The 57,671-nt window shown below is 63.4% G+C and carries 37 protein-coding genes (2 of these 37 cut by a window edge); 13 read left to right on the forward strand and 24 right to left on the reverse strand.

Annotated features, from left to right (window positions below):
* Together JSS27_05655 and JSS27_05660 are read right to left on the reverse strand one after the other, a co-directional pair.
* A protein-coding gene (locus JSS27_05655) for a UvrD-helicase domain-containing protein (protein MBS0208422.1) crosses the window boundary here: on the reverse strand, positions 1-1,917 show its 5' portion. The gene continues 1,263 nt to the left of window position 1, outside the view; only the first 1,917 of its 3,180 coding nucleotides appear in the window; the start codon lies at positions 1,915-1,917; its stop codon lies off the left edge, out of view.
* Positions 1,917-4,694, reverse strand: a complete 2,778-nt coding sequence (locus JSS27_05660) for a PD-(D/E)XK nuclease family protein (GenBank protein MBS0208423.1) — start codon at positions 4,692-4,694, stop codon at positions 1,917-1,919. The genes JSS27_05655 and JSS27_05660 overlap by 1 nt, the downstream gene beginning before the upstream one ends.
* Positions 4,695-4,821: 127 nt before the next feature.
* Between JSS27_05660 and JSS27_05665 the strand changes: the two genes are divergently transcribed.
* Both JSS27_05665 and ychF read left to right on the forward strand, forming a co-directional pair.
* The gene (locus tag JSS27_05665; protein ID MBS0208424.1) at positions 4,822-6,123 is read left to right on the forward strand and encodes a phenylacetate--CoA ligase family protein; all 1,302 of its coding nucleotides are present in this window, start codon (positions 4,822-4,824) and stop codon (positions 6,121-6,123) included.
* Between the two features lie 149 nt (positions 6,124-6,272).
* Entirely contained in the window at positions 6,273-7,364 is a 1,092-nt protein-coding gene (ychF, locus tag JSS27_05670; protein MBS0208425.1) for a redox-regulated ATPase YchF, read from the forward strand.
* 7 nt (positions 7,365-7,371) lie between these two features.
* On the opposite strand, the gene JSS27_05675 is transcribed toward ychF, so the two are convergent.
* The 10 genes from JSS27_05675 to tadA (JSS27_05720) all read right to left on the reverse strand — a co-directional run bounded on the left by JSS27_05675 (position 7,372) and on the right by tadA (JSS27_05720) (position 29,301).
* Positions 7,372-9,285, reverse strand: a complete 1,914-nt coding sequence (locus tag JSS27_05675; GenBank protein MBS0208426.1) for a prepilin-type N-terminal cleavage/methylation domain-containing protein — start codon at positions 9,283-9,285, stop codon at positions 7,372-7,374.
* Between the two features lie 51 nt (positions 9,286-9,336).
* Positions 9,337-17,238, reverse strand: a complete 7,902-nt coding sequence (locus tag JSS27_05680) for a hypothetical protein (protein ID MBS0208427.1) — start codon at positions 17,236-17,238, stop codon at positions 9,337-9,339.
* A 115-nt stretch (positions 17,239-17,353) separates the two neighbouring features.
* Positions 17,354-18,727, reverse strand: coding sequence for a prepilin-type N-terminal cleavage/methylation domain-containing protein (locus JSS27_05685; protein MBS0208428.1), 1,374 nt, complete (start codon positions 18,725-18,727; stop codon positions 17,354-17,356).
* A gap of 2 nt (positions 18,728-18,729) precedes the next feature.
* Positions 18,730-20,313 (reverse strand): hypothetical protein, encoded by a 1,584-nt coding sequence (locus JSS27_05690; GenBank protein ID MBS0208429.1) that lies wholly within the window; start codon positions 20,311-20,313, stop codon positions 18,730-18,732.
* Positions 20,310-21,482 carry a prepilin-type N-terminal cleavage/methylation domain-containing protein gene (locus JSS27_05695; protein MBS0208430.1) on the reverse strand — a complete coding sequence of 391 codons (1,173 nt, stop codon included), beginning with the start codon at positions 21,480-21,482 and terminating at the stop codon, positions 20,310-20,312. Before JSS27_05695 ends, JSS27_05690 begins: the two co-directional genes overlap by 4 nt.
* Before the next feature lie 3 nt (positions 21,483-21,485).
* Positions 21,486-22,664, reverse strand: a complete 1,179-nt coding sequence (locus JSS27_05700; GenBank protein MBS0208431.1) for a type II secretion system protein — start codon at positions 22,662-22,664, stop codon at positions 21,486-21,488.
* Positions 22,665-22,769: 105 nt separating this feature from the next.
* Complete coding sequence (locus JSS27_05705; GenBank protein ID MBS0208432.1) at positions 22,770-24,098, reverse strand: type II secretion system F family protein; 1,329 nt, start codon at positions 24,096-24,098, stop codon at positions 22,770-22,772.
* 234 nt (positions 24,099-24,332) lie between these two features.
* Entirely contained in the window at positions 24,333-26,039 is a 1,707-nt protein-coding gene (tadA, locus tag JSS27_05710; GenBank protein MBS0208433.1) for a Flp pilus assembly complex ATPase component TadA, read from the reverse strand.
* A 133-nt stretch (positions 26,040-26,172) separates the two neighbouring features.
* Complete coding sequence (locus tag JSS27_05715) at positions 26,173-27,276, reverse strand: type IV pilus twitching motility protein PilT (protein MBS0208434.1); 1,104 nt, start codon at positions 27,274-27,276, stop codon at positions 26,173-26,175.
* A gap of 333 nt (positions 27,277-27,609) precedes the next feature.
* Positions 27,610-29,301 (reverse strand): Flp pilus assembly complex ATPase component TadA, encoded by a 1,692-nt coding sequence (gene tadA / locus JSS27_05720; protein MBS0208435.1) that lies wholly within the window; start codon positions 29,299-29,301, stop codon positions 27,610-27,612.
* 418 nt (positions 29,302-29,719) lie between these two features.
* On the opposite strand from tadA (JSS27_05720), the gene ggt reads away from it, so the two are divergent.
* Positions 29,720-31,408, forward strand: coding sequence for a gamma-glutamyltransferase (ggt, locus tag JSS27_05725; GenBank protein MBS0208436.1), 1,689 nt, complete (start codon positions 29,720-29,722; stop codon positions 31,406-31,408).
* A 4-nt stretch (positions 31,409-31,412) separates the two neighbouring features.
* On the opposite strand, the gene JSS27_05730 is transcribed toward ggt, so the two are convergent.
* The gene (locus tag JSS27_05730) at positions 31,413-32,177 is read right to left on the reverse strand and encodes a hypothetical protein (protein ID MBS0208437.1); all 765 of its coding nucleotides are present in this window, start codon (positions 32,175-32,177) and stop codon (positions 31,413-31,415) included.
* A gap of 589 nt (positions 32,178-32,766) precedes the next feature.
* Here JSS27_05730 and JSS27_05735 point away from each other — a divergent pair.
* A complete protein-coding gene (locus tag JSS27_05735) occupies positions 32,767-33,696 on the forward strand; it encodes a porin family protein (protein MBS0208438.1) in 930 nt (309 codons plus the stop codon).
* Between the two features lie 126 nt (positions 33,697-33,822).
* Here JSS27_05735 and JSS27_05740 read toward each other — a convergent pair whose 3' ends face one another.
* A complete protein-coding gene (locus JSS27_05740) occupies positions 33,823-34,881 on the reverse strand; it encodes a DUF3500 domain-containing protein (protein MBS0208439.1) in 1,059 nt (352 codons plus the stop codon).
* 374 nt (positions 34,882-35,255) lie between these two features.
* Here JSS27_05740 and JSS27_05745 point away from each other — a divergent pair, with 374 nt between their 5' ends.
* The gene (locus tag JSS27_05745; protein MBS0208440.1) at positions 35,256-35,609 is read left to right on the forward strand and encodes a hypothetical protein; all 354 of its coding nucleotides are present in this window, start codon (positions 35,256-35,258) and stop codon (positions 35,607-35,609) included.
* A 236-nt stretch (positions 35,610-35,845) separates the two neighbouring features.
* Here the strand turns inward: JSS27_05745 and JSS27_05750 are convergent, their stop codons facing one another.
* From JSS27_05750 to JSS27_05760, 3 genes are all read right to left on the reverse strand, one after another.
* Complete coding sequence (locus tag JSS27_05750; protein MBS0208441.1) at positions 35,846-37,579, reverse strand: hypothetical protein; 1,734 nt, start codon at positions 37,577-37,579, stop codon at positions 35,846-35,848.
* A gap of 335 nt (positions 37,580-37,914) precedes the next feature.
* Positions 37,915-39,312 (reverse strand): O-antigen ligase family protein, encoded by a 1,398-nt coding sequence (locus JSS27_05755; protein MBS0208442.1) that lies wholly within the window; start codon positions 39,310-39,312, stop codon positions 37,915-37,917.
* A gap of 329 nt (positions 39,313-39,641) precedes the next feature.
* A complete protein-coding gene (locus tag JSS27_05760; protein MBS0208443.1) occupies positions 39,642-40,169 on the reverse strand; it encodes a hypothetical protein in 528 nt (175 codons plus the stop codon).
* A gap of 312 nt (positions 40,170-40,481) precedes the next feature.
* On the opposite strand from JSS27_05760, the gene JSS27_05765 reads away from it, so the two are divergent.
* The gene (locus JSS27_05765; GenBank protein ID MBS0208444.1) at positions 40,482-41,390 is read left to right on the forward strand and encodes a hypothetical protein; all 909 of its coding nucleotides are present in this window, start codon (positions 40,482-40,484) and stop codon (positions 41,388-41,390) included.
* 339 nt (positions 41,391-41,729) lie between these two features.
* Positions 41,730-42,986 (forward strand): SpoIIE family protein phosphatase, encoded by a 1,257-nt coding sequence (locus JSS27_05770; protein MBS0208445.1) that lies wholly within the window; start codon positions 41,730-41,732, stop codon positions 42,984-42,986.
* A 12-nt stretch (positions 42,987-42,998) separates the two neighbouring features.
* On the opposite strand, the gene JSS27_05775 is transcribed toward JSS27_05770, so the two are convergent.
* Positions 42,999-44,108, reverse strand: a complete 1,110-nt coding sequence (locus tag JSS27_05775; protein MBS0208446.1) for a hypothetical protein — start codon at positions 44,106-44,108, stop codon at positions 42,999-43,001.
* 253 nt (positions 44,109-44,361) lie between these two features.
* Here JSS27_05775 and JSS27_05780 point away from each other — a divergent pair, with 253 nt between their 5' ends.
* The gene (locus JSS27_05780) at positions 44,362-45,102 is read left to right on the forward strand and encodes an energy transducer TonB (GenBank protein MBS0208447.1); all 741 of its coding nucleotides are present in this window, start codon (positions 44,362-44,364) and stop codon (positions 45,100-45,102) included.
* Positions 45,103-45,282: 180 nt separating this feature from the next.
* On the opposite strand, the gene JSS27_05785 is transcribed toward JSS27_05780, so the two are convergent.
* Positions 45,283-45,834, reverse strand: a complete 552-nt coding sequence (locus tag JSS27_05785) for a DUF3365 domain-containing protein (protein ID MBS0208448.1) — start codon at positions 45,832-45,834, stop codon at positions 45,283-45,285.
* Between the two features lie 182 nt (positions 45,835-46,016).
* Here JSS27_05785 and JSS27_05790 point away from each other — a divergent pair, with 182 nt between their 5' ends.
* The 4 genes from JSS27_05790 to JSS27_05805 all read left to right on the forward strand — a co-directional run bounded on the left by JSS27_05790 (position 46,017) and on the right by JSS27_05805 (position 49,272).
* Complete coding sequence (locus JSS27_05790) at positions 46,017-46,499, forward strand: Rrf2 family transcriptional regulator (GenBank protein ID MBS0208449.1); 483 nt, start codon at positions 46,017-46,019, stop codon at positions 46,497-46,499.
* A gap of 63 nt (positions 46,500-46,562) precedes the next feature.
* Positions 46,563-47,654 carry an ATP-grasp domain-containing protein gene (locus JSS27_05795; GenBank protein MBS0208450.1) on the forward strand — a complete coding sequence of 364 codons (1,092 nt, stop codon included), beginning with the start codon at positions 46,563-46,565 and terminating at the stop codon, positions 47,652-47,654.
* Positions 47,651-48,661 carry a H4MPT-linked C1 transfer pathway protein gene (locus JSS27_05800; protein MBS0208451.1) on the forward strand — a complete coding sequence of 337 codons (1,011 nt, stop codon included), beginning with the start codon at positions 47,651-47,653 and terminating at the stop codon, positions 48,659-48,661. The genes JSS27_05795 and JSS27_05800 overlap by 4 nt, the downstream gene beginning before the upstream one ends.
* Positions 48,658-49,272 (forward strand): hypothetical protein, encoded by a 615-nt coding sequence (locus tag JSS27_05805; protein MBS0208452.1) that lies wholly within the window; start codon positions 48,658-48,660, stop codon positions 49,270-49,272. Before JSS27_05800 ends, JSS27_05805 begins: the two co-directional genes overlap by 4 nt.
* Positions 49,273-49,349: 77 nt before the next feature.
* On the opposite strand, the gene JSS27_05810 is transcribed toward JSS27_05805, so the two are convergent.
* The 4 genes from JSS27_05810 to JSS27_05825 all read right to left on the reverse strand — a co-directional run bounded on the left by JSS27_05810 (position 49,350) and on the right by JSS27_05825 (position 54,830).
* Positions 49,350-50,711 carry a DUF1598 domain-containing protein gene (locus JSS27_05810; GenBank protein ID MBS0208453.1) on the reverse strand — a complete coding sequence of 454 codons (1,362 nt, stop codon included), beginning with the start codon at positions 50,709-50,711 and terminating at the stop codon, positions 49,350-49,352.
* Between the two features lie 195 nt (positions 50,712-50,906).
* Complete coding sequence (locus JSS27_05815; protein MBS0208454.1) at positions 50,907-52,277, reverse strand: DUF1598 domain-containing protein; 1,371 nt, start codon at positions 52,275-52,277, stop codon at positions 50,907-50,909.
* Between the two features lie 263 nt (positions 52,278-52,540).
* Positions 52,541-53,890 (reverse strand): DUF1598 domain-containing protein, encoded by a 1,350-nt coding sequence (locus tag JSS27_05820; protein MBS0208455.1) that lies wholly within the window; start codon positions 53,888-53,890, stop codon positions 52,541-52,543.
* Between the two features lie 112 nt (positions 53,891-54,002).
* On the reverse strand, positions 54,003-54,830 hold the full coding sequence (locus tag JSS27_05825) for a hypothetical protein (protein ID MBS0208456.1): 828 nt from the start codon (positions 54,828-54,830) through the stop codon (positions 54,003-54,005).
* A gap of 219 nt (positions 54,831-55,049) precedes the next feature.
* On the opposite strand from JSS27_05825, the gene JSS27_05830 reads away from it, so the two are divergent.
* Complete coding sequence (locus JSS27_05830; protein MBS0208457.1) at positions 55,050-57,074, forward strand: sigma 54-interacting transcriptional regulator; 2,025 nt, start codon at positions 55,050-55,052, stop codon at positions 57,072-57,074.
* Between the two features lie 124 nt (positions 57,075-57,198).
* On the opposite strand, the gene JSS27_05835 is transcribed toward JSS27_05830, so the two are convergent.
* Positions 57,199-57,671 carry the end of a glycosyltransferase family 2 protein gene (locus JSS27_05835; GenBank protein MBS0208458.1) on the reverse strand. 553 nt of this gene lie beyond the right edge of the window, so only the last 473 of its 1,026 coding nucleotides appear in the window; its start codon lies off the right edge, out of view; its stop codon occupies positions 57,199-57,201.

Raw genomic sequence — 57,671 nt, forward strand, 5'->3', positions numbered from 1 at the left:
CAACTGCAACAAGCGATTCAGCTCGCGCACATCGCAATCGCGGGCCAGTTGCCGAGCCCAAGCGTAAATCGTCGTGCCGTACCCATCGCGGGTCAGCTTGTCGCGCAGCCGGGACACCCAATCGAGAATCGGGGCCGCGCGATCCTGGGTCAGCCCCACGATCGGCCCCAGTGGCGACTCGGCCACGTGGAACCGTGAGACCTGATCGCCGGGATGATCGACCAGACGCAACAGCGCCAGTACCACGCGCACGCTGGCCGCGTCGGTCAGCGGGTTGCCCCCCTCTTCGCTGGCCGCGACCGGCGCGGGTAATTGCGCCAGCCGTCGAATCAGGTCGGCCACCGTGGCGTTCTTGCGCACCAAGACGCCAATCGTCGCGTGCGGATGCTTGCCAGCCAGTTGACCGATCGTCTCGGCCACGGCCGCCCAGTGAGTTTCTTCATCGGCAGGGTCGCTGTTGGAAACGGATAGCTCGCAGTAGCCGGCCAGGTCTTTTCGCACGGTGCCATGTTCGTGGAACTGCTCTTTCCAGTACTTACGCACTTTTTCCCAGCGCGCCGAATCCTTGTCGTCGATCACACCGGCGTTGTCGGCGATGGTGCCAAACACGCGATTGACGACGTCGATGATCGTTTGGCTTGAACGATAGCTGCGGTCGAGAATCTTCTGCTCGACGTCGGGAAGTTCGTGGACCACGGTATCGAAGATTTGCGACTGCCCACCGCGCCAACCATAGATCGCTTGCTTGACGTCTCCCACGCAGAAGAACGATCCATGCCGCGACTTGCCGGTGACCTCGGCGGCCAGCGGCTCGACCGCTTGCCATTGGTCCAAGCTGGTGTCCTGAAACTCGTCGAGCAACAGATGGTTCACATGGGCGTCCATCCGATACGTCTGCCGGTCAATCTGCTCGCCGGCCCAGGCGCTGGCCAACAACCGCGGCACGTCGTCGAAGCGATAGCCCCCCTGCTGTCGCTTCAACTCGGTGTATTGCTGGTGAAAGGCGTCGAGCAGTTGCCACGTTGCCTCGGTCTGATTGGCAACACGCTGCAAAAGTTCGGCGCGGGCGTGCGCCACGATCGGCCCGTAGGCTTCGCGGACGTGGGGCTCGATCTCGACCTTCTGGTATTTCGCCTCGCCGTTGGCCACCGCCTTGACCAGGCCGCGTCCAAGGATCAATTCCCAGTCGAGCGTCGCTAACCGATCCAGGTCTTGACGATGGGCCTTGGTCCAATGGCCGTTCTGGGGAATCTTCAATTGCGCAAGATTCGCGCCGGCGGCTTGCAGCTGCTCATCGCTCAAACGCTTGGGGCGCGGCAACGCAAACCAGGCGTCGCGCGTCGAGCCGCAGTAATAGCCGTACATCTTGTTGACCAGACCCGACAGTTGCTCGGCCACCGAGCGCTGCACCTCGCCGGGATTCAACAGCGATAGAAGCTGGACCACGTCGGCGGTTTTGCCCTGCAACAAGACGCGGCGGATCGCTTCCTGACGCAACCGCTTGTCGACCAGCTCGTCGGCAATCGACCAGGCCGGTGGCAGTTGCAGCTCGAAGCTGTAGTGATGCGCGAGCTGTACGAAGAAGCTGTCAAGCGTGCCGATCCGCAAGCGATGCAACTGCGACACCAGCGACTTGACGAGCGCGCGCGTGCGGCCGAGCGCCAGATCGGTTCGCCCGAGCTCGCCGGCCAGCTTTTGGTTGCCAGCTTCGTCGTGCGCCGCGTCGGCCAGGCGCCGAATCACGCGGCCGGCGATTTCGCCCGCCGCCTTGCGCGCGAAAGTCACGGCCAATATCTGATCGACCGGCACTTCGTCGCAGCACAACGACAAGTACCGATTGGACAGGGCGAACGTCTTGCCGGTACCGGCCGAGGCGCGGATCATCTGGTTTGGCAACTTGGGGTTGGCGCGCGGCATCAGGCACTCCTCGCCGGCGCTGGCTCGTCGTCGGCGCGAAAGCCGCGGAGCATGTTCGCATAGCGGTCCCACAGCGCGTTCACTTCAGAGCTGGGGGGCCAGAAAGTCTCGGCGCGAATCTTGCGCACCACTTCGTGGGCGGCGACCTCGGCTTCGGCCAAGTCCTCGTCCCCCCACTCGGCGCGCCACAGGTCGACCGTGTCGCGCGACTTGGTCAGCGCGATATAGCCCAGGTCGATGGGCCCGCGCATCTCGAGCGGCCCGGCCAGTTGCCGATAGAGGGGCAATTGCAAGTCGACCCAGGTTCCGTCACGCCGCCGATGCTGGGCCTCGGGTTTCTCAGCCGAGTCGCCGGTCTTGTAATCGAGCAGCGCCCAGCGATTGTCGTCGGCGTGATAGTCGATCCGGTCGACACGTCCGTGCAAGTACATCGGCTGACCGTCGACCATCAACTTAACTTCACGTTCGCCGAACGGGCGCTCGACGTGGCGAATCCGCCAGCCATCCTGGACACGTTTCGCTTGCCAGGTGGCAAAGCCGCGAAGACGTTCGCGAGCCTGCTCGGCTTGGACCATCACGGCCGGCAACGGTTCGGCGCCGTAAGTGAACCGCAAGCGTCGATCGAGTTGCCGGCTGAGCGCGGCATAAATTTCGTCTGCGCTGCTGCTACTGACCAACTCCGAATCGGCGAAATCTTTCAGCACGTTATGCAACAGGTCGCCGAACTGTCCGCCGTCGAGTTCCTCGGCTTCGTCGGTGAGCGGCCGAAGCTTCAAGCAATGGTCCAAATAGAACCGATAGGGGCAGGTTAAATAGGCACGAAACTGCGTGACCTGCATGGCGTCGATCGGCTTGACCAGCGGCTGGGGCCGCGGCGGCACGAACCGCGGCCGCGCGCCACCCGAGCGCAGCCCCTTGGGCAACACGATGCGCGGCGTGCGCGCCTGTTCGCCAAACCAGTTGCGCGCGCGGGCCACCGCCGTCCCCTCGTCCGTGGCGAACAGCAGCCGGCTCGGCAACAACGGGTCACCCTTCACCGTGCGGCGGCCGGCGATGATTCGCAACGTCGGATGCCGCGCCGCGATCAACGCCAAAGTATAGGCGTCGCGGGCGTAGACCTGGCGATCGTCTTCCAGTTGCAAGTGCTGACGCAGGGCATTGGGCAGGAATAAATCACCACTGATCCGCCCGGGAATGTACTCTTCGTTGAACCCAGTCAGAATCATCACCGCCGCGTCATCCCACGGCAGATCGAGCCAGCCGAGCATTTCAATCCCATCGGGCTCGGCTGATGGAATCGTCTTACCCCCCAACTCGCGCAGCAGCAGTTGCAAGGCCACGGCGCCAGTCACGCGCGGGGCGAGGTCGGGCTCGATCTGCGACTGCGCCCTTAGGCATTGCACAATCTGCCCGCAAGCGTCGGCCAAGGCCCGGTCGGCCGGGCGTTGGCTGTCGAGGGACAGTTCGCCGTACACGGTCAGCAGCAGATGCGCGATCGCCTGTCCCCACTCGGGCCAGGGCTGCGCTGGCTGGCGCAGCTCGGCTAGCCATTGTTCCACGTGGCGATGCACCTCGCGCACCGTCGCGGCCTCGCGAGTATCGGGGAACCAACTCCCGTCGATCCGCCAGGGAAGATGATTGACGACGTATTTGTCACAGGCCGAAAGCCAGTCACCCGTGACGCGGCCGCCGAGCCAATTGTGCAAGGCCGGCTGGCGCACCAGCGCGGCAAAGCGATCGAAACGCGGCGCGTCAAGGTACTCGGCCGCAGCCAGCAGCAACCGATAAGGCCCCGAGGCCGACAGGGGCGTGCCTGGGCCATAGCGTCCCTGCAAGCCGCACTCTTCCAGGCGTTGCTCGACCGTGGCCACCAGCGCCGGGTCGATCATCCCCAGGGTGATGTCATCGGCGGCGCGGCGGCCGTCGAGCGCGGCCAAGGTCCGAATCACCTCGTCGGCCTGCTCGCCGGGACCGTCAACGATGGCAATTTGATTGGTCTCGAGCGGAATCGTCGCTTCGGCCCAGGCCGCGGGGACAACGCAGCCGTGGGCGTCAAAGCGCTCGCGCCACGCGGGCCGCGCAAAGACCAGGGACGTGACACGATCGGAAACCTGGCCGAGCATGCGGCGCTGCGCCAGGTTCAAGTCAACGGTGCCGACCAGGATCACCGGCCGGTCGAGGCGACACTCGCTCTTGTCGATGGCCACGCGGCGGGCGGTCTGGCGATCCCAGACTTGCAAATTGTCGAGCACCTGCAAGTAGCGGGCTTGCAACTCGGCCAGCAATTGCCAGCGGGCCGACTCGTTGAACGCGCCGAGCTTGACGCCATCGCGGGCCACGTCCTGGAAATCAAGCAGATGAGCCGCCAAGTCGTTGTGCAATCCGGTCAACAACTCGGCCAGGCTGAGCCAGCCGAGCAAATCTTCGGAATCGGGAAGCGCAGGACAGAACTGGGCCAATGCTTCGCGGGGCATCTCGCGCAAGGCGCGAATCCAAGCGTGGTGCTGTGTCACCTCGTCGGCCAGTTGACGCCGCGGCTCGTACAACAACTCGGGCAACTGGGCGAGCGTGATGATCTTGGGGGGAACCAAGGGCTGGTCCGCGGCGGCCGATTGTTCGACGAGCAGTTCAAGCAGCCGGCGACCGGCGCGCCGTCCCGGCACCACGACAATGGGTGGCTGGTCGCCGGCGCCGGCGGGCCGCAACACCGACGCCAGCAAATACTCGGCGGCGGCGGCCAGCGGCGGACGTTCGAGATCGATGTGAACCAGCTTCATCCGCGAGCCTTTGCCTCTGGAAAAACACGTGACGTTCTCGCGGCTCCATTCTAGGGGTTGGCGCTGGCGGTTGGCGAGCGGCAGGCGGCTCCTCCCCCGCGCGGCGGCGAAACGCTATGATACGAAGATGAGCACCCTGGTTTCGCCCGCCGAGCGACGACAACTCGAAGCCCTGGATTCCGAGGCCCTCGAACGGCATCAGGTGGCGCGGTTCAACGCGCTGTTGGCGCGGATTCTGCCTCAGAATCGGTTCTATGCCGAGAAGCTGGCCGACGCGCCGCACACGATCGCCACGCTCGAGGACTTGCAGCAGTTCCCGTTCACGTTCAAGAACGAGTTGCTGGCCTCGCACGCCCACGGCGCGCTGGCCGCCAATCTGACCTTTCCCCGTTCGCACTACGTCCGGTTCCATCAGACCTCGGGCACGCGCGGCCGGCCGCTGGTCACGTTGGACACGGCCGAAGACTGGCACTGGTGGCTAGGCTGTTGGCAGTACGTGCTCGACGCCGCCGACGTGACGGCCGAGGACACGGTGCTGTTGGCGTTTTCGTTCGGCCCGTTCGTCGGCTTTTGGAGCGCGTTCGAGGCGGCCGAGCAGCGCGGCTGTCTGGTGATTCCCTGTGGCGGGATGAACACCCAGCAGCGGATCGAACTGATCCGCAGCAGCGGTGCGAGCGTGCTGCTGTGTACGCCGAGTTACGCGCTGCGCCTGGCCGAGGTGGCCGGCGAGCGAGGCATTCGCCCCAGCGACCTGAAAGTTCGCAAGCTGATCCTGGCCGGCGAGCCCGGGGGCTCGATCCCGGCGATGCGCAAGCGAATCGGCGAAGCCTGGAACGCCCGGGTGATCGATCACGGCGGCGCGAGCGAGGTGGGCCCGTGGGGCTACGCCGATCGCGGCGACTCGGGCTTGCACATCATGGAAAGCGAGTTCATCGCCGAGTTCTTGTCGGTCGAGACGGGGCGGCCGGCAAGCGAAGGAGAACTGTCCGAGTTGGTGTTGACCAATCTGGGGCGCGTCGGCTACCCGATCATTCGCTATCGGACGGGCGATCTGGTCCGCCCGGTCTGGCAGCACGACGAGGCGTGCCGGTTCGTGCTGTTGCGGGGCGGCATCCTGGGACGCGCTGACGACATGCTGATCGTGCGGGGCGTGAACATTTTCCCCACCGCCATCGAGCAAATCGTCCGCAGCTTTCCCGAAGTGCAAGAGTACCGGCTGCTCGTCCACCGCGTCGAGCAAATGGATCAACTGCACGTCGAGGTCGAGGACCGGCTGCACCAGCCGCAACGGATCGCCGACGAGTTGCGCTTGCGGCTGGGCCTGAAAGTCGACGTGACGTGCGTGCCGTTCGGGTCGCTGCCGCGGTTCGAGGGCAAAGGCTCGCGGTGCGTGGACATGCGCGAACCGCGCGGAAATGAGGAACGATAAACGCGAAACGATGAACGGAGGATTCATACTCCGTTCGACTTGTTCGTCAATCTAATCGTTAGCGCCCCAGTCTTCTGCTCTGCGTTTATCGTTTATCATTTCCCGTTGATCGTTTTGTTAACCAATTCAACCTAGTTCCGTGGATACCGATGGAAGCTGGCATTGTTGGGTTGCCGAATGTGGGCAAGAGCACGCTGTTCAACGCGCTGACAAGTTCCAAGAGCGCGCAGAGCGCGAACTATCCGTTCTGCACGATCGAGCCGAACGAAGGAATCGTCAGCGTGCCCGACGAGCGTTTGCAGCGGATCACGAAATACATCGTCCCCAAGAAGATCGTGCCGGCGGCGATCAAGCTGGTCGACATTGCCGGCATCGTCAAAGGGGCTAGCGAAGGCCAGGGCTTGGGAAACAAGTTCCTGAATCACATCCGCGAAGTCGACGCCATCTTGCAGGTAGTGCGCTGCTTCGAGGATCCCGACGTGATCCACGTGGCCGGCGCGGTGAACCCGGTCTCGGACATCGAGACCGTCGAGATCGAACTGATGCTGGCCGATATCCAGACGCTGGAGACGGCGCTTCCCAAGGCCGAGCGAGCCGCCAAGAGCGGCGACAAGGAAGCCAAGCAGCGCGTCGAGGTGATCAAGAAATGCCAGGAGCACCTGGCCAAGGACGAACCGCTGCGCAAGCTGACGCTCGATCCGCTGGAAGCCAAGGCGGTGAAGAGCTTCGGGCTGATGACGGCCAAGCCGGTGTTGTACGTGGCCAATGTCGACGAGTCGGACCTGAATGGCGCGGGGCCGCTGGTCCAGCAAGTCCGCGAGTTTGCCCAGCAGGTCGGCGCGTCGGTCGTGCCGGTGTGCGCGAAGCTCGAGGCGGAAATCGCCGAGTTGGACGAAGCCGATCGAGCCGAGATGCTGGCCTCGGCCGGACTGGCCGAGCCGGCGCTGGCCGCGCTGGCGCGCGAGGCGTACCGCGTGCTGGGACTGCAAAGTTACTTCACGGCCGGCGAGATGGAAGTCCGGGCCTGGACCATTCCGATCGGCGCCACCGCCCCCCAGGCGGCGGGCGTGATCCACACCGACTTTGAAAAGGGTTTCATCCGCGCCGAGGTTTACACCCTGACTGACCTGGAAGCCTTGCAGAGCGAAAAGGAAATCCGCCAGGCTGGCAAGCTGCGCACCGAAGGGAAAGCCTACGTCGTCCAGGACGGCGACATCTGCCACTTCCTGTTCAATACCTAGGCACTGATCAGTCCGGCGTGAACTCGTGCGACAGATGAACCTCGCGCACCTGTTTGGTGTCGGGCTCATAGGCGCGAATCGACACCGAAATACCCCGCAGCGGATAGGCGTACGGCGGCGGCGCTTCCGCTTCGTTGGCGTCGTCGACGCCGGCGTTGGCGTTGTCGTCGAGACCGTTGTACATCGGGTCGACCAACCCGTCCTGCTTATAAACCGTGCTCGCCCCCGTGGAGACCGGCGTGGTCGGCTGATCGATGCCGTCGTACTCGTAGTGGGTCGACCAGGTGTCGTAGACGGCGGCCTTGAAGATGTTGGAAATGCCGGCATCGCAGCGCGAACGAGGATTGCCCGGGTCGCCAAAGCGGGGCCGCGGCAAGACACCCGTCATGCCGAACTTGGCCGTTTCGTACTTTCTGAGCGCCAGTTCATAAGCCGACGCCGTCGTCGGCGTGGGAACCGGTGGATAGCCGGCGGCCCCCAGGTAGTTCAGATCGGCGTACGAACCAAAGCTGACCGCGCGGATCGTGGTGCTGGTCGACGCGATGCTCGCCGAGTTGGTGGTAAAACTGATTACGGTCGCCTGGTAATTCGGATCCCCCGGCGCGACGGTCGTGCTCGTGGTGGCGCTGACCGCGCCGTTGATCAATTGCGCCACCTCAAACACCGGCGCGCCCGGATCCCAAGCCTTGACGTCAAAGCCGGCCACGCTGGTCATGATCAGATCGTCCAGTCGCGACCCGGTGGTGCTAAACCCGAAATTCGCCATGCCTCGGGTGGTGTTCGCGGCAAAGCGCATGGCTCGGCCGCGATCGTACCCGTCCATCAAGATGATCCCCGTCGCCGTGCAAACGAAATAGGCGCCCGTGGTCAGGTTTCCCTGATGGAAGTTAACCGACACGCCTGTCGCGGGACTCGACGACTGGGTGGGCAGGATGGCAATGGACTGCGTGTATTCGCCTCCCATGGGCATATAGGCGACGACGGTTGCCGGACGATTGGGGTTGGAGGTGGTGCCATAGTAGGGGTAGGGCCAGTTGCCGCTGCCGCACTCGGTGAGCGTGGGCAAGCCCCAGCCTTGAAACTGGGTGACACCGATCACACCAGAGCCAGCCGCGGCGCTGATCGTGGAGCTGACGCCCCAACAGCGCGCGTCGTGGGGATACACGGTGGGCAGATGCGCATAGCGGTTCTCGCGCTTGGTCAGATCCCCCAGCGAATTGCACCGCAACATGCCAATCGCCTGGATATTCGGATTGGTGGCGAAATAGGCCAAATTATTGACGTTGTTTTGCCCCACGCCGCCCCCTTCGAGGCGCATCGACAGATCGCTGAGCTGGTAAAAGTTCTTGCTGTTCCATTCGCCGGCCGACCAACTGTCGGGGTCGTCCGCGGTTCGAATCAGGAGCACGCGGCGATACAGGTTGGTGCCACGCATGAACCAGGCGATTTCGGCATAGGGGGTGGTGCTGGGCACGTTGCGAATCAGCCCGGCGAACGGCGCGTCGACCCCCAGCGCCGTGAACATCAGGATGTCGTCGACGTCGTCCACCAGTTCATCCTGGATCGTGTTGCCGCTCTTGCTGCCGTCGAGCACGGTGTAGAACGAACCCAGCGGCCCTTCGATGTACTCGAAGTAGCCCTGGTCGGCCTCGGGGCGCAGCGGCGGCCGCGTGGGAGCCGTGCAACCCTTCAAGTCGAGCTGCAGCCGTTCCTTGACCAACCGCAAGCGATCCGACATTTCCACCGCGGCGCGGCCGTCGACGACGCTGTTGCTGACGTAGGTGAACATCTGGGCCACCGCGGCCACCAGAATCAGCGTGATCGCCGTGGCGACCAGCACTTCGATCAACGTCACGCCGGCCCGCTGGCGGCTGGTTGCGGCCGCGCGGGCTGATCCGAACCATCGCTTCAGGTTTCCCACCATGTCCACTCCTCCTCGCGGAGCATGCGCCACGAGTTCGCTCGCGGGGCGCTACTGGATCACGCGTTTCAAAAGGAACACATTGTCGACGTTGTAGTTCTCGCCGCGCACGAAGGCCACGGGGATCGAACGATCGATCAGATAGAACCCGCGGTGCCGTTCGACCGCGCCGATATCGCTGTTGATCTCGCGCATCAACCGGAAGCCATCGGTGTTGGGGTAGCTGGCGTCGGACTTCATCGTCGTTTGCAGCTTCGTGGGTCCGATCCGCGAGACCTCGAAGAAGCCGACGGTGACCCACACGGCGTAGACGTTCGACCGCGTGGTGACCAGATTGCTCAGCTTGAGGTGCTGCTGATAGCGGAAGTACGGGTCGCGCTTGCCGTCGCGATGGGCGTTCTGCAACGACGATGGACCGTCGGCCGTCAGGTACATGTTGCCGGCAACCTGGGTGCTGGGCATGACGGTGTTGGCGGTGTTCATCGCGGCCATCGGCCCGCCGTCGAACGCGAACAGTGGTTGGCTGGTGGCATAGGGGACGGTGGTGTAGACGTCCACGTTCGCGGGCGCCTTCCAATTCGAGTAGCCGAGCTTCGGCTCCAGACGACGGAGAATGTTGCTGTCGGCCGCCAAATAAGGCCGAAACATGGACGAGGCGCCCGAGGGAATCACGCCATCGGCGTAGAACATTTCGTCGATCGGCGCCGACATGCCGCCGGCGTACGAGCGATAGATGCGATAGATGCTGGGAACATACGGATTGGACGCCGCGCCAACCACCGACAACGCCTGCACGCCTTGGGCCGCGCCCAAATGGTTGTTGGCGCCGAAGGTCCAGTTCAGATGGTCCCACGTAAACGTATTGAACGTGTTCGACATCGTGGTCGTCCCCGTGGCGTAGTATCGCAATGGGTTCTGATCGTTGAACTGATACCGATTCGCGTTGAAGTCGGCCCACACGCTGTCCAGGTGGACGCCGCCGGACGTGATGGTGCCGTTCCGCGCCGCCTGCGAGCCCACCGAGTTCGGGTGGCCGTTGGTCAGCGCGACCCAAGCCGTGCAATCCAGCGTCGCGTAGGGCGGGTTCAGCTTGCCGGTCGAATTCAGGGTATTCGGCAAATTGCAGTGGGCGTCGACGAACGTGTTGAGGTTGATCTTGCCCGGCTCGCGGAACCGCGACACCTTGTTGTGCGGCGCCATGAACGGGTCGAGCGCCGCCGGCGGCGTATTGGTGGTCGTGGTTGATTGCACGGGCCGACAGGCCGCATCGGTCAGCGAGTCGGAAGTCCCCGAGAATCGCGACGGAACCGTGACGAACTCGAACACGCGATGAAAGTTCGGCGCCGCCTTGGGGCTGTAGGTACCGGCACCCAGGGTGCCCATGCTTGCCTGATAGGTGTCACCCGGACACGTCGAGGCAAAGAAGTTCAATAGATGTCCAAACGGCTGCCCCGGCGTTAGCAGATCGGCCTGATTGCCAGTCGGAACCACCGGCGTCAATCCCCACGGCGGAGACAAGGCGGGCCAGGCCAAATGCGGCACGCGGGGGGGCGACCCAACGCCGGCCACGGGAGCCGTCCAGGTGCCCCAACTCAGCCCGCGCCGCAGGGCGTAATCGTTGCCGGTCAACAATTGGCGCAAGTAGCGCATGGTGGTGGCCGTGAAATTCTGGTCGGAGGTCAGCCCGGCGCGGTATTGGGCCTGGGTGATGTAGCTGAACTCGACGCCAAAGCGGCCTGGGCTGCTGGCCGGCACCAGCATCAATTCATGGGCGCTGGCAAAGGGCCGGTTGTTCCAACACAGCCACGGATAGGGGCGCTGCGGCGCGCCAATCATTTCGCGCCCCCCGGTCACCCCCGCCGACAAGGCGGCAACCGAAACCGCCGCGTTCGGCAGGAACGGCGCGCCGGTCATGCTGGTGCCGGAGTACGACAGAGGGTGGCCATAGCTGTCATTAACGTAGCCCAGCGTGTGGAGCGTGACCTGCTGGTTGAAGCTGCCAGTGGTCAGCCCGCCCGACAGCCCCAACGATGGCGACACGCGCGGGTCGTCGCTGATGGCCGACCAGATGGGCGCCTCGGACATCACCAACTGGCTCGGCGTGGCCAGCGCCGGGCTGCCGATGGTATAGGGCGTGTACTGCCAGCTCATCGAACTGGTGGCCGCCACGGGGAATTGGCCGCTGATCGTCGTGCTCGTAGATATGCCACCGGGCAACACCTGGCCAAACTGGCGCGGCCCACGCTGCCGGCTGTTCAACAGCAGCGGATTGGTCGTCGAGTCATAGACGAAATTGCGCGGCGGGGTGGAAACAGAGGCCGCGCCGGTCCAACCCTTCCACGTCGTCGTCAGCAGGCCGTCGTGCGGCGCCGAAGCGGCGGTCAACGGCTTTTGCGTCACGGCGGCTGGCGTGTTCATATAGGTGACGCCATCGGCATTCTGCGGTGGCCAAACCAGCATGCCGCTATAAACCGTCAGGTCGATCGGCATCCAGTCGATGGTCAAGTACGGGTTGATGGGCAAGTTGGCGTTGTACTTGCTCGCGCCGGAATTGACGCCGTTCTGTGGGTCGTACTTGTCGGGATTCCAGGGCATGGTCGGATCGGCCAACCGCTGGAGGAACACCGTGGCATAGTCCACGTACGTGCCGGGGGTCGCCCACGACTGGTTGGAACCGCCCGCGCCGGACGAGATGCCAGCGTTCTGAAACACGTTGTTCTGGTTCATGTCAAATGGCACGTCCGCAATATCGGTACTGAGCGTGGACGTGCCGCGGGTGCCGTTGCCAGGGTTGAACAGCTCGTACGACTTGTAGCCGTTGGCCAGTTGCAAGTTCATCAACGGCCCCTGGTAGTTGGACGGTGGCGTGTAACCGCCCGGGGGCTCTGAGATGTTCATGCCAATGAAGTTGCGCGTGCCCGTGTAGAATGTCGGCGTTGACGCCGACACGCTCGCGGTGCCCATCGGAATGCAAACGGGCTGCTTGATGTCAGTACCCGCCGAGCCGACCGCCGAGTACGGGCGAGGATAGGTCAGCGCCTGGGCCGAACTATTGATGACCAACGAGCCCGACGTGGTGGGCAGGGCAAACTGCTGCGGCGTCCAGCCGATCTTGTTGGAGGGCATTCCTTTGTCGGTCCAACCGACCTGGGTGACGTGAGGCATGGTGCCACCGGTCACATAAGAGCGCGCCGGCCCCAGCACCGCCGATTGGCCTGATTGCAAGTAATACTTTGGCGCCACGCCGCCGCCGGAGTAGATGTAATAGTCCTGATAGGCGCCCTTGGTGGGAACCTGTGTCGCCGTGCCGGACGCCACGAAGTACATGTTCCAACCAATTCGGTAGTTGAGCAGCGGATTCGCTGGCGTGGTGCTGTCAAAGATGTTCATCGCCTCGGGCTGCAACGTCGTCGAATCCGGATAGTACAGATTCACGGCCCCGGCCCCTTGCGAGTCGAAGAGCATCTCGCGAACCGTGGGATCGCGCCCCAGCTTGCCAGCGCCCGAAACCGGCGCGGCGTCAACGCCTCGATGTGGCACCGTAACCGCCACTCGCCACACCGGCGACGCCACGCCCGATTGGCTTGCCGTAGCGCTCAGATTCAACGCGCCATAAGCGTCGTTGGGAAGGTTCGTTCCCGACGTCGTCTTGGTGTAGAGTTCGTTGGGAAGCATGTGGAACTTCTGCGCCTGCTGAACCTTGGCGTCGTTGGTCAAGGGGGGCGCGTTGCCCGTGCAGGTGATCTCGATGAACGCCGACCCCTCGGGAATGGCCACCTGGTCCAAGTGCGGGTCCGCCCCGCCGGCATTCGCCCCCTTGGTGAAATAGTTCTGCGGCTTGTTGTTGTTGGCGTTGGGACTCATCGGCGTGTCGGCGATCTTCAGATCGTGAAACGCCAGCGTCTCGGTGATTTGCATTTCGGGATATTCCATCCCCCAGACCACGCCGCGATAGAACAGGTTCCGCGCGGTGGTGGGAGTGGGATTGTCCTCGACGGTCTCGAGCGCGCCGTCCACTTCCCAACCGCCGGGCGTCCACGTGCCCGCTTTAAATGGATCCTGACTGGCAAACGGATAGATGTCGAACTCGAACGGCGTCATGATCGAATCGCGGTCGCGGAAGTCGACGACGTTGACCGCCCACTGGGCGACGCGATAGGCCGTCAAGATATGCATCCGCTGGATCGGATTGGTCGCGGCGGTCAGGGTGTTGGGCATGCCCTTTTCAGCCCACACCGGCTGAATGTTCCCCACGCCGCCCACCCCGGAGGTCACGAGCGGCGTCCCCAGGTCCAAGTAATTCGAGTCCATGACCAGCATCATCAAGCAGTACAAGTGCTTGGCCAACTCATAGCGCGCCCGGATGTCGGGCATCGGCTTGCCGAGCACTGGCAGCCCGCCGTTCGTGTTCGCACCGGTGGCCGGGATGAACAGCCCTTCCCAAGTCAGGTCCATCGTGGTGCCCAGCTTGGCGACCGGCGGCACGGTGTAGGCCGCGCTGGGCTGTTTCCAGGCGGGCTCTTGGTTGGCCGCTTTGGCCATTTCCATCGGATCGTCGACCACGCCGTTGCTGTCGTCGTCAAAGCCGTTGCCCAGCACGCGATTGATATCCATCCGCAAGCTCAGCACCAGGTCGGGCGAAAATCCGCGCTGGCCGAACCGATTCGCGGGATCGATCAGCCCGCGGGCGATCGTCTGCATGTTGGCCAGCGAGCCCGTGGTCAAGTTCACGCCGTGCCAACGCGCCGCGGCGGCGACGCGCCCCACCACCAGTTCGCCAAAGCTGAGGTTCGTTGGGTCGATCCCCATCAGCGCCAAGGCGTCTCGAACGTCCGGGGGCGGCTCAAGATTCGGCACCGGCAAGTCCCAGCTTTCGGTCGTGAACCGATGGCGCGTGGGATCGTACGTCCCCCCCAAGATGCCCGTGCCATGATTCGTGGCCAGGGTCTGGTCGTTGGCCCCCCACCAGACCTGTCGCAGCCGCGAGTTCATGTACTGCATATCGGGGTCGTGCCCGCGCAACAAGGCTTGCAGTTCGGCGGCGGTGAAGGGGGCGTCGGTGGGAGACATCAGGGGGGCGGGGCTGCTCGGTCCAGCGCCGGTCAGGACTCCTTGGACGAGCGTTCCCCGGTTGGACAAGCCGCTGGGGTCGAACTCCCACGGATCGTCGATCATCTCGTTGGGAATCGCATCGAGGCCGCTGGCCAGGGCGCCGGGCGAGTAGCGAATCGTTTGGGTCGGACCATAAGCGTACGTCACGCGCCCCATCGGATCGGTGCCGATCGTCAAGCGACCGTTCGGATCGATCGGCGATGCGTAATAGCCCGTCGCCATGTTTGCCGCCACGCCGGAACCAGGCGCGTTGGGGTCGAGCGCGGGAGCGGCGAGCGCGCTGTTCAGCGGCGACGGAGTGACGTTGGCGCCGACGTACCACAGCGAGCCGGACGTCTCGACCGCCGAATCGCCACCGACAAAGTTCGGATTGGTCACGCCGCCGTACAGAGCGTACAGTTGGCTGCCCGGCGTGTTATAGAATGTGGTCGGCATATAGCCGATGGCGGCGGCGGGCCGGTTGTCGTCCCCGGGCGTGATGCCGATGGCCAGGTTCCACAGGCTGCCCCCCGAGGGGATGAAGCTCGTCTCACCAGCGCGCGGCAGGCTGAGCGCGCCGGGGGTCGGCTGGCCCGGGGTTTTGGGATTGACCAGGTGCGGCTCGCCATACCGCCCCGCCACGGCGGGACGCTGCACTCCTTGGGGACGGCCGTTGATGTGCGGAATGAATGACGTTTCGTAATTCGGGAACAGGTTCTCGGCCCGGCCTTCGAGCAACCAGCGATACAAATTGACGCGGCAGAACTGATTGGCATTGCCGTTGTCGACGTACGGGGCGATCAGGAACGGCGTCAAATTGATGTCAGCCGACGAATAACCAAGCCCCTGCCCCGTCAGAACCGGCGTCGTCGGATTCACCGCGCCGCTCGGGGTCGGGAGCGAACTGATATAGGGAGCGTAGACCGTGTAGGAGTTCGTGCTGAGCGTCACCGCGGGGCTGACGGCCGCGACGCCGAGCGTCGTCACGTTGCTGATATTGCTCGCCGACTCGTTGTAGCGCGCGAAGGCTGGGCTGTACGTGCCGTTGCGCGCGTCGAGCCAGTCGGGAGCCGTGTACGTCGTGGGGGCGGCGGTGCCAGTGCGCGTCGAGGTGAACAGATAGCCGCCAACCGACATCACTTCGTCGCTCGACAAGGCCGCCGTCGCGAACGAGGCCGGCCCCGGCGGCGTCCGCAAGGTGGTCGCCGTGGTTCCCGAAAACCGATAGTGCGACGGATTGCCCGACGTGTTCAGATTGATGCGCCCATCCATGTCGAGGCAGAGGATGGCGAACATCGGCTTGACCAGCCGGCCGTCGGCCCAACTCTGGACCGGGGCGCCCAAGTCGACCCAGACGCTGTCGTAGCGCCCGTCGGCGTCGTTGTCGACGTCGAAGCCGCCGAACACCGGGTCAAAACGATTGATTGACACGAACGTGGGAGAACCCTGATCCCACATGCCGTTGCCGTTGATGTCCGTGTACTCGCCCCCCTCGGGAATGCCGTTGCCGTTCAAATCGGCCCACGGTTCGGGAGGCACGTACTTGCCGGCGCCCATCAGGTTCTGCGAGGGATCGGTGTTGTCGAAATGATCGGCCGGATCGGGGCGCAAGATGAACCGACGGCGCAGCGGCAGGTAGGAGGGAGTCGCCATCATGTTATAGCTGCCCGTCGGCGCGCCAGCCGAATCGAGCCCCAAGGCGTGGACCCAAAACCGGCACAGGTCCGGGCGATGCAACGAGGGGCTGGTCACTTCCCAGGTCAGCGTCGTCGGATTGTAGGTCCGGCCCGCCAGGATCATGTTCTGGAAGTCGGGAGCGTCGTAGTCCTCGTCGGCGTCGACGCCGCTCGTGTTGGGCACGTTGCCGCCGGCGCGAACCGGCCGATCGGACAAGTAGCCCCGGTAACCCGAATCGGTCGGATTGGGCATCAGGCCAATCGGCACCTGGCCGGAAAAATTTGGGTTCTGCGTGACATTGATCGTCCCGTACATGCTGCTTCCCGTCTTGGGATCCGGCCAATTCAGCCGCGTGCCGTTCACCGGCGTCGCGAGGCCGGCATTGTTCTTTGTGTACTGGGTCGAATTGCCAAAGCCCGAGCCGTTGAACGGGCGGCCGTTAATGAGGAAGCGGCGCGGAGGAGCCGAGACATCGGTCACGTTGAATGCGGTTTTGAACGGCTGAATCACGAGCGTGCCCGCGGACCCATTGTTGCTCCAGGTGCCCCCCGCGCCCCACCAGCGGACGATGCGCGTCGATTGATTGGCCAGGGGGCCATCGAGCACCGTCAACACGCAGCCGGCGAAGCGCCCTTCCAGCTGCGCGCTGGCGCCATTCTGCCCCACGTAACTCTCCAGCCAGGTATCGTCGGTGGTGGGAGAGTTCTTGGCGCCACTCAGATTGTCGTTCACGTCGTCAATGATCCCGTTGTTATCGTCGTCAACTCCGGCGATGCCCGGCTGACGATCAGGACCATAGGCGATCAGCCCCGTCACGGTGAACAGCGCGCTGGTCGGGGTGCTCTGGGCATTCATCGCCGGCACGAGTACCTGGGTAAAATGCCCCACCACCGCCTCGCGGTCGCCGTACATGTCCTCGAGCAAGCTGTGGGGACCGATGACCGATCGACCGTCGCGCGTGCCGCGCACGACTTGCAGCGCCGCCATGTTCAACAGATTGGAATGGCTGATGCCGCGCTGTTCGGCGCGAGCGGCCGAGATCGCGCCCCGTTTCTCGGCGCTGGCCGTGAGCACGAACGAAATCACGATCAACATGAACAGGGCGAGCATGCCCAGGATAATCATCAACACGACGCCGCGCCGCCCGGCGCGCCCGCGCGATGGTTGCTTGATTCGTCGTGACATGCTCGCTCTCCTCCACACAGGTCGTCCGGCGCTGGGGCCGGAAAAGATGAATTGTCGCGGCGGGCGCTCGATCCGCGGGCGCCCACCCGTCGCTTGCCTTACTCGACCGCCAATCTCACAAGGACCAAAAACTGTTGCCGTCGGTGTACCAACCGCGCTCATAGACGGCGACCGCGCCGTCCATCAACACCCCGACGGCCGTGTTCGAGTCGAACGGCCAGTCGGGCCCGCTCAGGCGCACGCTGCGCTGATAGCCGCCGTTGTCCGCTTGTTCGACCGTCGTGGTCTGCGACACCACGCGATACCAATACACGGCGGTCTGCGAGATGGGGCTCGTCGTCGGGCTGGAAACGTAATTCAGCGTCGTGGCCTTGGCCATGATCCACTGCTCGGGCTTGACGCGGAGGAACTGCTCGGCCTTGATCGGATCGGTCTCGGGAATGTTGAGGAAGGCCTCGACCGAATTACCACGCACCGAGTTGCCTTGCCCCGCGTAGGGGAAAACCAGGTTCACCGCGCGCTCGGGCGGAGGATTGGTCGTCGGCAAGGTCGAGACGTCGACGACTTGCCGCTTGTAGAAAACGACAACCGAGACCTTGAACGAACGCGTGTTCAGCGCGTCGCCGCCATAGACCAAGGGCGCCACCGGGGGGTAGATGACGGCGCCCGACGCCACGCCCACGTCGGGCTCGATCACCGCCAACCAAGAGTAATCGCCGAACGTCTGCATCGAGGCGAAGCTTTGCCACCCAGTCGCGCTCGAAACGACGTTGTTGCCCGGATTGACCACTCCGGCGCCGACGCTGTTCACTTGGGCCCATTGGGGGAGCGCGCGGTAGGTCTTGTCGGTCAGTGGGACCACCGACAAGTCATCGGTGCTGCGAAAGGCGCGTTCGGCCAGCCCGACGGTGTAGCAGGTGAACTGGGGCGAGCCGTTGGCGATGGCGCGCACCCCGGGAGTAACCACGCTGTTCTGCCGCAACGAGATCCGCGGCAGTTGCACGCGGTCGGCCACCTGGGCGGCCCCCACGGTATAGGGCACGGTTTGCACCACGCCGGCGTTGTTGGGGTTGACGGCGATCAACAGCGGATCGAGCACCAGCGGGCAGAACGGCGGCACCGCCGGATTGGAGACGCCATTGGGCGGCATGAACTGATAAACCAGGCTCGCTGACGCCGGGTTCGTGGCCACCACCGGCGTCCCCTTCAAGGCGCCGCCTCCTTGGGGATAAAGCCAGTTCTCGGGTCGCACGAAGCCGCGCGTGATCATGTCGCGAAAGGCGGCGCGGCCGGTCGACGAAACCCGATCGGCGCGGAGCGCGACGGCCATGTCGTTCTGCCCCAGGGGCAACAACGACGCCAGCCCCAACAAGCCGACGGCCAGCACGCCGACCGCGATCATCACTTCCAACAACGTAATGCCGCGGCGTCGGCGCCGCGTGATCGCGTGACGCGCGAGGACCGCCGACGGGGTGCGATTGGAAATCATGCTCATCGACCTCCTGACAGGACGCCTTGCAACGCATACAGCCGCGAATAGCACATGGCGTCCATGTAACCTGACGGGTAATTCGGGCCCACGTACGCCGAGTACGATCCCGAAACCTGCGTCGAGGTCGTCGCCGCCGCGGCCGCCGACGTGGTATTCGTGTTCATGGGCGTCCAAATCGGGCTGGTCGTCACCATGCCCGAGTTGCAATTCAGCGCCACCCATAGATTAGTGGGGTCGGTCCAATTGTTCCCCTGTTGGGCCAAGCTATTCGAGGCCGTCGCCATGCTGGCCGAATCGGTGGGGATGGTGGCGGGCACCTTGTCGCGCTTGCCAATCAGGAAATACAGCACCCCCGCCGGGGTCTGTGATAGATAGCGATAGCTTTTGGTGATCGGCTCCCACGTCCGGCAATACACCTGACTGACGCTGCCGTTGGGGCTAAAGACAATGATGATCGGCGTCGTGTCATAATTGACATTGGCGGTCGTCCCTGGCGGGATCGGAATGCCATTGATATCGAGCGAGTAACCGGTGTACGGGTTTTGCGGCAAGGCCGGCGAACCGTTCACGCCGGTCCCCGCCCTGATGGCGTTGGTCACAAAGCGTGGATTGAACGGCGGCAGGAAGTAAGCTCCGTTCAGGCTGCTGGTCGGGCCCGAAAAGTTCAGATCGATGATCGTCGACTCGGGCAAGGTGACGCCGCCGGCCGAGATGCGCTGCGGCTGGCGATAAATCTGAAACGGCACCGACTGGCCGCGGCCCCCCGTCGTGTTCAGCGGATTGGCGCCGGGAAGTTCCGAATTGGGGGTCAGCATGGGGCCGGGGTTGGAGTTGAACAGGAAGTCGTTCATGATCGCGTTGCCGCTGCCATCGAAGCGGAGCGCGCGCGACCCAACCGCGTCGCTCAGATAGTTCTTGTTGCAGGTGATGCCAATGCACCAGTAGCCGTCCGCCGCGCTCCCCAGCGGCGAGTTCCGGTCCATGTTGCTGGCCTTGTCCAGGCGATAGAAGCGATTGGTCAGGTTAAAGCAGATCAGATCGCCCGCCTTGACGATCTGCTGCTGCGTGGGGTCGGGGTTGCCCCAGCCATTTTGCAGCTCGTACCAGGTCGACAGGTTCGCGCCGGGCACGTTCTTGCGGCAAGGACGAACCACGTTGGCGAAATACGAGTTGCCGCCGTGCAACTGGTTGCGGGAGTCATAATAGGGAATCGTAAACGCCTCGACCTCCGAATCGGAAAACGCGCCGGAGTACACCTCGGGAACCTGCGCGTAAAACATACTGACGCACGCCTCGGGCAGCCCGGGCATCCGGTCCAGCCAGACGCCCGACGGGCGATTCGATTCGGCCGCTCGCGCCCGGCCCGTGTTCAAGAACACGTTGACGAGTCGCGCCGCTTCGCGGACGTTGCGCGATTCGAGCGCCGGCGGCAAGGTCTTGAGCACCACCAGGCTGATCGACAAGACAATCGCCACCACGACCAGCAGTTCGACCAGCGTCACCCCCCAGGCGACACCTCGGCGCGGCGCGGCGGCCCGACGACCGGCGCCATTCAGGCGAGCGAGCAAGGAGCGCTTGTTCATCGGCGGGTTCCTTGTAAATGACTGTGAACATTGTTGTAGCCGTCGTCACCGTTGATCGTGGCGGTGTACACGGCCTGTCCGCTGGCCGGATCGTTGGCCATCATGTACGGGCAACTGCGATCGCTCATGTCGAACGGCACGCTCGTGTAGCGGAGCACGGCGTTGAAGAACATGCCGAACCCCGAGCCGGCCGCGCCCCCCACCGCTCCGGAAGGGTCATAATCGCCCCCGGCCGAGACCACCAACGGTATCAGCGAATAGCCCCGCTCGTAGCCATTGCCATACGCCGCGTTGGGCTCCCAGCGATCGATCACTTGGGGATCGAAGCCGTCGTGATACCTCACGGGGTCGCGGGTCAAATAGTTGCCTGGCACCAGCGGATCGGGAAACTGACCCTTGCTCCAATAGCGCGGATCAGTGGCCGACACCGAGAAGATCGGCTGCAAGTCCGAGACAAAGCCTCCCGGCCAGCGGAACCAGCAGATGGGCGCGCCCCAGGCGTCGAGAATCTCGGGAATCTGGTCCGTATCCGTGTCGCCGACGTCGGACTGCGCGATCACCATCGCCGAGACATCTCGATCATCCGAGCCGTAAGCCATCAGCAGATAAAGCATTTCGGCCTGCTGATTGATGTTGGACAGCTCGCTGATCAGCGATTGAAACGACGCCCGCTTCGTGCCGCGCATATTCGTGATCTGATACTGGAACGAATAAGTCAGCGACGACAGATAGGGCTGCCCGCCGTTCGTCAAGAACGTGGGCGTGCAGGCCAGATCGCTGTAATTGTCGGGCAGCTCCATCCGCATCAGCTCGCGCGTGCCGCCGAGCTTGTTGCGAGCGATCACGTTGCGATAGCCGGCGTTGACGTTGCCCGCCAGACGGTCGTCGACATTCACGCCGGCCGCCGGGTTGAACGGCAAACGGCGATACTGATAACCCTCCCAGCGATCCATCACTTGCTCGTGCAGCTTGGCGACGATTTGCTGGGTTCGATTCCGCTTGGCCGTCTCGCCGGCCAGGAACATGCCTTGGGCCAGAACCGTGAACAGCAGCACCATGATCGAAATCGCGATCAACAGCTCGGCCAGCGAAAAGCCCGCGCGCGGGGCGCGCCCCGCGCCGGGAGCGCTCGGGCGGAGTTCGTCACGAAGGCTCGCGCGTCGCGGCATGGTCTAGCTCCCCGCCGCGGCGTCGTCGCCGAGCGTGCTATTCGAGAAGTTGGTCAAGTTGTCGCGCTCGCTGTCATCCAGCATCGTGGCGTTGTTTCCCTTGGTGGTGCTGATGACATTGCCGCTGGGATAGGTCGGGATTCGCGGCTGGGTCAGCGTGGCGTTCGCCGTGGCGGGATCGCAATACACGCCGTCCAAGCCGGCGGAAATGATTTGAAACGAGGTCGGATTCTGCCACTGAATCGGCGACGTGGGGGTGTTGGTGTCCACGTACGTGGCAAACGGCACGGCCGAGCCCCATTGATCGACCAGCGAACTGACCAGTTGCGTGCTGGTTGACCAGCCGCTTCCCGGCGTGGGATACGCCAGGTACGGCGGCGGCACGGAAAGCCCCCACTGCCCGATCGCGTACAGGTCGCAATCGAAATACACGTAAGGCGCCAATGTTTCGTTGGCGTCGTCGTAGTTGCCAACCGGCGGCACATACTCGTACCAGCCGTCCTGATCGGAGTCGCGCAAGCGGTCTTCGTTGAACTCAAAGCCGTACTGCTGCTCCGGCCACCAGCGCGTCTGCATGGGCAAATCGGGCAACGCGGCGGTCGGGAAATCCACCTGGAATGGATTGATCATCTGGCGATAGAAGCCGAACAGCTTGCGATTTCCCAACGGCTGGGGAGTGCCGGTGGTGGACGAACCGACGGGCGTGGGAAAGCCCCCTAGCCAGAAGACCAGCGCCTCGGCCTGATCCATGTTGTTCAGGTCTAAATAGATCAGCGAGCCATTGGCCAACCGGACCTGATAATTCGTGTAAATGAAATTCCGCATATAGATGTACGAGGAATAGATGCCGTTGTTGCGAGCTTCTTGCCAGCCAACGCGCATATGGTAAGTAAATCGATTTTGGCGGCCGTAGCGTTGGACACCATTCGGGTTGGTCGTGCCGCTCGTCGTCAGCGTCAGATCGCCCATGCAGGGCGGATACGATTGATGCAGTTCCTTGTAGCGATTCAGCGCGTTCTCCATCGCCTTCATTTCCGTCAACACGGCCCGCCGCTGGGCGGCGATCCGCCCCTTTTGCACGGCCACGAAGACCATGCCGGCCAGCAGCAACAAGATCGACACCACGGCCAGCAACTCGATCAGCGTAAAGCCCGACCGACGTGGGTGCGCGCTCCGTGGCATGACATTCTCTCCTTGGCGACCGCGCTCAACCGGCGAGGCGTGAAAAGATGACCATTTGCAAAGGCGGGGCGGACGCACCTGTGCGCCCGACCCGCGGGATTTGTCCTAGGACAGCTTGTTAATCAGTTCGATCAGCGGCAAGAACAGCGAGATCACGATAAAGCCGACCATCACACCCAACACCACGATCAACAGCGGTTCGAGCAAGCTGACCAGGCTTTCGGTCAACACCGAGACTTCTTCGTCGTAGTTGTCGGCCACCTTGTAGAGCATGGTGTCCAACTCGCCGGTCTCTTCGCCGACGTCGACCATGTTGATGACCAGATCGTCCACGATTGGCCAGCTCATCCGCATCAGATACAGCAACGTCCCGACCGGCCCGGCCACGAACATAGTCCAGAAAAAGCCCGCCATCAGGCTGAACTTGGGCTTCGACGCCACGCGCATCGGCTTGGCGATCGTATCGCCTTCGCGAATGCCGTCGTGAATCTTCTGGAACATTGCCTCGAACGCGGCGTTGCCAGCCGTTTCGCGGGTGATGTTCAGGGCCTCGAGAATCGGCACGCCGCTGGACACCAGCGTGCCCAGCGTACGCGTCGAACGCGCCACGATGTTCTTCTCGACGATCTGCCCAAAGATGATCACCTTCAAGATGAACAAGTCCCAGCCCACGCGGCCAGGCTTGAACTTGCGCAGCAGCTTGACGAACAACCAGATGCCGATCGGAATGCCCGGGATCAAGTACCAGTTGCTGACCATCCAGTTCGAGATGTTGATCAGTAGCTGGGTCGGCGCCGGCAACGTGGCCTTGAACTCGGCGAAGATCTTTTCGAACGCCGGCACGATCTTGATCATAATGAAGGTCAAAATGCCGACCGCCACCAGCACCACCACGATCGGGTAGATCATTGCCCCCTTGACCTTGCGCTTCAACGATTGCGACTTTTCCTGGAACTCGGCCAGACGCCGCAAAATCACTTCCAGCGCGCCGCCGGCCTCGCCGGCCTTGATCATGTTGACGTACAGCCGGTCGAACGCCTTGGGGCACTTGGACATCGCCTCGGACAAGGTCGAGCCCGACTCAATGTCGTCGCAAATGTCGATCAGGCTGTTCTTCAGCTTGCTGGGCTTCTGCTGTCCTTCCAGAATCTTCAACGAGCGCAAGATCGGCAGACCGGCGTCCTGCAGAATGGACAACTGCCGAGTAAAGGTCACCAACTGCTTGGAGCTGACCCCGCCGATGGTGAAGCTCTTCCCCTTCCCCCCCTTCTTGGCGGCGGCCCCCTGCTTGCGGGCCTTCTTGGCCGAGATCTTGGTGACGAACAAGCCGCGCTGCTTGATGACCTGTTGCGCTTCTTCTTCGTTCGCCGCGTCGATGGTGTCGACAATGTCCTTGCCCGCTTGGTCCATCGCCTCGTATTGAAAGGTGGGCATCGCCTGGATCTCCTGCACTCTGCGAAACGAAATCTCGAAACGTGCGGAATACTTGCCTAAATTGCCCCACCGCGCTCGAATCAGGCCGCTGGCTCGGTGGGAACCTAAACCTATGAATGAACCAGCCGCGAGAACCGCCGCCGGGAATTTCCGCCTATTCACTCGCCCTTATTTCTTCGCCGCGCGCCAGTCAAAGTCCAACTTCCGACCATTCGGTACCGAAAACCGGTCGGGTTAGCCCTCGACAATCGTCTCGCGCACCACCTCTTCGACCGTCGTCAGCCCCTGGTACATCGCCTCGATCCCCGCGTCGCGCAGACTGACCATCCCGTAGGCTCGAGCCTTTTGCCGCAGGTCGTCGGTCGATGAGTTCCGCATGATCATGTCGCGCAATTCGTCGTTGAAGATCATCAGCTCGAACAGCCCGACGCGCCCCTTGTAGCCGGTGCTGTTACAGGTCTCGCACCCCCGACCGCGGTAGAACTTCTTCCCCTCGATGTCGGCGGGGGTCATCTGTAAGTCGGCCAGCATATCGCTAGTTGGCCGGGTTTCTTCCTTGCATTTGCTGCAAATGCGCCGCACCAGCCGCTGGGCCAGAATCGCCTCGACCGTGGCCGTGATCAGAAACGGAGGAACCCCCATGTCGCGGAGCCGCGTCACCGAACCCGGCGCATCGTTCGTGTGCAGCGTGCTGAACACCAGGTGCCCGGTCAGCGACGCCTGAATGGCGATTTCGGCCGTCTCGGGATCGCGAATCTCGCCCACCAGGATGACGTCCGGATCTTGTCGCAAAATGGCCCGCAAGGCCGACGCGAACGTCACGCCAATGGTCGAATCGATCGGCACCTGGACGATGCCGTCGATGTCGTACTCGACCGGATCCTCGGTCGTGATCAGCTTGTCTTCAATGCTGTTCAGCTCGCTCAGCGCGGAATAGAGCGTGGTCGTCTTGCCCGAGCCCGTGGGGCCGGTCACCAAGACGATGCCGTTGGGCTTGTTGATCACTTCGCGAAAGCCGCGCAGGGTCTCGGCCCCCATGCCCACCGCTTCGAGGTCCAGCTTGACCACCGAGCGGTCGAGCACTCGCATGACCACGCTTTCGCCGAACATGGTCGGCAGCACGCTGACGCGCAAGTCGACCGGGTGCCCGCCGACGTTCAATTCAATGCGGCCGTCCTGCGGCACGCGGCGCTCGGCAATGTCCAGATTCGACATCACCTTGATCCGCGTGGTGATGGCGTCGGCCAGGTGCTGCGGCGGCGGCACCATTTCGTACAGCACGCCGTCGGCCTTGATGCGAATCTTGAACTCGTCCTCGAACGGTTCAAAGTGCAAGTCGCTAGCATGGTCCTTGATGGCCAACAACAACACCATGTTCAACAATTTGCGAACCGGCGTGCTGTCGGCCAGGGCCTCGACGCTGGTCAGATCGATCGGGCCGTCCTTCCCCTTCAACGCGTTGAACGCATCATCCGACTCCATCGACTCGATGATCGATTCGACGCTTTCGGCCGACGAGTAATAACGGTTTAGCGCGTTGAATACATCCTTCTCGGTCGCCACCACGGCCCGGACTTCATAGCCCAGGAAGTTGCGCAGTTCGTCCAGCACCGACAGCTTCTGCGGATCGCACATGGCGATCGTCAGCGTGTTGTCACGGAAGGCGATCGGCACGATGCGATAGAGCTGCGCCATCGGCTCGGTGATGTAGGCCAACACCTCGGGCGCGATTACCAGGTCGGCCAGGCTGATGGCCTGCATCCCCATCTGCTGCGCCAAGGCCTGGGCGAGCACCTCGTCGGTGATCATGTTCAGGTCCGTGGCGATCTGGCCGAACAGCACCTCGGGCTTCGATTGCTGCGCCTCGAGGACCGTCTCGACTTGGTCCTTGGACATGGCCTTCATTTCCACCAGGATCTGTCCGATGCGCTTCACTGACATGGGGGGCTACTTGTCACGGGGCCACGGGGGATTTCAGTTGCGATTTCGTTAGCTTTGCGGGCGATATTCCGTTGTCGTCGATTCGTCCAGGATTTCACGGGCGATAGACGCTCGCCCGAGCAATGCGCGCTCGTCAATCGTCGCCGGGGCCGTCGTCGTCGAACACGCCGCGCTCGGCCTTGGCGATGCGCATGGCCAGATCGTCGGGCATCTGCGACTTTTCCATCACCTCTTCCTTGGCCACCAGCCCGTCGCGCCACAAGCGGAACAAGTGATCGTCCAACAACTGCATGCCCAGCTTGGCCCCGGTCTGAATGGCCGAGTTGATACGATAGGTCTTGTTCTCGCGAATCAGGTTGGCGATGGCCGGCGTGACCACCAGCATCTCATACGCGCCGACGCGGCCGCCGTTGATCTTGGGACACAGCGTCTGGGACAACACGCCGATGATCGACGTCGAAAGCTGCGTGCGAATCTGCTCCTGCTGGTTGGTCGGGAACACGTCGATAATGCGGTTCACCGTCCCTTGCGCGCTGTTGGTGTGCAGCGTGCCGAAGACGATGTGCCCCGTTTCGGCCGCGGTGATGGCCGCTTCGATCGTTTCCAAGTCGCGCATTTCGCCCACTAGGATCACGTCGGGGTCTTGACGCAGCGCGCGGCGGATCGCTTCCGAGAACGTCGGCACGTCAACGCCGATCTCGCGCTGGTTGACCGTCGAGGTCTTGTGCTGGTGCTGGAACTCGATCGGGTCCTCGATCGTGATAATGTGCCGGTCGACGGTCTCGTTCAAAAAGTTGATCATGCTCGCCAGACTGGTCGTCTTGCCCGAGCCCGTCGGCCCAGTGACCAGGAACAGTCCGCGGGGGCGCATGATTAGTTCCTTGCACACCGTGGGCAGCCCCAAGTCCTCCATGCTGATGAACTTGTTGGGAATCTGCCGCAGCACCATCCCCACGTTGCCGCGCTGCTTGAAGATCGAAACGCGGAACCGCGCCTGGCCGCCGAACGAGAAGCCAAAGTCCGAACTGCCGGTTTCCTGCAACTCGGTCTGGCACCGCTCGGGGGCGATGCTCTTCATCAGCGATACGCTATCCTCCGGCGTCAGCGTCTTGGTCTCGAGTCGGCGCAACCGCCCGTGCAGTCGAATCACCGGCGGCTGTCCCACCGCAATGTGCAAGTCGCTGGCCCCCTGGTTAATGACCGTCTGCAACAACTTGTCAATCAGCACCGTTCCCATGAACTACTCGACTCCGCCGTATCTCGAACCAAGAAAAGAAACTCCCGCACGCACGCAACGTCGCCGGGGGCGCCACGAACGGCCTTTCAGCCCTCGCGAACCAACCACCCAACCCGAAACCTGACGTTTCCTTCAACCCGAGTCGGAACCGACTCTCGACGCAACGATTATTCGCTTGGCGATTGCCGTCGGACAAAAATCACGGCGTTGGAACGCTGACTCTGCCAACTTGACGGACCATCGACGTAACCTTGTCACCCTCTGAACCTTGGCTCCGCCCCCGAGAAACACCGTCCGAACCGGGCCCAGACCGGCTTTGGCCTCGGCCCGCGACTAATCGTCCTCGCTCCGTTTGGCCACGCGGAAGACTTCCTCCAAGGTGGTCATACCGCGCATCGCCTTGGCGACCCCGTCCATGTACAGGCTGTTCATCCCCTGCGCGAGGGCGACCTTCCGCAACTCGATCGACGAGGCGTTCTTGAAGGCCAACTCCCGCACTCGGGGGGTCATCATCATCAACTCATAGATCCCCTGCCGACCGCGCATGCCCGTCCGGTTGCAGTTGCCACAGCCCTTCCCCTTCATGAACGTCGCCTTGGCGGCCACCTCGGGCGAAATACCGGCCGCCTCAAGCACGGCGTCAGTCGGCCGATGGGGCTGCTTGCACTTGGGACAATTCAGCCGGACCAACCGCTGGGCCAGAATGGCGATGACCGTGCTGGCCACCAAATACGATGGCACCCCCATGTCGACCAGGCGCGTAATAGCGCCGGGCGCATCGTTCGTATGCAACGTACTGAATACCAAGTGTCCCGTCAAAGAGGCTTGAATACCCATCTCCGCCGTCTCGCTATCTCGCATCTCGCCCACCAGAATGATATTCGGGGCCTGACGCAGCATCGCCCGGATGATACGGGCAAAATCGAGCCCAATACTGTGCTTTACCTCGACCTGGTTGATCCCCGGCAGGTAGTACTCGACCGGATCCTCGGCCGTGATGATCTTCCGATCCGGCCGGTTCAGCTCGTTCAAGGCGGCATACAGTGTCGTGGTCTTCCCCGACCCCGTCGGACCGGTCACCAAGATGATCCCGTTGGGACGCCGGACCAGACCGCTGAACTGGCGGAAATTCTCGTCGGCCATCCCTAGCTGGCGCAAGCCGATTTTGATGTTTCCCTTGTCCAGAATGCGCATCACGATCGACTGGCCGTGGTTGGTCGGCAGCACGCTGACACGCAGATCGAACTCCTTGTCCCCGACCGTTACCTTGATTCGGCCGTCCTGGGCCCGGCGGCGTTCGGCGATGTCGATCTTGGCCAGAATCTTAATGCGCGAGATCACCGGCCCCTGCAGCCGCTTGGGGACCGCGTCCCGCTCGACCATCACCCCGTCGATCCGGTAACGGACCCGCATCCGGTCCTCGAACGGCTCGACGTGGATGTCCGAGGCCCGCATGTTCACAGCCTCGGTAATCATTAGCTGGACCAGCCGGATGATCGGGGCGCTCGACTCGTCCATCGAGTCGTCACCCTTGCCAGCCTTGGCCATGTCCTCCTCGGAGAACTCGGTGAACATGTCCTCGCCGCCGGCTTCGTCGCCGCCGTAGGACTTGGCAATGACCGACTGCAGCGCGTCCTTGGCCGCCACGACCAGATCGATCCGCTTGTTCAAAACGAACCGCAGCTTGTCCTGCATATCGAGGTTCGACGGGTCGGACACGGCCACGGTCATCCGGTCGCCGTCGGCCGCAATGCAGACAATCGTGTACTCCCGGGCCAGCGACTCGGGCATCAGCCGGATGATTTCGGCCGGGGTGCCCAACTCGCCCAGGTCGATGAACTTCATCCCGGCGTCCTGGGCCAGGGCCCGAGCGACATCCTCGGCCGCGCACAGGCTGAGCTTAATGATCGCGTCGGCTATCGGGATATCCTGCGACCGCGAAGCCGCTTCGGCCTCGGCGATCTGCTTGGCGTCGAGCAGCTTCTTTTTGACCAAAATATCGGTGAAGTCACCGCGAGGAGGCATGGCAAGTCTCATCTCAATACATCGGACCCAGGAACGATCTCGCGCGAAAGGGCGCTCGAACGAAGGGGCTGCCACGACCGGTCGAATGCGGCATCCAAACTCCCCGCGCAGGTGGCTTCGTCGCTGGCACGATGAACCGGCGCGACGACGCACGAAAGACAAGGAGCGCAGGGCTTTCCCCCCCTCCAAAGACTAATGGGGCCAAAACCGAGTGTCAAACAATTGACCCGCGTTTTCCCGCGAGAAATGCCCGTGGATTGCGGCCTCGCACCCGCTACTGTCCACCTCGGGCTGACATTCGGCGCGACGCGCCCCCGAGCCAAGGCCAGCCCCGGTTTGAATCCCGCCCCACCGCCTGCGATGATCTACGCGCCCTTCCGTTCCTCACACCTGTCGCGCTCCAACGCCGAGTCGCCCCATGCTGATTCGTCTGCTGCTCTCGTTGGCCATCATATTCGCTTGCCCGACGATCGACCTCCTCGCCCAATCGACCGCGACCGGCTCGCACGGCATGGTCGCCTCGGTTCATCCGTTGGCCACCGACGCCGGGCTGGCGGTGCTCCGCTCGGGCGGCAACGCCGTCGACGCCGCGGTCGCCACGGCACTCACGCTGGGGGTCGTCGATGGTCATAACTCGGGCATTGGCGGCGGCGGCTTGATGCTCGTTCGTCGAGCCGATGGCACCCTGGTGGCACTCGACGGGCGCGAGAAGGCGCCGGCCGCCGCCACGCGCGACATGTTTCTACGCAACGGCGTCGCCGACCACGACGCCTCGCAGACCGGCCCGCTGGCCTCGGGCGTGCCGGGGGCGTTGCACCTTTACTATCGGGCGGTGCGCGACTATGGCCGCAAGAAACTGGCCGACTTGTTACAACCGGCGGCCGAGATCGCCGAGCGTGGCTTTCCAATCGACGAAAAGTACGCCGCCAAGCTGAAGGCCAACGCCAAGACATTGGCCCGGTTCCCGGCTTCGCGCGCCGTGCTGCTCAAGGCCGACGGCTCACCCCTGGCCACTGGGGACGAACTGCGCCAGCCCGACCTGGCCCGCACTTATCGGGCGATTGCCGCCGAGGGGATCGATTGGTTCTATCGCGGCGAGTTCGCGCGCGTGACCGGCGACTGGATGAGCGCTAACGGCGGCATCATGACGGCGGCCGATTTTGCCGACTACCGCTGCGAGCAGCGCGAGCCGCTGGTGACGCGCTACCGGCAATACACCATCGTCGGCTTTCCGCCGCCGAGCGCTGGAGGGATTGTCGTCGCCCAGACCTTGCAGATGCTCGAACGCTTTGACCTGCGCGAGATTCATCGCCGCGACCCGGCGGAACACGCTCACCTGCTAGCCGAGGCGATGAAGCTCGCCTACGCCGATCGCGCGTACTGGCTGGGCGATCCGGCTTTCACGGGCGTACCGCGCCGGTTGGTCGATCGGGCCTATACCGACGCGCGCTCCCAGTTGATCGATCCCCAACGCGCCTCGTCCAACATCGAGCACGGCACGCCGCCGAAGTTCGACGACGAACTGTTTGGACGCCACACCACGCACCTGACCGTGGTGGACGCCGAGGGGAATTGGGTGGCCCTGACGGCCACCGTGAACACGGCGTTCGGCTCGAAGGTGATCATCCCCGGCACCGGCGTGATCATGAACAACCAGATGGACGATTTGTCGATTCAGCTTGGCACGCCCAACGCCTTTGGCCTATTCGGCGCCGAGGCCAATGCCGTCGCGCCGGGCAAGCGTCCGTTGTCATCGATGAGTCCCACCATCGTACTCCGCGATGGTCAGCCGGTCCTCACGGTCGGCGCTGCGGGCGGACCCAAGATCAGTACGCAGGTGATCCTGGCGTTGACCAATCGGCTTGACTTGCAGATGTCGCTGGCCGAGGCACTGGCCGCGCCGCGACTCCATCACCAGTGGCGACCCGACGAGGTGTGGGTCGAGCAGGGCTATCCGGCCTCGCTTGCCGAGGCGCTGGCCAAGCGCGGCCACAAGATTCATCGCGCCGCGCCGACCGGCGCTAGCCAGGCGATCGAGCGTACGCCCGAGGGTGTGTTCATCGGCGTCAGCGACCCGCGCGTCCCCGGCAAAGCCGCCGGCTGGTAGCTGATTAGCGGATGTGGCGTTCGCCCGGTTCGCGAGCGATGCGCAGCTGGCGTTGCGACTCCAGCCGTAATTGATCGGCCAGCTTGCGAACCGCTTCGGCCTGTTCAAAGGCCTGCTGATCCTCAAGCGCCTCGGCCGTGCGCTGTAACTGCCGCCCCGCGTCGCGCAAAGCCTCGGGCGAAACCGTGGCCGTTTGGCTGCTGGTCGTCTCGGTAGTCGGCGCGTGATTCGTTGCCGCCGGGTTGCTGGTCGATGCGATGGGCGACGGCTGGTCATTCGACGTGACGGTCGCGGTGGGCTGGCTGGCCTGGTTCACCTGGCTCAGACGATGCTCGCGCCGCAGGGCTTCGATCAGTTCGCGCGGCGGGACCGCCGAGGAACTGGCGCCGCTGGTCGGGTTCGAGTTGGTCGCGGCAAAGACGCTGTCCTTCAGCGGATCGATGCCGGCGGCCAGGATGGCCTGGGCGATCACGTCCGGCGCGTTGTCGTCACCAAAGCCGGCCGGACTGGGAGCTTCGAGCTTGGGTTCGCTGGCTAGACTGACGCGCGTCGGCCCTTCGATGGTCCATTGCGTGGCCGGCACGGTCATGGCATTCTGCTCGGCGTCGACTGACAAGCGGGCAGTAGCCATCACCACGGCTTCTGGCCTGGCCAGCGGCGCGGGACGAACCATGTGTTGTTGCAGCCAGCCCGCCACAATCGCCACCGAGACCAACACGCCCAGCCCCAACAACCCAGCCGTCGTTACCAGTCGTTGATGGATTGCCACAAAAAGCCTCGTGCATGGAACCGCGATGCCTCAATCGGGCGGGATTATAGGAAGGGCCTGCGGACGCGGATATAGAAGTTGCTAGTTCCTAGTTGCTGGTTGTGTGTTAGTCGTTCGTTGTCGAAGAAGCCAGCAGCTAGCACTTACCAACGATTCAATTTCAGAGTGCGACTGACAACGGACCACGGACAACTGACAAACCGCTAGCAACTAGGAACCAGCAACTAGCAACTTCTTCTTCCATTGACGCTCCCCGGCCAAATCAGCATAATCCGCCGCCCCTCAAGGTATTGCGCCGCCGCGCGCTAGATTAAACGCGCGACCGGCGGCAATGCCCACCTGCCTGCTTTTCACTTCTCGTCCGTTCTCACATCGTTCCTTCGTGGCGTCGCGTATGCTCTGTCGGCATCGTGCCGTGTTCGCGCTCGCGTGGCTGCTGATCGCAGCCTGGGTATTGCCGCGCGCCGACGCTCAAGACGCTCGATCTCCCAGGGACAGCGTTCGACGGTCCCCATTGCCCGTGCCTTATGCCAGTCGCGAATCGATCGCGACGACGGCTGCTACGGATGCGTCGCAGCCTTCGAGCCGGATGAAGTTCAAATCGATTGCCGCCAGCGACCGCCCGGCGGTCGAAAAGTCGTCGCGCTCGAGCCTGGGCGACTATGCGACCACGACGGCCGCCAACGATTCCGTCCCCGACGCGCCGGCCGGCGCGCCCGGCGAGCCGAACTGGCTTGAACCGAAACTGCCGGCGCCGACTGAATCGATCTCCAAACCCGCGCCGCAGCCCCAGGTCTCGCTCGCGCCGCCACCGCAGACTGTTTATACCGAAGAGCCCGGCGCGATGGGCCAGGGGAGCAATCCTTTCCATCGGTTGTTCATCCGACTCGATGAGTTGGGCGTGTTTGGCCCGCCACCCCAGGGGCGCTATCGTCCGTGGGGGACGCCGCTGCAGCACACTAGTTGGCAATCGCGCAAATTCAGCTTTGCCTTCATGGGGGGCGAGTTCTTCCCCGGCAACCCGATGGGAAGCCGCATCACCGGCCAGCCTGGTTACATCGGCAGCTTCCGCTTCGGCTGGGACTTTGAGCATTACTGGGGGCTCGAGGTCCGACTAGGCACCGCCTCCACCGGCTTGCGTGACAGCGTGTCGACGAACCCGCCCAGCGATATGAAGATGTTCCTGGCCGATATGAACTTGATGTACTATCCGTGGGGCGACACGCGCTGGCGTCCATACGCAACGGCCGGTCTTGGGTTGGCCACCGTGGCCTATGGCTCGGACGCCGCCAACGTGAACGCCACGGCTGGCGCGATGCCCTTTGGCTTTGGCGTCAAGTACCGGCACAATGAGCGCTGGATTCTGCGGGCCGAGTTCCTGGACCACTACACGTTTCAAAGCAGCTTCGGCGCCAATCAGATGAACAACCTGACGCTGACGGCCGGCATCGAGTACCGACTGGGCATCGCTTCACGCCGCAGCTACTGGCCCTGGAACCCCAGCCATGTGCCGTTCTAAGAAGTTGCTAGTTGCTGGTCCCTAGTTGTTAGTGATCGGAAAGCTGCCGCTACAAATAAAAGAGCCCAGGGGATTCGCTCCCCTGGGCTCTTTGTCTTAACCAGCAACCAGCAACTAGCAACTTCCTCAGGCATTCAACTTCACCGCCGGGTCGTCGGCGACGTGGACCCACACATGAACGTGGGGCGTGCCGCGGAAGTACCAGACAAACGACGGGCCTTCCAACCGCCAGCAGTCCCACACCTTGTCGTTGCCGATGTCGCCGTCGCTGTAGAAGGCCAGCGAGCACTTGTCGAGCCCGCCTTGTGCTTTCAGGCATTTCGCCACCTTGTCCCGGTCGCTTTGCCGGTAGGGCTCGATCAACACCTGTAGCACGCGCTGCAGCTCGGTCTTTTGATCGCTCGAGAATTCGGTGACCGGAATGCCCGGAATGCCTCCCGAGGTGCCGCGGAAGTCGACCCGCGCTTCGTTCGGCAGCTTTTTCACCAGCGACGCCTGCTGCTGTTTGGCGTCCATCATCGAGAACAATTTGTTGGCTTCCAGACCCTGGTGCCAGAAGACATTTCCCTTGTGGTCGGCCGGTTCGTCGAACCCTTCGGCCGCGTGGCCATAAAAGATCGGACCGCCAAAAGCCACGTGCTCGGCACTGTTGCCGTCACAGCGCATGGTCATGTGTCGGCCGGTCATCACGAACTCGAACTTGCCGTCGCCGGGCTTGCCGAAGATGGCGAAGTTCTGTTCTTCGCCAAAGCCACCCGCGTCGTCCTCCAACTGGGTATCGATCCGCGCGTGCCAGTCGGGCTGGATGATGTTTTCGAAAATACCGCGGACCATCGCCCGCTGGTCATCGGTGTAGAACTTGCTGTTGATGATCGGCTTGGTGATGTGCCAGTTGTTGGCCACGCGGGTTCGCAGCAAACCCATCTTGGGGTCGATATGGTCCCAGGCGAAGCAGACTTCCTTCTTCTGCTCGTCACTCAACGAGTCATACAGCACCTTGACCAGCGACTCGGCCGGCTTGCCGCCATAGCTGCCGGCGCTGGGGGCCGCGCTGAGCACATTCGGCAACGACAGGATCGGCAACGCCACGGCAGCCCCGGCCACGCCGGCGCGCTGGATGAATTGGCGGCGGTTGACCGTGGGGGGCGTTCCACAGTCCGGACAAAGGCGACGATTCGTGGCCATGCTCGGTTCTCCTCCGATGATGTGGGTGGGCGACGACTGGCGGTGGGCGTTAGGGGCACGACGTGCGCGGCACGTGTTCGTATCAGAAATCCGTCGGGACGCCTCAATTAAATCGGACCCAGCCCCCGGCGGCAACCTTTTTTACGCCGACACCCCAGTTCTAGGGATACGTAGGCGTGGGCAGTACAACGTGAGCAGCCCGCACGCCAGGCAGGGCGTTTCTCCAGAAAAACCTAGGCAATTCCCGCGCATCGAGCCCTCGCCCAAAGTACGATTAAGATACGCCTTGTCGTTCTGACGGGGCTGGGCCGGTCGGCGACGCTCCTCTTTTCTAGCGTTCGCACGCCGGGCCAACATTGCGGAGCGATCGTCCCATGATTGCGCCCATCTATCCGGCAGCGTCGGCGGCGCCATTGTTGTTTTTGGCGCTGCAAAAGATTGCCCGCACGCCCACGTCGCGGTTGCGCTGTGGCTATCACGTGACGGCGCGCTATCAGCCCTGCCTGGGCTGGCGCGCTCACAACTGTCGCGTCGGCCATGCGGTGACCGATAAATCGCTGCGGCCGTTGGGCCAAGGAATGCTGATCGACCGTTACCTGGCCGGCGGCATCGTCGGCACGCAACTCCCCTTGTCGATTGCCGGCGCGTTCGACACGCGACCGCTGGCCAATCTGGCCCTCGATGCCGCGCACCACGCCGAGGTCATCAGCCTGGACGTCTGGGCCTGATCGCGCGGGCTTACTAGAGCAGTTCTCAGAACACAGTCGCGTGGGTGGCCCAGGTGCCTGCACCTGGGCGGCCGAAGGCCGCAAGAAACCTCGAGCGCCGTCCTGCGCGGGTGGCGAGTTTCCATTTGGGTTGCGCGTGCCCATCGAGTTTCTTGTTGCTGCGCAACACCGATGGCCAAGCCATCGGTGCCACCCCAGACGCGAGAACGTGGCGAGACCCGCTCTAAGAGCGTCGCCTACTGCGACGATCCTTCGGGCGACTGGCCACGCGCCAGTTGAAACTCTTCCAGCGCCGGCAAGAGCATGGCCGTCGCGGCAAAGCCATAGGCCAACACCACGCTGCACAAAACAGCCAGCGTGTGCCCCATCAGAAAACTGGCCAGCGCGTAAAACGTGGCCAAGGGACAAAAGAACGACGCGGCCAGCAGCGCCGGCGACTGCAACCGGCCGCTGATCGCCCAATAGATGCCAATGCCGCCGCCGACCATCGCGGCCAGGAACGGCTGTAACTGGAAACTGAACGAGCCGGCAAAGGCGACCATGATCCTCATCGTCGCGGCCACGCCGAGGGCCAAGAAGAACAAGGTGCCCAGGCTGACGGCAATGGCCGTACGACTGCGGGCGTGATGCGACGCCACGTGTACCCCCAGGACCGCGGCAAACACGCACAGCACCAGCCACCCCAGCCAGATGCACGCGGCCGTCTCCCAGCGCAACTGCCCCTGCCACGCCAGATAGCCGACCAGCAGCGTCGGCAGCGTGATCATCTCCTTGGCGTTGTACGCCGTACCCAAGAGCTTGCCGACGATCAGTTCGCGCCCGGTCAAGTCGGTGACCAACAGCAGGTCAATCGTTTCGCCATCGCGCTCGCTGGTCATGCTCATCACTGCTTGCGCGTTGATCCAAAGCAAGCTGATCACCGCCAGCGGCGCGAGGGCCAACGTCAACTGCACGACGATCGCCTCGCCCCCCAGCGCCGGCACCTGTCGCACCGCGGCGAAGACGAGCCCAAACAGAATTAGATAGGCCAGCCGCACGAGCACCACCTTGCGGCCATAGGCCCAAGTGCGAGTCTCGCGCCACAGAATCGGCGCCGCGCCAATCGAGCGTGATCGCGCCGGAGCGTTCGACGCCCCGGTTGCCGCGGCCGCCGGCGACTCGTCATCAGCCCCGGCCACGCGCGGCTCTTGATTCGTGTTCCAGGCTCGCACACGCCACGCCGCCCACAGCGTTACTCCGGCCGTCGCGACCACACAAAACCCGACATAAGCCCCCAGCGGTTGAAGCGAAGTCTGGGCATAATCGGGCAGCATGGCGTGCCACAGCGCGTGCCAGGGACTGACCCGCGCTCCCCACGCCGCCAGCGATGAAGCGGAATCGCCCATCAACCAGGACCAGCCAAGCGTCCAGCCCAGCATCGCCACGGCGGCCAAGGCCAACGGCTGCAGCGTTCGCTCACGCCAAAAGGCGAGCATCGTCCCCAACCCGGCGCACAACAGCAAACTGGCCAGCGAAACCAACTCGGTTCGGGCCACCTGGCCGAAGCTGATACCACCGAGCAGCGTCAACAACGCCAGAAACGGCACGCCGACGGCCCACAATACAAGGGCGTTCAACAGCCCGCTGAATAACTTGCCGGCCACGAGTTCCAAGTTGCTGAGCCGTGTCAGCAGCAGCAGCGACAGCGTGCGGCGTTCCTTTTCATGGGCCACGGCCAGCACGCAGGCCACTGTGGCATAGGCCGACGTGATCAGCCACTGCAAGGGAACCAGCAACTGAAACACAGCCGCTCCGAAGCGGGCCAACTCGCCGACGCCACGGACCAGTTGCGTGCCGGTGAGCATCTGCCAGGCCGTCGTCGTCACCAAGAGCAATGCCGCTAGAAACGCCGAGCGCAGCGCGTAACTCGACACGCGCCGCGGCACGGCCACGATCTCTCGCTCGGCAATCGGTCCTAACACAGCGCGCAAGCTCGACGGTCAACGGTGCGGTACATGAAACAACACGCTTTATGATATGCGGCCAAGCCAGAGACGCCTATTGCCCGACGATGGTTAAAACACAGCGAATGCCGTCGCCTAAGAACGGCTGCCGGGTGCCACTGCTGGCTTGTCCAGCAGTGCTCTGAATGAAGCAACTTGAGGTTGGCTACAACGCGCGGGCCAGCGCCAGCTTGCACTTCAATTCGTGGTTTATCGCACACCCAGGTCGAAGCGTTATTGCCTGGGAACGTACAAGCTGAAATCCAAGAATTCACTGCTGGGCAAGCCAGCAGTGGCACCCTGACTTGGCGACTTGAGCAAGTTCAAATCGACTTAGCGGCGACCAGCCTTGGCGTCGCCAACGTCGCCGGCGCGTGAACCGTCACGGGTACGAAACGGCTCGCCAGACCGGCCGAGAGTCCAGCCATGAAGAACATCATCATGTTCACCATCGCCACGATTGACACATCGTGGAACATGGCATTGGGCAGATAAACGCCCAGCGCGCCGAGCATCAATAGCCCCTGTTCCCGCGCCCACAGCGGCGCCGCGGCGCAGTCCCAGAGCTTCCAGGCTCGATAGCCCCACGCGACCAGCAAGGCCACGTACAACCCCAGCCCAATCACCCCGGTGTCGGTCAAGATGGCCAGGAACGAGTTGTGCTGCACGTAGACCCGGGCCTTTTCCAACGGCAGATCGACCGACCGGTCGTGCAGGTAGAACTTGTTGTTTTCTTCGTATTGGCCAAAGCCAAAGCCCAACAGCGGCCGGTCGAGGAACATCTTCCACGCCACGGTCGCCAAGATGGGGCGCAGCTTGGCCGAGTCGGCCACGTCGGCGGCGCTGACGTCCTTATCACGCTTGAAGGCGACCAGGTTCTCCCAGTTAATCACCACAAACAACGCGCCCGCCAGCAGTCCCGAGCCCAGCAACATCACGCGCCAACTACGCGGCAGGCCGAGCGCGGCCAGAATCATCAACCCCAGCGCGGCCCCCATCCAGCAACTGCGTGTCAGCGTGGCATAGGTTCCCACCAGCCCGGCCAGGGCAATCACCACCAGCCCCACACGTCCCGCGCGGCCACAGTAAGGCCAGCACATCAGCGCGGCAAAGCTGCAAATCGGCGCGAAGATGCCGACCCCCACCGGGTTCAGGAACGGCCCGCGGCCGCGCCCGAAGAACTCGGCGTGCTCGGTCGAGACGATGTACTTGGGAAAGACGACTTCATGCAGGCCGCGCGTCTCGGCCAACGCCGTCAGCCCGAGATAGACCGTGAAGAATCCGAGGAACCACCACAGGCCGAGGACTTCGCGCTGCTCGACGCGCATGCCCCGGGCCACGACATAGAGCCCCATCGGCATCAGGTAAAAGAACAACAGCCGCGACGCCGGCAGATTGCGCGTGATGGTCCAATCGTGCGTAAAGGTGCTGATCAGCAGCAAGCCCGCGTAGGCCAACAGCAGATAGTCGGCCTTGGCCAAAGGCTTGGGAGCGGCCAGCCCCCAGCGGCGATAGATCACGTACTGGCCAATCAACATTCCCCACAGCAATCGATCGACCGTGATCGGAATGGGCCCGCCGGGCAAGTTGAAAAAGGCGAAGCCAAAGCAACTACCCGTCAGCAGCAGCGATGCGCAGCCCGCCACCAGCCCCAGCCTCAGCAGCAAGACGCCGCCCCAGACCAGTGCGATCAACAGGCCGAGAATGAGCAGGAAATCCATGCTCAAGGATACGCCACGGCCAGCTAGAAAGGGCCGCGTTTGGCCAGGGTCGCAGGGGCGTTCCGCCCCGCCCTCGGCGCGCAAAAAAAGGTCATGGTAATTCGATCCGTCGATTCACCATGACCTCTATCCTGAAGCGAAATGCCCCGGAAGCATCCCGCCCTCCCGGCATCTCCATTAGTAGCATCGGCCCGCCTGGGCCGCGGGATGCAGCCCAAAACGAAAAAAGGCCGATGCCCCAGGAAAGGCATCGGCCCGTGGTATCGTACGTACGGATTGTAACGATACGAAGGATGAACGCTAAACGATGAACCATTGACGCCAAGGAACTACGTCGAGCGATCGCGCGAAACGCGGCGAGCGCTCGGTTTGACGGTTTGCACCTCCGGCGGCGACTCCACCGGCGAGGCATCCACCGGCATGCTGGGTTGCACCATCACGGGCATACTAGCCGCCGGACGGCAGTTTTGACAAGCAGCGCCCAACGCTGGCGGCCCGGACAGCCCACGTTTGAACACGGTGCGGCACGGCGGCGGCACGGGGTTCGCCGGGTGCAGCGAGCCGCCGCCCCAACGCTGGGCCATTGGCTCGTTGGGATAGTCGTCCCACGCATGTACTCGCCAGTTAGCAGGAATACCGGCGCAACCAAATTCCAGACCCGACTGCATTTGATAGCCGCCGTTGTGACACCGGCAGCCAACCGCCGAGTGTTCATAGGAGACGGGCACCGGCGCGTTGTACCCGCAACTCGATCCGATTCCGATCCGACGCGCAAGGTCTTGCGCTTGGGCAGTGCCGGCAGATGCTCCGAGCATCATCACGGCAGCGACCACCACAGGCAAAGTGCGGTGAGTCATGAGCGAACTCCTTTCACTTGGACTCTCGTGTCGAGAGCTTCCCGGGCCATTCGGTACTCGGGCGAAGCGCCGTCATAGCGCTAGCACGGGAGTTGCTCAAACATGCCCGACAATTCGTGGTTCCGCAAATCAATCGCGCAAATCACCCCCACTTTCTCGCGGCGGGTAGCGACCGGCGAACCTTGACGCTTTTTCCTTCTTCGGCCTCTGGCTAAGATATGCCGCTGTTAAACTGTGCGGAAAATATCGGTTCTGCAGCGCTAGCTGCCCCATTGTTGGTAAGCCGCGAAAACTTTTCCGATTAAGGCACCTTTGAATCTGCTGGCATTCATCTCGGGCTGGCAGCCAGCATGGACCATGCTGGCCGGCGCAGGTTGCTGCTCGCTGGCGCTGCTGTGGTGGGCTTTCGTGCGATTGCGCGGCACGACGCTTCGCGCGGCCGCCGGCTGGGGTTTGCTGGCCACGCTCGTGCTGACGATCACCGCGGCGCTCGAGGCGCAAGACGCCGCCAATTCGCCCTGGCGCTATCTGACCACCATCGTCACCCTGGCGCCGGGCATCGCCGTGTTCGGCGCCAAACGACCGCAAGACCGGGCCTGGTTCTTCATCGTGCTGACGCTGCTCGTCGTGCTCGCGCTGCCGTCGCTCGAATCGTGGTTCTTGCGCGACGGCGGACGGATCGAGTTGCACGGCTTTCGCAGCGTGTTTCAACTGCTGCTCCTGCTGGCCGGCACGGGCAATTACTGGCCCACGCGGTGTGGCCTGGCAGCGGCGCTCTTGGCCATCGGGCAGTGGATGCTGTTGGACGAGTTCTCGGCCTGGCCGTTGCTGGGATTCGATCGTGCCGTGTGCCGGCAGGTCGGAACCTGCCTGGTCCTGGCCGCGCCGATCGTGGCGGCGGTGCTTTGGCGCGTGCAAGGCACGGAGGACGGCTGGGCTAAAACATGGCTGCGATTTCGCAATGCCTATGGCCTGGTCTGGAGCGTGCGCGTGGCCGAGCGTTTCAATCGGGCGATGCTGCAACGCCAGTCGCCGTTGCGACTGGGCTGGCAAGGCTTCACCGCCGACACGGCAATGTCCCCAGAGGGCCAGGCCACGCCAACGATCGACCGGCCCGCCGCGCGCTCGCTGCAAGCGCTCCTGACTCGGTTTGTCGCGGCCGACTGGCTGCCGAGCATCGCAAAATTCGAATGTCGAAATAAACTCGACGCTGATGCCTGAGAGCGCAGGGATTTGAACCGCAAAGACGCAAAGGGCGTAAAGAAATGCAAAACGAAGATTTGAATCTCAGAAGACGCGAAGACGCGCGGAGGAGGGAAACCGTGGACGCTTCTCTCCGCGCTTCCCAGCGCCCTCTGCGTTTCAACCCTCATCTTTTCTTTGCGATCTTTGCGTCTTTGCGGTTCAAATTGCCGCACTTTCCAACGTCGTGACCGTCGTGTCGTCGTGGTCGGCCTGCTTTCGTCCTTCAGGCCTTTGCTCCTATTCTTTCAGTCCTTCGGAAAGCCTGGCGTGTAATCCTGTTGTCGCCGGCGGACTGCCAACGCTAGACTAGAAGGCATGGACCTCGTCGCACTGCTGAACGCCTCGGCTTCATCCGGCGAGCGATTGAATCTGCAATTGCGGGGGCTGGGGCGTTTGCTCGATACTAGCCGCGCGTTGGCTGCCGAAGTCGACTTGGCGCGGGCGGTCGAGTTGTTGACTGAGGGGATGCGCGAGGCGATCGATTGTGAGCAGGCCAACCTGTTCGAATACGACGCCCAACATGACTCGTTCAATTCTCCCTCGGCCCCGGCTGGCACGGGCAACGGCCGCGCCGCTGTCGGCAACTGGCTGGCCGGCCAAGCGGCGCACGAGCGCCGAGTGGTGAACCTGGATCAGGCCGACGGCGACGTCCGCTCGGGCCTCGCCGCGCCGGTCTGTTCGCCGACCAGCCACGCACTGCTGGGAGTGTTGGAACTGCTGAACAAGCGCGGCGGCTCGTTCGACCGCTTTGACGAATGCCTGCTGGATGAGTTTGGCCGGCATGCCGCGGTGGCCCTGGAGCGGGCCCGGCTGATTGACGACTTGCAACGCGTCCAGGCGACCGAGGCGTCGCTGGCCGTGGCCCGCGACGTGCAGCGCAGCTTCATGCCCCGCGAGCTGCCGTCGATCCCGGGCTATGAAATCGCCACCTGGTGGTATCCCAATGCGGCCGTCGGCGGCGACTATTGCGACGTGGTGCCGATGTGCGACCGCCGGCTGGGGGTGGTGATCGCCGATGTCAGCGGCCACGGCTTGGGGCCGAGCTTGCTGATGGCTTCGGTGCGGGCGGCTTTGCGCGCCTTGATGCTGGAACACTCGGCCCCCGAAATACTGCTCGATCGGCTGTCGCGCGCGCTGTACGGCGACCTGAAAGATGGCTTGTTCATCACGATGCTGTTCGGCGCGCTCGACGTCGAACGACATCGGCTCGAATACTCAAACGCGGGGCATGCGCCGGCCGAGCACTTTTGCGCGCTGACAAACCAGTTCATGCCGTTTGAGAGCACCGGCTTGCCGCTGGGCGTGCTGGAAGACTCGCAGTACCCGCAAGGACCGGCGCTGATGATCGAGCCGGGGGACGTGGTGGTCTTGTGTACTGACGGGATTATCGAGGCGATGGACGCGACCAACCGCCCGTTCGGCCGCGACCAGTTGCGGCAGATCATCGCGGCGCACCATCAAAAGCCGGCCAAGGAACTGATCAAGCAGATTGCCGACCGCGTGGCGGCGCATTACGTCGGCGAAAACCCGGACGACGACCTGACGATCCTGACCCTGCGACGCTTGCCTTAGGGGTGGCGCGCATTACGCTTCGGTTTGCGGGGCGGCGTTGGCGACTTCGACAAAGCTGTCGAGCGACTTGCGCAGTTCGTCCGCCAGCCGCTCGAACTCCTCGGCCCGCACGGTGAACTTCACCTCGTAGTTGCGCAAGGGGCTGCCGAAGCGCCGTTCCAGGACCACCACCGGAACGCCGCCTTGTACCGTGTGGATCACGGTCTCGAGCGCCGTCGCCCCCCCTTGCCGGACGATCGAGCAAGTCACCTGGGCGTCGTGATCGGTGCGCTGGACCTGCTCGGGCAGCACCTGCTTGAGCATTTGCAGATCGAGTTGGCGCGGCGGGCTGGCCAGGATCAGCAACTGGTCGGCGAACGCCTCGTGCCGCGCGCCGGTCGCGTAGAACAGCACGCGATCGCTCGGCCCAAGACCCGGCTGCCAGCCCTCGGGCAATTTCACGGCAAAGCGGAAGTTGCCTTGCATCCAATAGCCGTTGGGCATCCGCCGCAGACCAGTCTCGAGCGGCGAGAAACGGGCACTCGCCAGCATGTCTTCAAAATCAAGTCGATACGCCTGGTAGTGCGCCTCGTCGCTGTCGAGCGCAAACGTGTACAGCGTGCCGTCATAAACCGCGCGCACCGAAACTTCATAGGTATGCCCGCCATCGGGCAACTCGGTTTCCCAGGCCGACACCAGCCAGCGATTCAACGCCCTGGCCAGGTCAGCCCCGTAGCGTCCGGCGTCGATCGTGTCGATGCGATTCTCAACCAGCTTGCGCTGGCTGGTTTCCGTGGGCCTGACCGAAGGTTGCTCGGTTGCAGGTTGCACAGCCGCAGGTCGCTCAACCTCGGCGGCGAGTTGCTTCTGGTAGTCTTCCAGGGTCAGCGGCCCCGAAACCAGCGAGCAGGAAACGTGACCCGACTTGCCGCCGTCTTGCGGCAGCTTGAGGGCAAAGGCCTGTTCATCGCGGGCCCAATTGATCAACCGCCAGGCCTGCGGCACCCGTACCGAGATGCCATAACGGCGGACTTCAACGGCGCGGCGGCCATCTTCGGCGGCTTGGGCCCACGAGACGCAAAACGACAATGACACGACCAGCGCCAGGGCAAGCCTGGTCGCGATCGGGGGCAGGTATTTCATGGGCCAACGCTTTCTGGCAGTTGCGCCGAGCACAATCCATGATACCGCCGGCGCAAACCGGGACAAAAGATGAATTTGCGTCGAGCCCGGTGAATTAATGATCCGCTGCCCAGAAGCCAAGCCCGCAAACCGCGGCCCCGATGCGTTGTATTACAATCTCACTATTATTAGAGTAATAACTCCTGCCATGAGCCTGGGATGTCGTTCCCCAAGGCCAAATGATCCCTCCTCTAGGACAATGACCACCCCCCAGATGCGAGTCGTTATTTCCTACGGCACGAGTCTGGTCTTTCACGTGGCGGCACTGACGTTTTTGTACCAGTCGACCACGACGCTCCCGTCGTACGACATCATCGAAGGCCGGGCCACGATCGAGTTGATGGCCTCGGCCGCCTCGCGCGCCGAGCCCGAGAAGGAGCTAACGAAGCCCATCGAAGTGACGCTGCCGCAACCTTCGCCCAGCGAGTCGTCCCCCGCGCCGTTCGAAGTGGCCAAGGTGTCAGCCGTACCGGTCACGAAGGAAGCCTTCCGCCGCCTGGAGCCGGCCCTGGACCGGCCGATTCCAACCACCGTGGTCGAGCCGACTCGGATGAGCGAGGAGTACGCGCTGTCGACCGACGCGATGGAGCTGAAGCGCAAGCCGCGCGAGCCCGAGAAGGAACTCGCGGCCGTCGATTCGGAAGCCACGCCGGCATCGGACGCGAACGACGGGTCCGACATCGACGAACTGCCGCGCCCACTGTCGAACCGCAAGGTTCCCTATCCGGCCGAAGCGGTGCGCAACCGGCTCACGGGGCGCGTGCTGGCGGCGGTCTGGGTGGCGGCCGACGGTTCGGTCACTCGGGTCACGCTCGACCGATCAAGCGGCCATGAGATTCTCGACAAGGCGGCCCTCGAGATGCTGCGCGAGTGGCGCTTTCATCCCGCTCGACGCCGCGGCGTGCCGGTTCCCTACGAAGTCAACATTCCCGTGAACTTTGGCTTCGCGGATTAGGCGGAACGCGAAGTATCGAGCGCGATTTCTCGGACGAGACTTGTCCCGTAACGACCAGGGCTGCCCAGCCGCGCCGAGGCATCGTCTGACTTCAGGCCAGCAGCGCCACGCGGGGCGCTGCTGACCCAAGTCGTTTTCCAAGCACAATGACGAGGCCTCATGGCGGCAATCGACGCCAGCCTATTTCGCCTTCAACTCCAGCGTATAGCCTAGCGCCCCGGCCAGCTTCTTGCCCTGGTAGTTCTTGTGGCACATCACGCACTTTTCCATCACCACCGGCACCGGAGTGGCCGCGCGGAGGGCCGGCCGATTGTTCACCGTGGTGATCTCTTCGACATAGTCCTTGCCGTTGAGAAAAGCCGCGATTGCACGACGTTCAAAATCATCGGCGGGCTTGTTGTCGTCGTTCACGGGATCGCCGGCGCCGTCAATCAGCCGGACCTCGTGCCAACCCTTTTCCTTCATCGACTGGAACAAGACCTTGAAGGCCTCGCCGGCCGGCAGATCAGACTCCTCCTCGACGTAATGCTTGGTGATGAGCACGATCGCTGTCTTGTAAATGTCGTCGAGCAGCCGCACTTCGCGTCGGGCGCGTTCAACGTCGGCGGGGTCGACCGCGGGCGCCGATTTGTCCGCCGCCGGGGGCGCCGCGGTCAAATCCTCGGTCCCCACCAGCCAGCCCGCCAGGGCCAAGCCGACACACGCCGTCACCGTCCACAAACGCCACTGCATGGTTGAGTCTCCGCCTGAAAAAAACTTGTGATGGAACGCCACAGCCTAATACTGGATATATTTATCCTGTATCTGGTCCCGCCAATGTACCTTGCCAATACTGGATGTCAATGTCGGCTATTCCCAGCAAGTCGCCAACGCCACCCTTGTCCCTTTCCCAGCTTGCCAGTACCCTTAAAATCATGTTCTCGCAAACCGTCGAATACGCCCTGCGGGCCGTGGTTTTTCTGGCCGGCCAGCCCGACACGCCAGCCACGAACGAGCAGATTGCCCGGGTGACCAAGGTGCCGGGGCCCTACCTGTCGAAGGTGCTGCAAAGTCTGACCCGAGCGGGCATCATCACCTCGCACCGGGGCGTGCGCGGCGGCTTCACGCTGGCCCAGCCCGCCGAGAAGCTGACGATCCTCACCGTGGTCAGCGCGGTCGACCCGATCCAGCGCATTCGTACTTGCCCGCTGGGACTCAAGTCGCACGGAGTGCGGCTTTGCCCGCTGCACAAGCGGATGGACGAGGCGCTGGCCCGCGTCGAGGAAGCGTTTCGGCAAACGACGCTGGCCGAAGTGCTGTCCGAGCCAACCACGAGCATTCCGTTGTGCGAGTTCCCGCCGCGGCCCGCCGCTTCCAAGGGGTCGAGCGTCCCGCGCCGCCGTGCCGCGAAACGATAGCGCCCCGCAATCACGTGCGATTAGCTTCCTCAAGTTAGCCGAACCGTGGCAGGACGAATCGGCATGCAAATCTTGCTGTTCGAGTATTTGACGGGCGGCGGGCTTTGGCTCGACGGAGATCATCCGCCCAGCACGTCATGGGTCGCCGAGGGGCGGGCCATGCTCCAGGCCGCCGCGGCCGATTTCGTCGCGGCGGGACATGCGGTGACGGTCCTGGCAGACGCGCGCCGCGAGACGGCCATCGAATTCGCTCAACTGATTCCAGTAACCAGCGCGGCAGTGCTGCGAGATCGATTGGCCGAGTTGGCGCCACGGATCGACTGGTGCCTGGTCGATGCTCCCGAAACCAGCGGACGACTGCTGGCGGCGCGGCAACTGGTCGAATCGGCGGGCGGTCGCTGCCTAGGCTCCTCGCCCGCCACGATCACCCTAGCCGGCGACAAACATCTCTTGGCCGAGCATCTGCGCGCGAAAGGTGTGCCGACAACCAGTGGTTTGCGAGTGCCGGCGGGGGGCGCTTGGCCAACCGGCTTTCCCATGCCAGCCGTGATCAAGCCGTGTGACGGCGCTGGCTCGATGGATGTGCGATTGATCCGCGACCGAGGAGAGTTGTCCCGAATTGAACCTCCTGGGATCGACACGCGGATCGAAGTTTTTCAGCCCGGCCAGGCCGCGAGCATCGCCTTCTTGTGCGGTCCTCAAGGCGACGTCTCGCTTGAACCTTGCGCGCAAAACTTGCGACTGGCGAGTTGCGGCGACGATTGGCCGGGCATTGAGCAGCCCTTCTCGTACCTAGGCGGCTCGCTGCCGCTGCCGGCGCCCCTGGCCGCGCGGGCCCGGACCCTCGGCCAGCGGGCGGTGGCCACCTTGCCGCCGCGGCTGGGGTACCTGGGCGTCGATCTAATCCTGGGCAGCGCCAACGACGGGCGCGACGACGTGGTGGTGGAAGTCAACCCGCGACTGACGACCTCGTATATCGGTCTGCGCGCCGCATGTCGTCAGAACCTGGCCCAGGCGCTATTGGATGTCGCCGCCGGAAGTTTGCCCAAGCTGGAGTTTACGCGCGATACGATTGAGTTCACGTCGTCCGGCGGCGTCAAAATGCTACCCGCCGCCGACGTCACCACAGCACACTTGCCGGAGCAACGCTTGTGAACTGGCTGGGACTCGACATTGGCGGGGCGAACTTGAAGGTCGCCGACGGGCGCGGCTACGCGGCCAGCATGCCCTTTCCCTTGTGGCGCGAGCCAACGGGCTTGTCGGCGGCGCTGGCCCAACTGATCGCCGAGGCGCCGCCGGCCGAGCGGTTGGCCGTAACGATGACCGGCGAACTGGCCGACTGTTTCGCCACTAAGGCTGACGGAGCGCGGCGGATCGTGCGCGCGGTCGGTGATGCCGCCGGCGGGCGGGCGTTCACGATCTATCTGGTCGATGGGCGATTCGTCGATGCCGTCGCGGCGTGCGAGGCGCCACTGCTGGCCGCAGCCTCGAACTGGCATGCGCTGGCGGCGTTTGCGGCGCGATTTGCCAAGGGGCGCCCTGCCCTGCTCGTGGATATTGGCTCGACGACCAGCGATCTGATCCCGATTGTCGCCGGGCGCGTCAACTCCAGCGGCCAGACGGACCCCGCTCGACTGGCCACCGGGGAACTTGTTTACACCGGGGTCCGACGCACGCCGATCTGCGCGCTGGTCGAGCGGCTCCCCTGGCACGGACAAACGTGCCACGTCGCGGCTGAACTCTTCGCCACGACGGCCGACGCCTGGCTGTTGTTGGAACAATTGCCCGAGGAACACGACCGGTGCGATACCGCCGACGGACGGCCGTTCACTCGCGAGGCGGCGCACGACCGGCTGGCGCGAATGATCTGCGCCGATCGGGCGCTGTTCAGCCGAGACGACGCCCGACGCGCCGCCGAAACAGTTGCCGCGGCCCAGCAGCGTTTGCTGGTCGGCGCGCTGCGCCAAGTTCTCGACCGCCAAAGTCAACATCCCGAGCGAGTGCTGCTGAGCGGCGAAGGGGAGTTCCTGGTCCGCCGCGTGGTCGCTGAGGTGCTCCCCGCGACGCCGATCGTTTCGCTCGGTGAACACCTGGGCCCCGATGTGTCGCGTGCCGCGCCGGCCCATGCCGTGGCCGTGCTGGCCAGCGAGTTGCGCCCATGACCGAGTTGACGCGGCCACCGACGCGCGTGGTCAAGCTGGGGGGGAGCTTGTTCGACCTGCCTCAACTAGCCGGTGTGTGGCAAGCCTGGCACGCGCGGCAAACGCCGGCGCGCACCGTGCTGGTCATCGGCGGCGGCGAGGTGGTCGACCGTTTGCGCGAGGTCGATCGAGCACATCCCTGCGACGGCACCGACATGCACTGGCTGTGCGTCGCCGCCATGGCGATCAATAGCCGACGCTGGGCGAGGGAACTTGGCGCGGCTTTTACGTCGCCCAGCGAGGTGCGACAGTGCGCCGGCCCCGCGCTGCTGGTCATCGACCCCTGGGCGTTCCTGTGGGAGGTCGATCAAAGCGCCGCCAAGCCGTTGCCCGCGAGCTGGGACGTGACGAGCGATTCGATCGCGGCCCGCGTGGCCGACTGGCTGATGGCCGACGAGTTGGCGCTGGCCAAATCGTGCCTGCCTCGCCCCCCTGCCACGCTCGTCGCGCTGGCGGAACAAAACTACGTCGATCGCCACTTTCCCCGCGCCGCCGCCAACTTACAGCGGGTGCGCTGCGTCAACTTTCGCAGCGAGGCAGCGCGCGATGAAATGCTTGCCACACGGCAATAAAAAACCCAGGGGATGAGACCCCTGGGCTTGTGTGATCGCACAATCTGTCTTGATCTAATCGCTAATCGCTTACTGCCTCAATTCCACCACCAGTGGCTCGGCTCGGGCGTTTTGAGCGTCTGGCGAATCGGCGTCAGCTTCTCGGTCGTCTCGACCCGGTTCAGTGAATCGGCGGTGCGAATCTCGACGCCTCCCGAAGCGCTGACGATGAAGCTCGAGCCCTTCTGCGTGACGCCGGCTTGGGTCGGCACCATGCGCGGCGTCTCCAGGCTCTGGTTCACCAGATGCATCGGGTCGGCCGTGCTGAACAGGCTGAGCCCCGCCTTGGCGGCCAAATCGTGCTTGACGATCAGCGCGGTCACGACGGCCAGGTCCATGCAGTTCTTCAACTGGCCGAACACCGGCTGCTTTTCGGCCAGCTTGTCGAACTTCTCGGTCATCTTGTTGGCCCACTGCTGGGCGGCGGGGCTCGACTGACCCGTTTGCTTCTTGCCGCCGTCGGGGTTGAAGAAGGTTTCCTCGGTCATCGTCTTCACGCTGCAGCCGCGCAGTTCCCAGGCCAAGCCGTTCGGGTCGGCCAGGATCGCTGGATAGTTCGGCACCAGCCACCAGCGCGGCGTCATGCTTTGCATGCCGCGACCGCCGCCGCTAAGCAGGTCGATGTAGCTGGGCAACCCGGGCACCACTTGCGATTTGTCTAGGTTCATGCCGATCCGCTTCATGCGATAGTCGGCCGCGACCAACACCCGGGCAAAGTGGCTGTTGGCCGGGACGCCGCTGACCGAGATGTTCTGCATGCCCAAGGTCTGCTCGACCTGTTCGGTCGACAACTGGCCGATCTCGGTGAGCTTGGCGGCGTATTCGCGCAGCGCCTTCAGGCCACTTTCGGTCGGGTCGATCGAGCAACTAATACCGCCGCCGCGCATGCTCTGCCGCGCGGCTCGCAAGGCCACGGTGAAGTCATCGAGCAACAGCACCGGCTTCTTGGTGGTGCGGCCGACGATGTAGCCCTGCTTGTCGAGCACCCAGCCTTCGCCGTAGCCGACCAGGACGATGTCCTGTTGCTCGGGGTAAACCAGGATGTACTTGATCGACTGCAGCCCGGCCATAAAACGGATTTCGTCGGCCAGGGGCTTGCCGCTGGCCAGATGCTCGGCCACGGCTTTGTCGAGCCGCTTGAGCGAGACCTTGCGCAGTTCGTTGGCCTCGTTCACATTGCCAGGAATGTTCTCCAAGTTGGCCTGAATGGCGTTGCGCATGGCTTCCATGTCGGCCGGCAGCACGTTGACAACGACGCCGTTGGGGTCGATGTGAACGCCACCGACGGCTTGGGCCACGCCGATAAACGCCAGCGCGATACGCGACCAGTTGCAGACCACCAGGACCGTAAGCGTCAGGCAAAGCCCAGCCCAGGTACGAAACATTGGCTTACGGAACATCGAGCTGCCCTGCAAAGAAGGATTAAGGTGATGACGACACACGATGAGTGGTCGCGATTAAAAATCGTTAATGCGACTTTAGCGTACTACACGGATGAACCGAACAACGCGACCGCCTTACTAAGCAGTCGCCAAACTTAGGGGCGGATTACCAACACGATCGAACGATCCACGGACAAGTTTCGCGGGGGCCTGCTAGTTCCACCACCAATGCTTGGGCGCCTCGGGCGCCGACGCCTTGACCACGGGGGCCAAGTTCGACGTGTGTTCGACATGATTCAGGAACTGGGCCGGCCGAATCTCGACGCCGCCCGACGCGCTGATGATGTAGCCGCTGTTCTTGCGGCTGACGCTGACTTGCGAGGGGACTTGCTTCGCCGTTTCGAAGCTTTCATTCATCAGATGCATCGGGTCATTCAACGCGAACAAGCTGCAACCCGCCTTGGCGGCGAGATCAAACTTGACGATCAACGAAGCGACCACCGCCAGATCCATGCAGTTTTTCAACTGCGCGAAGATCGGCTCTTTCTTGGCCAACTCGTCGTAGTGGTCGGTCATCTTATTGGCCCACAGTTGCGCCGTGCTGCTGGCGGCGCCGGCTTGCTTCTTGGTGCCGTCGGCATTGAAAAACGTGTCGTCGGTCATCGTCTTGACGCTGCAACCACTCAGCTCCCAGGCCAAGCCGTTCGGATCGGCCAACAAGGCCGGATAGTTGGGCGTCAACCACCAGCGCGGCGTCATGTTCTGCATACCGCGCCCCGAGAGACTCACCATCTCGATGTAACTGGGAAGAATTCGAGGCAGCGGCGACGGGTCGAGCCTCATGCCGATCCGCTTCATCCGGTAGTCGGCCGCCACCAGCACGCGCGCGAAGTGCGTGCTGGAAGCCACCCCCTGCACACTAATGTCCTGCATGCCAAGCGTTTGTTCGATCTGTTGCTCGGAGACCTGGCTGATGTCCGTGAGCCGCGAGGCGTATTCACGCAAGCTGCGCAAGCCAGCCTCGCGCGGATCGATCGAGCAACTGATGCCGCCCCCTTGCACGCATTGCCGCGCCGCGCGCAACGCCACCGTCAGGTCGTCGAGCAACAGCACTGGTTTTCCCGTGGTGCGGCCGACGACAAAACCGTGCTTGTCCACCACCCAACCTTCGCCATGGCCCACGAGCACCAGGTCTTGCTGCTCGGGATAGACCAGCACGTACTTGATCGATTGCAGGCCCGCGAGAAACCGCATCTCATCGGGCAGCGGCTTGTTGCTGGCCAAGTGCTCGGCGACGGCTTTCTCTAACCGCTTGAGCGAGACCTTGCGCAATTCGTTAGGCGCGTTCAGATCGCCCGGGACCGCTTCCATTTGCTGCGCCATGGCATTGCGCATCAATTCCATGTCAGACAAGTTGACGTTGCGCAACGTGCCACTGGTATCGATATGCACGCCACCGACGGCTTGGCGCACCGCGCCAATCCCAAACGCCTGGTTTGCCACCGCGCCAACCAAGATGGTCGCCAGAAAAAACAACGACCAGACTTGCAAGAAACGCTGGATGGGCAGGGTGCGGCGCAGCATACATTGACTCCCGAGAAAATCCTGTCGATCCCCGTGTAATTTCCGACCGAGCCAGCAACACTCACTAGCCAAACCAAGACCGAGTCATGGCCGACCTGCCGCCGAGCAACCAATCGTTTCAGTATAACTCGACCAGCAGCCTCTTCGACACAGTTTCAGGGGCGAAAATAGTCCGCTCAGCCCCCGGAAACCCAACCGGGAAACCGCCCGATTCCAGGGTTTTGCCGGTTATCCGGGGCACCGGCCCCCTCCATCCAGCCGGGTTAGTTCCACCACCAGGCCGTGTCCGGCTTGGGGGTGGCCGCCTGCCGGGCGGTATCGACAGCGGGGTTCCGCTCGACCCGGTCCAGGAACTGCTCGGGCCGGATTTCCACCCCGCCCGAGGCCGAAATAACGTAGTTCGTCCCCTTGCGGGTGATGCTCGCCTGGGTCGGCACTGTACGAGGCGTGTCGTAGACCTCGGGGGAAAGTTGGCTGGCGTCGGCGAAGACTTGCCAACGATAGTCGGCTTTCTCGGCCAGCCGGTGACGGATGATCAGGGCCGACGCCAGGGCCAACTCCATCACGTTCCGCAATTCGCCGAAGACAGGCTCCTTGACCGCCAAGTGGCTGTACTTTTCCGTGAACTTGTTGGCCCATTGCAGCGCTTCGGGACTCGCCGCTTGTGAACCTTGCCGGGCTCCGTTCTGAGCGAACAGGGTTTCTTCGGCCATCGTCGTGACGCTGCTGCCCCGTATTTCCCAAGCCAGACCGTCGGCGTCGGTAAACAAGGGAAGGTAGTTAGGAACCATCCACCAGCGCGGTGTCTCGAGACCTTGCTGACTTCGTCGTACCAACAGGTCGATATAACTTGGCAAACCAAGCACAGGCGACGGCTCCAACTTCATGCCAAACCGCTTCATGCGGTAGTCGGCGGCGACGATCGTCCGAGCCAAGTGCGTGCTCGCGTCAATTCCTTCGACCCGAATCGCTTGCGATCCCAGCGTCTTTGCCAAATCGTCCGTGGAAAGTTGGCTGATATTTGTCAGCTTGGCGGCTATGTCTTGCAGCTTGGCCATTCCTTCGGCCGAAGGATCGATTGAACAAGCGATGGGCCCTTTCTGTTCGCCGGCTAGCGCCCAGCGGAGCGCTACCAGCAAATCATCAAACCGCATCACGGGCCGGCCGCTGACACGCCCCACCACGTTGCCACGCTTGTCGAGCAGCCACCCTTCGGCGTAACCCGCCAGAACGATGTCCTTGCGCTCAGGGTAGACGAACACATAGCGAATCGATTGCAGGCCGGCCAGGTAGCGAATCTCGTCCGGCAAGGGCTCACCGTCGGCCAGCAGTGCCGCCACGGTCTGCTCGAGCTGGCGAAGCGAAATCTTGCGCAGCTCGGCGGTCGGCGCCAGCGCGTCGGGGACCGGCTGCATGGCTTCGACCATCGCCTGGCGCAGGTGGTTCGTCTGGTCGACCTGGGCCGCTTTCAGGGTGCCGTCCGTGTCGATCGACACGCCCCCGACACCCTGCTGAAGGAGCGCGCCGGAGTTCTGCGCCGCCAGCGGCGCGGTACCAGCCAGCCACGCCACGGCGCAAATCAAGCCGCGCTGAAAAGCCAGCCAACTCGCCATGAAAAGCTCCTTCGCCCCTGGCCCGTCCGATGAATTCGGACGTTGTACAGCGCGCATCGTATCGCCAGTGGGCAACGCGCGACAAGAGCTATCGGGCCACGGCGAATGACCGCTACTTGCTGGCAGTCGCCAGCGGCTTGCGGCGTGCCGACAGCGGGGCCGTGAGCGTCTCGGCCCGTTCGATCGTCAACTCGGTGGCGTAGACATCAGTTTCGTCGGGAGCATTGTCCGGATGATAGACGCGGCCTTTGACCGATAGCTTGTCGCCGGGATTGGCGTAGGCCAGTTCGCTGGTGAACAGCTCGATCGCCGCGTCGCTGGCCAGCGCGATCGTCACGGCGCGAATCTTCCCCTCGGCGATCGTCAACTTTAATTCGTTGCCGTGTACCTGGCCCAACCGGCCAACCACCGGAACCTGCTTATTGGCCTCGACGGCGCCGACACGCTTGGCCTCGTCGGCGGCGACGATCTCCAACTCGCGCACTGGCTCGACCGCGCGCCCCCGCTCGTCGATCGTGGCGGTGAAACGGAGGTACTGCCCAGGCTTCAGCGCGGCTCGCTCGGCTTTGCCGGTGATCGTGATCCGCGTGGCGGCCGGGTGAGTAAAGACCAGCGTCGGCTTGGTTGACGGGAACTTCGGCGCGATCGTTAGCGCCGCCTCGGCCACCTGCTCGACTTTCCCCTCATACTCGGCCTCGGGGAGCTTGTCGACAACGACTAGATCCTCGGGCTTGTACTTGTAATGATTCGTCCGGCACCAGCCCATGGCATAGTACAACTGGTCGCGCGGCGTGATCTTCAAAGGCTTGTAGAACGGTGGCCAGCCGGTCGCCAACCCCTTGTTCAGCCCGTCGGCGTATGGGTCGTTCGGGGCCTGGGCGCCGGCGCAGGGCGTCAAAGCCAGGACCACGGCGATCGAAAGCAGCCAAGCGCGTCGCATTGCCATGTTCTCGCTAGAGGCTGTGTTCTTGCCGGAAAAGTCACGCCTGGGCCTGCGCGCACTATAATTCCGCCCCCGGATCGAAGCAACGACCGGGCCACGGGGACGTCCATCTTGGGCCCAGGTTTTCGCCTGTCCCCCCGGCCGATCGCCCCCCGGCAGCGCTTGCTTCGACGGCCTGTGGCTCGATAAGGTGGTGAGGAGAGGAACTTTATCGCCATGCTCGCCTACTTGGTCATCCGCGAAGGCTCGAAATGGAGCGACGTGTTCCGGCTGTCGGCCGGCGCGAAGGTGACCATTGGGCGCGCCTCGACCAACACCATTGTCCTCAAGGACGAGCGCTGCAGCCGATTCCATGCCGAGGTGTTCCCGGTTGACGACCAATGGCACGTCCGCGACCTGGACAGCCGCAACGGCACCCGCGTCGGCCAGGAAGACATTCACGGCGAGCGGCCGCTCAATACGGGCGATGTGATTCGCATTGGCGATTCGCAAATCAAATTCGTCAACGAACTGCATCAGGCCTTCCCCGACGCCACGGTGGCCGGCAAGCTCGCGGAAGATGCCGCGCCCGAGCCGGCCGTGGGTTCGGCGGTGTTTGCCGACGCCGAGCTGTCCGAGCCGACAACGATCACGCATCGTCGCCAGCGGACCAAGTATTTTCAGCCCGAGGAGAACGGGTTGCCCGAGCCGTCGGCGGGACAGGCGGCGGCCAGACTTTGTCGGATCGCCTTTGAACTGGCCAAGGCGGCCGATCCATTAGCGCTGGCCAAGGTGGCCCTCGACGGCTTGTTCGAAGGCACGCGCGTCGATGCCGGGGCGGTATTCTTGCTCAACGACCCGACCGCGCCGCCGCCGCGCGAGCCCGGACAAGTGGCCGACAGCCTGACGGTTGTCGCGTCACGCACGTCGACGCAGTTGCCATACCATCGCGTCTCGCCATTCGTGGCGGTCACGGTGTTGTCGCAAGGAGAAGCGGTGCTGGCGCGGAACGTGCTGGGCGACAGCATGGTCAACAGCCGCGACAGCAAAGGGGAAATCCACGCCAGCAGCGTGCTGTGCGCGCCAATTCGCCGCGGCAAGCGGACGTTCGGCCTGATCCACCTGTACACCACCGGCCAGGGCAAGCCGCCGGACCCCGAAGACCTGGAGTTCACGCTGGCCGTGGCCGACACCGTGGCCGTAGCGTTGCACAATCTGCGCCGGCGACAAGAGCTGGCCGAGAATCTGAACCAGATTCGGGACGAAAACCAGCAACTGCGCGAACGGCTGGGAGTGCAAAGCGAAATCATCGGCAGCAGCAGCACCATGGCCCGCATCTCGCGCGAGATCGCCCGGGCCGCGCCCACCAACGCCACGGTGCTGGTGCGCGGCGAAAGTGGCGTGGGCAAGGAACTAGTTGCCCGGGCGCTTCACTTTTCCAGCCCGCGACGCCGTGGACCGTTCGTCTGTTTGAATTGCGCCGCCCTGGCCGAAAGCTTGCTCGAGAGCGAACTGTTTGGCCACGAGCGCGGGGCGTTCACCGGCGCCCAGCAGCGTAAGATCGGCAAGTTCGAGGCTTCGCACCAGGGAACCCTGATGCTCGACGAAATCGGCGAGATGAGCCCGTCGATCCAGGCCAAGTTTCTCCGTGTGCTCGAGGGGCATTCCTTCGAGCGCGTCGGCGGCAGCGAGCCAGTGAAGGTCGACGTGCGAGTGATCGCCGCCACGAATCGCGATCTGGAGCAGGATGTCGCCGAGGGACGCTTTCGTCGCGACCTCTACTTCCGTCTGCACGTGCTCGAGATCATCGTCCCGCCGCTGCGCGAGCGTCCGGAGGACGTCGTCGAACTGGCCTATTACTTCTTCGATCGCTATTGCCGCGAGACAGGTCGCAAGCTGTCGGGCTATACGCCCCGCGCGCTGGAACAACTGCGGCAGTATCGCTGGCCCGGCAACGTCCGCGAATTGAAAAACGTGGTCGAGCGGGCCGTGGTCTTGGCCCAGGACGAGATGATCGACATCGGCGACCTGATGCTCTCGAAGCTCGGCAACGCCGCGGCCGTCGAATCGTTTCGCGCGTCGCACGAGTTCATCCCCTGTTCGCTCGACGACCTGGAACGTCAGCACATTCTGGCCACGCTCAAGGCCACGCGCGGCAACAAAAGCCAGGCGGCTCAGATGTTGGGCATCGAGCGATCGACGCTTGATCGCAAGATTCGCCGCTATAACCTGGCCGAATTCACGCCGGGGCGCGCGAGCTAAAGCAATTCTCTGAAGCATGTATCGTTTGCTCACCCAAGCCGGCGGCTTTGCCGCCGATCTCGGTGGCAAAGCCACCGGCTTGGTAGACGCATACGCTAAATTTAGTCGAGAAGCGCAGCTCAGCTCAGGCCGTTTGACGGCGCTGCTCGACAGCGGCAAAGCCAAGTCGTTCGGCGGTCACGTACAATGGCCGCCCTCGAGACTGGCGATAGACACGGCTGACATATTCCCCCACCGCGCCGATGGCCAGCAGTTGCATGCCGCCAATGATCGCCAGCGCCGCCAGAACAATGCTCCAATCGGCGATCGACTCGTGGCCAACAAACCTCAGGCCGCACAAGCAAACGGCGCCGACCAGGCCAGCGACAACCAAAGCCGCGCCGGCCCACAGCGACATTCGCAGCGGCCAGTTCGAGAATGACAGGATGCCATCGACCGCCAGCCGCATCATTCGAGCTAGCGGATACTTGCTCTGCCCGGCGGCCCGCGCTTCGCGGTGATACAGAACCTGCGTCTGGCGAAAGCCGACCCAACTGACCATGCCGCGCAAGAACCGGTCGGCCTCGGGCATCTGCTTCAGCGCGTCGACCACACCCC

Source organism: Planctomycetota bacterium (assembly GCA_018242585.1).
Classification (GTDB): Bacteria; Planctomycetota; Planctomycetia; order Pirellulales; family PNKZ01; genus JAFEBQ01.

Bases quoted from the DNA above. Each gene is read 5' to 3' on its own strand.
- JSS27_05755 (MBS0208442.1), bottom strand. From the start codon at position 39,312: ATGGATTTCCTGCTCATTCTCGGCCTGTTGATCGCACTGGTCTGGGGC.
- JSS27_05815 (MBS0208454.1), bottom strand. From the start codon at position 52,277: ATGCTGCGCCGCACCCTGCCCATCCAGCGTTTCTTGCAAGTCTGGTCG.
- ggt (MBS0208436.1), top strand. From the start codon at position 29,720: ATGCTGATTCGTCTGCTGCTCTCGTTGGCCATCATATTCGCTTGCCCG.
- JSS27_05700 (MBS0208431.1), bottom strand. From the start codon at position 22,664: ATGCCACGGAGCGCGCACCCACGTCGGTCGGGCTTTACGCTGATCGAG.
- JSS27_05740 (MBS0208439.1), bottom strand. From the start codon at position 34,881: ATGGCCACGAATCGTCGCCTTTGTCCGGACTGTGGAACGCCCCCCACG.
- JSS27_05685 (MBS0208428.1), bottom strand. From the start codon at position 18,727: ATGATTTCCAATCGCACCCCGTCGGCGGTCCTCGCGCGTCACGCGATC.
- JSS27_05760 (MBS0208443.1), bottom strand. From the start codon at position 40,169: ATGACTCACCGCACTTTGCCTGTGGTGGTCGCTGCCGTGATGATGCTC.
- ychF (MBS0208425.1), top strand. From the start codon at position 6,273: ATGGAAGCTGGCATTGTTGGGTTGCCGAATGTGGGCAAGAGCACGCTG.
- JSS27_05775 (MBS0208446.1), bottom strand. From the start codon at position 44,108: ATGAAATACCTGCCCCCGATCGCGACCAGGCTTGCCCTGGCGCTGGTC.
- tadA (MBS0208435.1), bottom strand. From the start codon at position 29,301: ATGCCTCCTCGCGGTGACTTCACCGATATTTTGGTCAAAAAGAAGCTG.
- JSS27_05695 (MBS0208430.1), bottom strand. From the start codon at position 21,482: ATGCCGCGACGCGCGAGCCTTCGTGACGAACTCCGCCCGAGCGCTCCC.
- JSS27_05785 (MBS0208448.1), bottom strand. From the start codon at position 45,834: ATGCAGTGGCGTTTGTGGACGGTGACGGCGTGTGTCGGCTTGGCCCTG.
- JSS27_05690 (MBS0208429.1), bottom strand. From the start codon at position 20,313: ATGAACAAGCGCTCCTTGCTCGCTCGCCTGAATGGCGCCGGTCGTCGG.
- JSS27_05745 (MBS0208440.1), top strand. From the start codon at position 35,256: ATGATTGCGCCCATCTATCCGGCAGCGTCGGCGGCGCCATTGTTGTTT.
- JSS27_05715 (MBS0208434.1), bottom strand. From the start codon at position 27,276: ATGGGAACGGTGCTGATTGACAAGTTGTTGCAGACGGTCATTAACCAG.
- JSS27_05790 (MBS0208449.1), top strand. From the start codon at position 46,017: ATGTTCTCGCAAACCGTCGAATACGCCCTGCGGGCCGTGGTTTTTCTG.
- JSS27_05820 (MBS0208455.1), bottom strand. From the start codon at position 53,890: ATGGCGAGTTGGCTGGCTTTTCAGCGCGGCTTGATTTGCGCCGTGGCG.
- JSS27_05770 (MBS0208445.1), top strand. From the start codon at position 41,730: ATGGACCTCGTCGCACTGCTGAACGCCTCGGCTTCATCCGGCGAGCGA.
- JSS27_05795 (MBS0208450.1), top strand. From the start codon at position 46,563: ATGCAAATCTTGCTGTTCGAGTATTTGACGGGCGGCGGGCTTTGGCTC.
- JSS27_05810 (MBS0208453.1), bottom strand. From the start codon at position 50,711: ATGTTCCGTAAGCCAATGTTTCGTACCTGGGCTGGGCTTTGCCTGACG.
- JSS27_05665 (MBS0208424.1), top strand. From the start codon at position 4,822: ATGAGCACCCTGGTTTCGCCCGCCGAGCGACGACAACTCGAAGCCCTG.
- JSS27_05830 (MBS0208457.1), top strand. From the start codon at position 55,050: ATGCTCGCCTACTTGGTCATCCGCGAAGGCTCGAAATGGAGCGACGTG.
- JSS27_05780 (MBS0208447.1), top strand. From the start codon at position 44,362: ATGCGAGTCGTTATTTCCTACGGCACGAGTCTGGTCTTTCACGTGGCG.
- JSS27_05660 (MBS0208423.1), bottom strand. From the start codon at position 4,694: ATGAAGCTGGTTCACATCGATCTCGAACGTCCGCCGCTGGCCGCCGCC.
- JSS27_05705 (MBS0208432.1), bottom strand. From the start codon at position 24,098: ATGCCCACCTTTCAATACGAGGCGATGGACCAAGCGGGCAAGGACATT.
- JSS27_05805 (MBS0208452.1), top strand. From the start codon at position 48,658: ATGACCGAGTTGACGCGGCCACCGACGCGCGTGGTCAAGCTGGGGGGG.
- JSS27_05735 (MBS0208438.1), top strand. From the start codon at position 32,767: ATGAAGTTCAAATCGATTGCCGCCAGCGACCGCCCGGCGGTCGAAAAG.
- JSS27_05680 (MBS0208427.1), bottom strand. From the start codon at position 17,238: ATGTCACGACGAATCAAGCAACCATCGCGCGGGCGCGCCGGGCGGCGC.
- JSS27_05825 (MBS0208456.1), bottom strand. From the start codon at position 54,830: ATGCGACGCGCTTGGCTGCTTTCGATCGCCGTGGTCCTGGCTTTGACG.
- tadA (MBS0208433.1), bottom strand. From the start codon at position 26,039: ATGTCAGTGAAGCGCATCGGACAGATCCTGGTGGAAATGAAGGCCATG.